The organism is Pseudomonas sp. A-B-19 (assembly GCF_019947515.1).
GTDB lineage: Bacteria > Pseudomonadota > Gammaproteobacteria > Pseudomonadales > Pseudomonadaceae > Aquipseudomonas.
Genome location: NZ_JAGYGN010000025.1, coordinates 1 through 57671, shown reverse-complemented (window position 1 = coordinate 57671; position 57671 = coordinate 1). Strand labels below are relative to the sequence as shown.

The window sequence follows — 57671 nt, the reverse complement described above, 5'->3', positions numbered from 1 at the left end:
ACACGCTGGTAAAAAGACCTTTGAATCAAGCAGATGACGCTGCCTTGGTGAGCGCCGCCAAAGCTGTCTGGTACTCGGATTCAAATCTTGAAAGCGAGATAAGCGTTTTTTTGAATCGTCATTCTGACGAAGTTGAGGTTCGGCGTGCTGGCTATCTGCTCGAGCGATTCACTCGATTTACTTGCTTATCCGATCTCCGGGTGTCGGAAACTCTCAATGTCCTCGAGCTTTTTGTTCATTCGACTTGCGTGCAAGCCGTGACGCTACAAGCTGTCACGCCATTGCGTCGACGCCGTGATGAACTCGCTGTCTCTTGGGGGTTAAGTGAGGGCCTCGGCCTGAAAGCCCAAGCCCTCATGCCTTTCCAGACCCGGCATTACGAAGCTGAACAACGTGCCATGTTTTCCTGAACGCTGGTTGCAGCGAAGAGGTCGCATCGTATGGTCCAAACGCTGTAACGGCCTGCATCGTAAAAGCCCCGCATTCAAAAGAATCGCGGGGCTTTTTCATTTACGCGCGGTTGTTACAGGGTGCGTCGAGCACTTTTACCACGTCATCGATGATGGCCTTGCTCATGTCCTGCAAAAAATGCGAGGCCCAGGCGTGTCGGTCGGCGTCGCGGACCATGGCGGCGTCTGAGGCAAGCAGTTTGGCGAGGTGGAGCAGATCGGAGGCGTGGGAGAGGGCCTGAATGATCGGGACTCCACGGTTGATGCGGAACAGTGGTTCGTTAGCGTGGTAGGAGAAGGGGGTGAGGCCGATGGTTTCGAGGTTTTGGGGATTGGTCATTGAACAACTCCTATATTTCAGTGGAGCTGCCGCATTCGTTCTCAGGCGAATGGGTGGCAGCTATGCGCAGGCTGAGAACCGGGAAATATAGAAACCGGCAGACCCGAAGGTCTCCCACGCACAGCCGCCATTGCACGAAGTCAGATCAAAAAGTCTGTAATCGTGTTTCGACATTGAGGCGCCGATATATTACCCGGGTTCTCAGGCCCGGTCGCTGAATTGGCAGCGACGGGCCGAAGTTAGCGTGTGGCTATCGGAATGCACAATCGTGGCCTTGTGCTGGCCGGGATGTGTTTGGACACCGCGATCCCCTGTGGGAGCGAGCTTGCTCGCGATAGCGGAGTGTCAGGCGACATTGATGCTGGATGTAACGACCCCATCGCGAGCAAGCTCGCTCCCACAGGGGATAGGCGGTGGTCGGTTATTTGTATGGCATGTCCAGCAACCGCAAAAACCGCTCCCGCACCTGCACATGATCACTGTGCGCCACGTTGAACCTGAGAAACTGATTGGCATCCGCCGCTTTGCTGAGCAAGGTTCCCGGTGCCAGTACCAGGTCGATTTCCAGACCCTTTCTGGCCAGGCACTCGGCTTTGAACCCCTCTGGCAATCGCGTCCAGATGTACAACCCTTCCCCCGGCAACGACGACACCGAACACCCGGCCTCGCTCAGCCACGCGGCCACCCGGCTGTTCGACTCGTAGAGCCGGTCCACCGTGCGGCGCATGTGTTTGGCGTAGCTGCCGTCGCTGAGCATGGTGCAGATAATCTGCTCGGCCATTTCCGAGGTCATGCCGCCGCAGGCCATTTTCAGCGTCACCATCCGCGCCGCCAGTAGCGGTGACAGCACCGCGAAGCTGACACGGCTGTTGGCGGTCAGGGTCTTGGAGAACCCGGAGATGTAAGAGACATTGTCCAGCCCGCTCGCGGCCAGGCGCGGCGTTCGGCGTTGCTGCATGTCGCAGTACAAATCGTCTTCGAGAATGTGGAAATTGTAGCGATGGCTCAGCTCCACCAAGCGGTAAACCTGCGCCGAGGTGAACGAGTGCCCGGTCGGGTTGTGCAGGGCATTGTTGGTCATGTAGAGCACGGGACGATGGGCGATCAGCAATTGCTCGAAAGCGTCCAGGTCCATGCCGTCGCAGTCGCGGCGGATGGTGATGACCTTGGCGCCATGCCAGGCCAGATTGGTGTGCATCGTGAAGTAACACGGGTCGTCGAGCAGCACCGTGTCGCCGGGTTTGACCAGCAGGCGCATCAGCATGTCGATGGCTTGTACGGTGTTGGCGGTGGTGATGATCTGTTCCACCGGCGCCTCGATGCCCAAGGTCGACATCTTGACCCGCAAGGCCTGGCGCAATGGCAGGTAACCGCTGGCGTTGCCGTATTCACCCATGCGTAAGGTTGTCGCGCGAAGAGTGCCGCGCACGGCTTTGAGCAATTCTTCGGCAGGCAGCCACGAGGACGGTAAAAAACCCGCCCCCGGTCGCAGCGCACCATTGTCCAGCAGCACGGCGCGGCGGACCACGCTGAGGGTGTCTTGCGGGAGCAGGTCCGGCCCGGCGTTGGCCGGCAGTGTGCTGCTGGAGCGGTGCACGTAGTGCCCGGAACCCTGGCGTGAAACCACCAGGCCCTTGGCCCGCAAGCGGTCCAGGGCGTCGACCACCGTGGACTTGCCCACGTGCATCAAGTCGGAGAGTTCGCGAATCGGCGGCAGCCTGGAGCCGTGGGGCAGGCCGCCCTGACTGATCGCCACCGTTAATTGATCGACGATCTGCTGGACCAGCGGCACACCCGGCTGGAACTCGATAGCGGCGATCACTGCTCGCTGAGCCTGCATTTTACTGGTCTCTCCGGCAGTAAAGTTCGTTTGATTCTATACGAACTTGCTCTGACCAAGACAGGCATCTCTTTTTACTATCGCTTTGGAAAGTTTTCGGATTGTCGACCTGTTGCCGGTCGTTCAGTCGCCAAGGTTCATGAGGTGCTGCATGAGTTTAGAAACGACCGCCGTCGTGGCGAAACCGGTGATCAACCTGCGGTTGTTCACCATCCGAATCATCACGGCCGTGGCGTTGTTCGCGGTGTTGGGCAAGGCCAATGTCTGGCTCGATACCGCCACCAACAGCATTCTGGCCCTGGGGTATCGGGCCTTGTTGTTACTGCTGCCGCTGACGTTGCTGGTACTCGGTCGCCGCTCCTTGAGTGTCACACTGCTGTGTGCCGCCATGGGCCTGGTGCTGCTGGCGGTCACCCGCAACCAGGGCATCGTCATGTTTGCCGCGGCGCTGTTTGCCTACGGCATTGCGATTGCCGGTTACCTGATCAAGAGCGAAGCGGCGCAGACCAAGGAAGGCGCGGCCTATAACCGCGTGGCCATGAACATGGGCAGCCTGTTGGCTGGCCTGATCCTGCTGTCGCCGCTATTGACCCCAACCATGTTTTTTCTCGGCGCCGCCAGTTTTGTCCTGCTGTGCCTGCCCATCGCCATGGGGGCGACCTTCACCACCGAAGCCGCGGTGGCACGCCCTGCCAGTCAGGAAGGCAACGGTTGGCGCAACAAACTGCCGTGGGTAATCGCCGGCGTCATCATGGGCATCAAGCTGTTTGGGGTGTTCTCGATCCTGCCGCAAGCGATCCTGCTCAAGACCGGCGAGCTGCCGGCCTGGTACGGCCTGATGCTGATCCTCAACAGCGCCGTGGTGGTATTCGCGCAAGTGCCGGTGATGAAACTGATCGAGAGCACCGGGCGCTTCAAGGTGTTGACGGTCATCGGGATCATCGTCGGCGGTTTTGCGGTGCTGTCTTCACCGGCTGCGTTCCACGTCGAAACCCTGGTCGGCGCACTGATCTGGGTGGCGCTGCTGTCCATTGCCGAGTGCGCGTTCAGTCACCTCGATTACTTCTCGGTCAAGCAGAACAACATGTTCGTCAAGGAAGTGTCCTTGGGCGTCGGCGCCGGATTGACCGTGTTGATCATGCGGGTCATGCCGCCTCCCTACAACGCGCTGGTGCTGGCAGCCATTGGCGCTGGCGGGATTCTGGTCTGGTACTGGCTCAACCGTAAGTCAATCGCGTCGCTGCATGACTGAGTCATCGCCGTTTCGGTTTTCACTTTGCAAGTCGGGGGGTTTATGAGTACGACTTCGTGCGTAGTAGTGGTGGGGTACAACGGCAGTCGGGTTCACGATATCCAGAAGCTGCGCGATCTGTGCAGGTCGCTGTACAACGCCAGGCTGATCCTGCTGGTCGAGCAGATTCAGCCTCAGGACGATCAGGTCGCTGATCACGTTTGTAGTACATCACTGGCCGAGAAAGACGTTCCGGCCTCTCTCGAACTGGTGCTCGGTTGCCTGAATGCCGATTGCTGGAAACTGATCGGCGTGCTGCCGTTTTCGGATCGCGGCGTGCTGCTCGGTGCGGCGCTGGCCAGCCATTTCGGCCTGCCCGGCATTACCCCGGCCGAGGCGCGAGCGGGGTTGGACAAACAGATTTTCCGCCAACTCGAAGCGACTGCCACTGCGGCACCCGAGGATTACCGGCCGATCGTTTCCACCCGGATCGAGAGCCTGCCGGAACTGCGTCAGCGCGTGATCGAACTGGGTGGCAAGGCGTTCATCAAGCCTGCCTGCGAAGGTGCCAGCCGCGGCTGCCGGGTCATTCGGCACCCGTCCGAATGCGACGAGGCATGGCAGGCCCTCAAACCCTATCGCGAGGGCGGCATCGTGCTTGAAGAGCTGATCCAGAACGCCCGCGAATACAGCTGGGACTATGTGGCGGGAAGTACCTGGATCACCGAAAAAACCACCACCGATGGCGCCTACCGCGCCGAGATCCAGCAAGTGGTGCCCGCGCCCTTGGCGGCGGACGCACAGGCGCGGCTGATGGCCGCCGGCCGACACATGGCGGGGCTGGTATCGCAGGACAACGGAGCCTGGCACAACGAAGTTTTCCACAGGGCCAATCACCGCACTTCGGCCGTGGAAACCAACATGCGCCCCGGTGGCATGCACATCTGGGACCTGGCCCGTAAGGCGTTCATCGACTTCGACCCGTGGGAGCGCTGGGTCCGCTGGGCCGTGGAGGGCTACATCGCCAACCATGATCCAGTACCACGCGGTTACTGCGGCATACGCCTGTTGCGAGCGAACACCGGCGGCATCCTGCGGGACGTACCGGACATCCAGGCCCTGGCCCGGTCGCTGGACATCGAACTGGTGGAAGCGGTGCTGACCAAGCGCATTGGTGATTCGGTCAGCGCACTGGTGAAAGACAACTTCTCGTTCATCGGCCACATCGTGTTGTTCAACGAGCAGTACGAACGCCTCAGCCTGGACCTGACGCGTCTGGCCGAGGCCATTGAATCAGGGGTCGGGATCACCAGCCTGCCAGCACCGGCGAGGGCTGTGGGCTGAGTCGAGGACCAAGCAGCAGCGATCGATGTTTTTTGCAGTATTGATCAAGAGGGTTACGTAAATGATTGCACACATGACCTGTGATGAGCGCTTCATCGCTCTGGCACGGGAACTCAACTACGACATCTACGGCGAGAATACCGCTGGCGGACATTACGCGCCGCTGATACGTCATCACGATGAACTGTATATCAGCGGTCTGGTGCCGCGCATGAACGGCAAAATCCACTATCCGGGGCGGGTCGGACTGGACCTCGACATGGCGGATGCGCAAGCGGCCGCCAGCATCAGCGCGATGCGCGGATTGGCGTTGATCGTTGATGCCATTGGTTCGCTGGACAAGATCAAATCGTTGATTCGGGTCACGGTGTATGTGAGATCCACGGAAGATTTTGTCGACCTCAGTGAAGTCGCCAATGGCGCATCGGATGTTTTCAGTCACGTACTGGGCGATGCCGGGAAACATACACGCACTACAGTCGGTGTTTATCAGTTACCGAAAAATGCGGCGATTGAAGTTGATATGATCGTGGCGTTGCGGCCGTCGGTGTTATAAATAAAGTTGTCCGGCTTTACACTGTTGAAGGGTTCGCCTAAGGTCGGGTAACTCCATTCGGCAGAATAAGTTGGAAACAGAAGATGAATAACGTTCAAGGTGCGTTTTTTTCATATAAGGATTTTCGCCAGAGTCTGGATCGGCAGCCGACCAAACCTCGCGTGTGGAAAGGTGCCGAACTTAGCGATATGCGCCAGACTCTTGAGGCCAGCGACGTCGATATTATTGCGCTGGCCCACGATAATACGCTCGACGGTTGCCAACTGACGCCCGGCATGGCGGTGTCCATGCAATGGTTGGTGCCGGGTTCAACACTCGAAGGTCATGCCCATGCCTGGTGGCATCTGTTCGTTATCCAGTCCGGCAGCGGCACCTTGTCACTGGGCGATGCAGACGAGGTAAACGTCGGCCCCGGGGATGTATTGCTGGTACCGGCCTGGACCCGTCACGGCTTCGTCAACACCAGCGCCACCGAGCCGCTGGCAATGCTCAACCTCAGTAACATGCCGCAGATGGCATTGCTATCCAACCATGCCGACAACGTTGGGCTGATCCCCCGCCCGCTGTAAATTCCTTTCTGCTGCACACCAGGGAGTCCGCATACGCTGACTCCCTTTTTTGGTTTTTGCGCACATGAAAAACGCCCTCTGGCGATTTAATGCTTCGAATTCTGTATCGATAGAAATAGATAATTTCTGTATCTATTCAGCGCTTAAGCAACTTACTACGATCACTTCACATGCAACGGATTAATGTGTTTAGTGCAAAGGAAGTGTTCTATGGGAAGTACGAAGTTAAAACTGTATCTGGGGGCGGACTATGTCAGTGCCTTTGCCATGTCGGCTTTTGTGGCTTTAAAGGAAAAGCAACTTTCCTTTGATCTGGTAACGCTGGATTTGAAGTCGCGTGAAAACTATCTGGACAGTTACCGCGATCTTTCGCTGACGTGCAAAATTCCTGTGCTAGTTCACGAAGGTTTTGCGCTGTCGGAATCTTCAGCCATTGCCGAGTATCTGGAAGAACTCGCTCCTGCTTCAAAAAGAATTTACCCGCAAGACATCAAGCAGCGTGCCCGTGCCCGTCAACTGCAGGCCTGGCTGCGCAGCGATCTGCTGGTGGTGCGCAAAGAGCGTCCGTTTGATCTGGTGTATTTCGGCAAGAAGGACACGCCGCTGTCCGACGAAGCCCGGGCTGCTACCGACCGTCTGTTCCATGTGGCCGGCCATTTGCTGGAAGAGGGCGCCGAGCATCTGTTCGGTGACTGGAGCATTGCCGACACCGACCTTGCAATCATGCTCAACCGCCTGGTTGCCAACGGTGATCCGGTGCCGGCACGGCTCGCGGCGTATGTGCGTCGCCAGTGGGATCGCGACAGCGTTCGGGCGTGGATGGACATAGAGCGCAAAGCGCCGGCCATCGCGTAAACGACCATAAGGAGCGCGGCCATGCAAGGACTGTCGGAGCACGAACGCTACAAACCCTATAACGCACGCACCATTCGCGACACGCCCTGGTGGGACAAGTTGACCCCGGCATTGCAGGAGGCCATGACCGTGGTGGCCCGGGTCATGCCGTTTCGCACCAACGAATACGTGCTGGGCACGCTGATCGACTGGAACAATATCCCGGACGATCCGGTTTTCCGCATGACTTTCCCCCACAAGGACATGCTGCTGCCTGAGGAATATGCCTCGCTCAAACAGCTGATCGAGCAGGATGACAGCGCGGCGATCAAGCGCCGGATCGAGGCGATCTGGCGGCGCATGAACCCGCATCCGGCCGGGCAGTTGACCCACAACGGTGTCACCCTCAATGGCAAAGTGCTGTCGGGTATCCAGCACAAATACCGCGAGACTGTGCTGTTTTTCCCCGGTGCCGGGCAGACTTGTCACGCGTACTGCACCTTCTGTTTCCGCTGGGCGCAGTTCATTGGCGAAGAAGAACTCAAGTTCAACGCCCGTGAATCCCGGGAGCTGGTCAATTACCTGAAAGTGCACACCGAAGTGACCGACGTGCTGATTACCGGCGGCGACCCGATGATCATGAACACCCGTTCGCTGGCCGGTTACATCGAGCCGCTGCTGCAATTGCCACACCTGAAGAACATCCGTATCGGCACCAAATCCGTGGCGTACTGGCCACAGCGTTTCGTCAGCGACAAGGATGCGCCCGAGCTGCTGGAGCTGTTCCAGCGCATCGTCGCGGCGGGGAAAAACCTGTCGATCATGGGCCATTACAACCACCCGGTGGAGATCTGTCAGGCCGTCGCCCGTCAGGCCATCGAACGCATCCGCTCAACGGGCGCGACGGTGCGCATGCAGGCGCCGGTGATCCGCCACATCAACGAAAACCCCGCCGATTGGGCCGCGCTGTGGACCGAAGGGGTGCGGCTCGGGGCAGTGCCTTATTACATGTTCGTCGAGCGTGACACCGGCCCCAGTCACTACTTCGCGATGCCGCTGGCCCGGGCCTTCGAGATCTTCCAGGCGGCGTACCGCACGGTGTCGGGGCTTGCGCGCACGGTGCGCGGGCCGTCCATGAGCACCTTCTACGGCAAGGTGTTGATCAACGGTATCGAGACCGTCGCCGGGGAAAAAGTCTTCGTCCTGCAGTTCCTCCAGGCACGCAATCCGCAATGGGTGTTGCGCACGTTCTACGCGCGCTTCGATCCGCAGGCGACCTGGTTCGACGACCTGCAGCCGGCCTTCGGCGAGCGTGCATTCTTCTTTCAGACCGAGCTCACCGCCGTACCGGAATTGATACCCGTGTTGCTGGAAACGGCGTAGGAAAAATCATGAACAATGGGGAGATATGGATATGAGCAGTATCCCGTTTGATCAACGCGAGGGCGTTATCTGGCTCGACGGCGAGTTCGTCGAGTGGTCCCGGGCGCAGTTGCATGTGCTGACCCATGGCCTGCATTACGCGAGCACCGTGTATGAAGGCGAGCGGGTCTACAACGGCAGGATCTTCAAGCTGCGCGAACACAGCGAGCGCTTGTATCGCTCGGCGCAACTGATGGACTTTGCCATCCCCTATGCACTGGCTGAACTGGAAGCGGCCAGCCATGAACTGCTGCAACGCAACCAGGTGGTCGACGGCTATCTGCGCCCGGTGGCCTGGCGCGGCAGCGAGATGATTTCCACCTCGGCGCGTTTCAACCGTGTGCACGTGGCGATCGCGTGCTGGCAGTGGCCGAGCTATTTCGACCCGGCGGCGCGCATGTCCGGCATCCGCTTGAAAACCGCGAGCTGGCGTCGCCCGCCACCGAGCAGCAGCCCGTTCGAAGCCAAAGCCTCCGGGCATTACCAGATCGCCACACTGAGCAAGCACGACGCCGAGAACACGGGCTACCACGATGCGCTGATGCTCGACTGGCGCGGCTACATTGCCGAAGCCACCAGCGCCAATGTGTTTTTCGTCAAAGGCCGGACTTTGCACACGCCGACCCCGGACTGCTTTCTCAATGGCATTACCCGGCAGACCGTCATTGAGTTGGCCAAAGCGCTGGACTACCAGGTCGTCGAACGCACGATTTTGCCTACGGAGCTTGGCGACTTCGACGAGTGTTTTCTCACCGGCACCGCTGCTGAAATCACCCCGGTGCAGAGCATCGACGCGCAGCACTATCGACCGGGTGACGCCTGCCGCGACTTCATCGCTGCGTACACCTCCACCGTCAACGCCGGATAACCCGCCAGGAATCTCACCATGTCAGACCAAGGGATTGTTGCGTCTCAAACTTGCATTTCGCTCGGCCATCGTCACGAAGAACTGTCGACTTTGGGCTGGACTGTGCTGACCCCCGACGAATTTGCCGATGATGTCGTAGGCACCTTGTACGAATTCGGCCCGATCATTCCGCAGTTCAACGGCCAGACGGCTTTTGCCATTACCCGCAAGCCGGGTTACGAAGATTTGCCGTATTCCCAGAGCATGAACGGCATCGGCCCGCACACTGAAGCGCCGGTGTACGGGCCGCCGCCGCGCTACCTGGCATTGCATTGCCATAAACAGGCCACGTGCGGTGGCGGGCACACCGGATTGGTGGACGGCTATAAGTTTCTCAAGTCTCTGGAGCGTAGTGAACCGGAGCTGCGTGAGTGGCTGGACGACACGCCGGTAGAATTTGTCGCCACCGCCAAACCCGGCGAACCGGGACAACAGCGGGTCGAGGAATACATCCTCACGCCTACAGAGGACGGGGATATTTTCCGCTTCAGCTACAACCAGTTTCACTACGGTGACGTGAACCCGTCCAAGCAAGCCCTGCAGCAATCCCTGGTTGCCAATAACACCTCGCCACTGGCCAGGTTTGCCGTGCTCGGCGAAGCGTACTTCGTCGAGCACAACGTTCCGGTGCTGATTCCCGACGGTTGCCTGCTGATTTGGGATAACTGGCGAATGATCCACGCCCGCAGTCGTTACACTGACCCGGCGCGCCACCTGACCCGCTATTGGCTGGCCTGATTTCTCCGTCGACCTTCAATTTTTTGGCGTACCCCTTGGCGGGTACGCGTCTTACAGGTATCGCGTCATGCAAACAGCAATCGAGATCGCCCAGGTCGATCATCAACTGATCGTGCGGCTCAACCAGGCCTGGACCAAGCGCGCCACGGTGTGTTCGCCGGACCGGGGCCGGGTCGAAGAAGTGTTCGACCCGGCGCGCCCGGATTACCCGGAGTGCATGGTGCCGTTCTTCCATCATCCGAAGTTCCAGGCCTTGAGCGACGAACTCAAGAGCCGCGTGGTGACCTGGGGCTGGATCGGCTACAACCTGCGCACCGTCACCGCCGAGGAGCATGTGGTCAACCCCGCACTCAGCGTCATCGCCAATCAGTACCTGGGCAAGGATGACTGGCATTTTCGCGAGGCCATGCAACAGACCCTGATCGACGAGCACTACCACACGCTGATGCACCTGCGCGCCATCGAACGGACGAAACTCGACCGGGCGCTGGATCAGGATCTGGACTTGCCGCCCTCCGTCACTTACCTGCGCCTGAAAGCCCAGCGTGAAGCACTGCCCGAGCAATGGCAGCGGGATCTGGCGGCGATCACTTTTGCGGTGGTGGCCGAAATCAGCGTCAACGCCTATCTGGATCTGCTGGCGGACGACCAGAGCATCCAGCCGCAAAACCGCAGGGTGGCCGAGCTGCACAACCGTGACGAGTATGCCCATAGCAAGGTGCTGGCCGAAGTGGCCAAGGTCATGTACGCGAACATGCAGCCTATCCAGCGGGAATTTTTCGCACGTAACCTGTCGGTGGCGCTGAGTGCTTTTATCGCTCAGGACTACTCCATGTGGGAGGCGATTCTGACGCAGCTTGGGGTCGAGGAGGCAGCGCTGATCATTACTGACACCCGCGAGAGCAACAAGAACGCGACCATCATGCGTGACTACAGTGGCCTGCATAAGTTGGCTCAAGACCTGGGTATCAGCGAGCAGATCGATTTCGACTTCCGTCCGACCCTCAAAACCACTGCAGCGGCCTGAATCCGGAGGTGTGTATGTCTGTTCCCGTGTACGAAGTGTTCGCTATCCGTGTCGGCGCCAACGCCCAACGCACTGCCAAAGAGAACTTTCTCTACGATGCCTGCTGCGGTGATCCGAATGCGCCGATGCCGCTGGATTATTACTTCTGGGTTATCCGCAACGAGCAGCAGGTGATCGTGGTCGACACCTGTTTTCAACCGGCCACGGCGCAGCGGCGCAATCGCCAGATGTATCGCCTGCCGGAAGAATCCCTGTGGCAACTGGACATCGACCCGGCGCAGGTCGAGCACCTGATCCTGACCCATTTGCACTGGGATCATGCCGGCAACCTCGGGCTGTTTCCGAAGGCGACCGTGCATTTGCAGGAAGCGGAGCTGCGTTTCTGCACCGGGCCGAAAATGGTCCATCGCACGGTGAACAAAACCTACGAGGTCGAGGATGTGATGTCGGCGCTGCCGCCGCTTTTTGAAGGGCGGATGCGTTTGCACAACGGTGTTGTCGAGGTAGTGCCCGGCGTGACGCTGCACCCGGTGGGCGGACATACGCCGGGCAGTCAGGTGGTGCGGGTGAATACAGAGCGCGGTTGGATCGTTCTGGCCTCGGATGCCGCGCACCTGTGGGTCAACATTCGTGAGCGCAGCCCGTTTCCGATTCTCGATGACCTGGCGCAAACCCTCGAAGCCTTCACCGAGATCGATCGCCTGGCCGACAGCGAAGACCATGTCATTCCTGGACACGACCCGCTGATCGCCGAGCGTTTCCCGCACTGGAATGACGACCCGCATATCATTTGCCTGCACCAGAATCCAATCTGAAGACCACCAATCTTGTAGGAGCTGGCTTGCCAGCGAAAGCGGCAGTAGCTCCAACATTGATGTGCCTGATATACCGCTTTCGCGGGCAAGCCCGCTCCTACAGAGGTTGTGTCAACCCTGATTTTTCAGGATCCGCCCCAGCGTCTGCAGCGCCTCATCAATCCGTGGCGAATACGGCGCCCCGCAGCCAATGCGCACGAAATGATCGAAACGCCTGGCATTGGAAAAGATATCCCCAGGCGAAATCTGGATGCCGACGTTCAACGCATCATGAAAAAGCGCGATGGAAGAATACCGGCGAGGCAGTTCAACCCATAACAACGTGCCGCCCTGGGGGTTGGTCACATGGGTGCCGAGGGGGAAGTAGCGAATAATCGCCTCGCTCATCTGTTGACGTTGTTGGGTCAGGGTTTTCCTCAACCGCCGCAGGTAACGTTCGTAGGACGGTGTACGCATGAATTCGCTGACCGCCAATTGCGATAACACCTCGCACCCCCGCGACTGCGCATGCTTGAGCATCTCCACGCGGTCATGCCATTTGCCGGCGCTGATCCAGCCCAGACGCATGCCCGGTGCCAGGGTTTTGTTCAGCGAGGCGCAATAGATCACGTTGTCGGTGCTATCCCAATGTTTGAGCGTGGACAGCGGCTGCTCGGTGTCCACCAGATCGCCGTAGGTGTCGTCCTCGATCAGCACCGTGTCGTGCTCGGCGCACAGTTTCACCAGCCGTGCCTTGTTGGCGTCGGGCATGATGCTGCCCAACGGGTTTTGCAGGTTGGGAATGACGATCAATGCCTTGATCCGTTCGGGGCCTTGCAGCAGCCGTTGCAGGGCCTGCAGATTGAGCCCGGTGTGGGCCGAGGCCGGGACTTCCAGCACCCGCAGGTTCAGGCTTTCGAGAATTTGCAGCAGACCGTAGAACGTCGGCGACTCCACGGCCACGGTGTCGCCGGGGCGGGTGACCGTGCGCAGGGCCAGGTTGATCGCTTCGGTGGCGCCGTTGGTGATCACGATCCGCTCGGGAGCCAGGTGGGTCCTGCTGGCCAGTGCCCGTCGGGCCAGGATGTTGCGCAATGCACTGTTGCCGCAGGTTGAGCCCGCGGTACCGATCAGGCCGGTGTTGTAGCGCAGCGACTTGATCATGTTGTCTTGCAAGGTCTTGAGCGGATACAGCTCGGGTGCGCAGTAGGCGCTGGCGAAGTTGACCTTGATCGTCGCGCGCTGACTGGCTTTGAGTACCGCGCAGACCTGTTCATGAATGCCAACAAACGCGCGGGTATCCAGCGCTGGCGCCAGGGCAATCGGGGCGGGCCTGGGCTGGGTGTCGGGCTGACGAATGTAGTTGCCGGAGCGCGGTCGGGCTTCCAGCACGCCGCAGTCTTCCAGTTCCCGGCAGACCTGCACGGCGGTCGACAGGCTGACGGCGTGTTTTTCCATCATCAGCCGGATCGAGGGCAGGCGTTCACCGGTTTTCAGGGTGCCGCTGCGGATGGCGTCCAGGTAGTGGTTGGCCAACTGGCGATATAAGGGGAGCGTGTTCATGATGACCTCGGCAGTTGCACCACTGAGGTCTGGGCTGGAAAGTGAGTTGACGCTCCCCGCAGGCGGACCCGTGGTGCTCATGGGTGAAGGGAAGTGGTGTTCTGCGTCGATACTGGAAGAGTAATCGCGGATTTGCCCGAATCACGGGCAATAAAAAGCCCCGCACTGATGGCGGGGCTTTAGGTGTTACATACTTAAAGGTATTGCGTGACGGATCTGTGGCGAGCGAGCTTGCTCGCGCTGGGCTGCGTAGCGGCCCTGAAAATCTGACAGTAATTGCCGATTTTTTGTGAGTGCTGCGCACTCAAGCGCGAGCAAGCTCGCTCGCCACAGGCAGTCCTCTCACCACAAATGTGGGAGGTCGCCTTACTGTGCGGCGATGGAGTAACCGTCGAACGCAGTCTGCTGCTGCAGGGCGGTGATGATGTTCTTGCGGTTGACCGCTTGCTCGGCGCCGTTGTTGTCCAGGAAGGTCTCGCTGTCCAGTTCCGCTTCTTCGCCTTCGCCCACGAAGGTGAAACCGAGGAACTCCAGGGCTTCGCGGTCGACGTTCAGGCGCGAACGCGGGGTACGCAACGGCAAGGTGACGCTGATGCCGTCCTTGCTGATGGTGAACACTTCGACTTCTTTCTTGGCCTTGGCGGCTTTACTCTTGCCGCCGCTCGGGTTGCTGATGGCCTGGTGGGTCTGGTTCAGCACTTTCAGGGCCAGGCCGTAGACGATCTCCTGGAACGCCGGGTCATCCTTGAAGCTGGACAGGATGCGGCTGATCGGGAATTTGCTGCTCAGGTCCTCGAGGGCGGCGATGTCGGCGGCCTCGGCGTCCTTGAGTTGCTTGAGCTGGCCCATCAGTTCGTAGGCTTTGTCATCGTCGAAGCTGTCGTGGGCTTGGCGGATCGCGGCACGCAGTTCGCGGATCTGGTCGCTTTCGCGGGTGGACTGGAAAGCGTCCAGCACCATCTCGCTGATGGTTTTTGCCTGTGGCACGTGCTGTGAAAGATTGATGGAGTTTTCGTATTCCGCTTTGGACGACAGGGTGACTACGGATTCAGCGGTGTTGGAATCGGACATTGAAATTTCACTACTTCTTTGAACTTGAATAGGGGCGAGAAAGCCCGGGGGCTTTTTCAGGTCGCCTAATCTATTGGACCGGGGCGGCGTTGTCACGGATCAACGGGCGGCTGGTCATGTTTTTGCTCCCACAGTGTTTTTGGTTGTTCACAGATCTTGCGTACACCCACTTACCCTGTGGGAGCGAGCTTGCTCGCGATGCAGGCGCCTCGGTCCGTCAGGCCTGCCGCGGCGTGTTCAGGTTCATCGACCGAGCCGCCAGCGCATTCGCCGTGTCCTCATCGATCGGCAACGAAAACCGGAACGTCGCCCCGCGCCCAGGCACATCGATCAACTGAATCTCGCGCCCGTGCAATTGCAGGATGCGATGCACGATCCGCAGCCCCAGCCCGCCATCACGCCGTGCGCCGCCGATATTGAACGGCCGCAGGAACAACCCTTCGCGCAGTTCCGGGGCGATGCCGGGGCCGGTATCGCTGACCGTGACTTCGATGAACGAGCCTTGCGGGCGCAGGCCCAGTTCGACCTCGCCCCCCGGCGGGGTATGGCGCAGGGCGTTGTCGAACAGGTTGGTCAGCACCCGCTCGATCAAGCCCAGATCAGCACAGGCCGCCGAGGCATTCGGCGCGAACGTGGCCTTGAGTTCAACCTTGCGCGCTTCGGCGGTGAGTTCGAATTTCTGGAAGATGTCCTGGGCCAGGTCGGTCAGGGAAAAACGTTCCAGCACCGGCTGCACGAAGCCATGCTCCAGGCGCACCAGTTCCAGCAGCGACTGTGCCAGACCGCCGACCTTGCGGCTCTGGTCCAGCGCGATGCCCAGATAGCGACGGCGGTCGGCAGGGGACAGGGTCGCATCCTTGAGCGACAGGGTTTCCAGATAACCGTGCAACGAGGCCAGCGGCGTGCGCAAGTCGTGGGAGATGTTCGCCACCAGTTCGCGGCGCTCCTGATCCTGACGGGTCAACGAACGCCATTGTTCGCCCAGGCGGGCCTGCATCTGCCGGAACGCGGCATCGAGCACGGCGATTTCATCGTGGCTGGCGGCTTTTTCCACCGTAACGGGCAGGGCCGGAGTGACCGGCACGCCATCGATGTCGAACTGGCTGACGGTTTCGGTCAGGCGGCGCAACGGCCGGGTGATCAGGGCAAACGCGGTGAGACCGGCGATCAGGCACAGCAGCGCCACCAGCCCGATGGACAACAGCGCTGTGTTGAGCGCCGCGCTGGTCGCACCGCGTTCGGCCAGGCGGTCGTGATCCTCGCCGAGCAGCACCACGTAGAGATAACCGGCCGGCTTGCCATCAACCTTCAGCGGTGCCGCGCTGAACACCTTGCGCGCATCGATGCTGCGCGGATCGTCGCCGAGAATCGGCAGGGCATCGCCCCGCAACAGGCGCTGGATCGGCGCCAGGTCGACCCTTTCACGACGGATCCGGCCCTCGGGCGCGGCGCTGCCGACAATCTTGCCGGCGGAGTCGAGCAGGTACACCTCGACGCTGGGGTTGACCTGCATCAGTTTGCTGAACAGGTCGCGCACGGCATTGGGCATCAGACCCTGGGTGTCCATGAGCACCGTGTCACTGGCGATGTGCTGCGCCAGATCCCTGGACAAGCCTTGCACCACCTCCTGCTCATGCATCTGGTTGGAGCGCACCTGCAACCACGCCGACGTGCCGCAGCACACCAGCAACAGCACGGCGAACACCAGGGACAGGCGCTGCGTCAGGGTCAGCCTCATGGCTGCGACTCCTCGCCGGTGGCGAATTTGTAACCGCGGCCCCAGACCGTGAGGATGCGCACCGGTTGCGCCGGGTCGGCCTCGATCTTGGCGCGCAGGCGGTTGATGTGGGTGTTGACCGTGTGCTCGTAGCCTTCGTGGCTGTAGCCCCACACGGCATTGAGCAGGTCCATGCGCGAAAACACCTTGCCGGGCTGGCGGGCGAAGAAATACAGCAAGTCGAATTCCCGGGGCGTGAGGTCCAGGCGACGGCCATCGAGGGACACTTCCCGGGTGATCGGGTCGATGGCCAGGCCGTCGGTGAGCAGGCTGCCGGCGTCCATCTTCAGGTTGCGCGCCATGGCATCGACCCGGCGCAGCAGCGCCTTGACCCGGGCCACCAGTTCCAGCATGGAAAAGGGCTTGGCCAGGTAGTCGTCGGCACCCAGTTCCAGGCCGAGAATCCGGTGCACTTCGCTGGAGCGCGCACTGGTGATGATGATCGGCGTGTAGCGGGCCATGGCGCGGGCGCGGCGGCAGATTTCCAGGCCGTCGACACCGGGCAGCATCAGGTCCAGGACCAGTGCGTCCCAGTTGCCCTGTTGCAGCAGGCGCATGCCTTCGTTGCCATCGGCGCTGTGCACCACCTCGAACTGCTCATCACGCAGATGCAGGCAGATCAGGTCGGCGATATGCATATCGTCCTCGACCACCAGGACGCGTTTGGTCTGTTCCATCCAGCTCAATCCTTCGGTGCAATAGACGCATTGCCGCTCGGTCAAGGTGCAAAAACTGTGGGAGCGAGCTTGCTCGCGATGGCGCAATGTCTGTCAACGACGATGCTGGCTGTGCAATCGTCATCGCGAGCAAGCTCGCTCCCACAGGAATGTATTGTTCAAAATCGGCGTTATGCATTGTGCGGGTTTTTCGGGGTCTGAGTTATCACGAATTGTTTAACTTCCCGTGAGGATTTTGCGATCACCCAAAGCCTAGGCTGTGTTCCATGAAACACCCCTGGATTTTTGGAGACGAGCATGTTTTCACGACGGCAATTTCTTGTAGCGAGTGGCGGGCTGGGGATGACGGCCCTGGCGATCGGCCTGTTGCCGAAGTTTTCCACAGGCGCGGCATTGGTCAGTGAGGCCAGCGCCGCAGAGGTATTCGAAGTGACCCACAGCGACAGTGAATGGCACGCGATCCTGACTGACGAACAGTACGACATCCTTCGCGAAGAGGGCACCGAACGGGCCTACAGCAGCCCGCTGAACAACGAGCATCGCGACGGCACTTTCGTCTGTGCCGGTTGCGAGCTGCCGCTGTTTTCCTCGGCGACCAAGTTCGACAGCCGCACCGGTTGGCCGAGTTTCTGGGCGCCCCTGGACAAGGCGGTGGCGACCCGCCAGGACCGTGCGTTCGGCATGGTCCGCGAGGAAGTTCACTGCCGGCGTTGTGGCGGGCATCTGGGCCATGTCTTCGACGACGGCCCGAAACCCACCGGCCTGCGTTACTGCATGAACGGCCTGGCGATGAAGTTCGTGCCGAAAACGGCGTGATTCCCTTTCTCTTACTTTTTGCAGGTAATCGCCATGTGGCTGCTGGTCCTCGCTTATCTCGGTGGTGTGCTGACGATTGTCAGCCCGTGCATTCTGCCGGTGTTGCCGTTTGTCTTCGCCCGCACCGGACAACCCTTCGTCAAGAGCGGATTGCCGCTGCTGGTGGGGATGGCGCTGACCTTCGCGCTGGTCGCCACGTTGGCGGCGGTAGGCGGTGGCTGGGTGGTACAGCTCAATCAGTACGGGCGCTGGCTGGCGCTGGTGTTCGTCGGGCTGTTCGGGCTGACGCTGTTGCTGCCGCATTTGGCCGAACGCCTGACCCGGCCATTGGTGGCGGCGGGCGGTCGTTTGTCGGAGGCGGCAGGCGCCGATGCGCGGCCACGTCCCGGTGCTTCGTTGCTGATCGGTGTGGCCACCGGCCTGCTATGGGCGCCCTGCGCCGGGCCGATCCTCGGTTTGCTGCTGACCGGTGCGGCGCTGCAAGGTGCCAGCATTCAAACCACCTTTTTGCTGCTGGCGTATGCCGCCGGTGCCGCCACTTCCCTCGCGCTGGCCTTGTTGCTGGGCGGCAAAGTCTTCACCGCGATGAAGCGCTCCATTGGCGCGGGCGAATGGCTGCGTCGCGGCCTTGGCGCGGCGATGCTGGCCGGTGTGGCGGCGATTGCCCTGGGCCTGGATACGGGGGTTCTGGCGCGGTTTTCCACAGCGTCGACCGGCACAATCGAGCAAGCGCTGGTGGAAAAACTGAGCGGCAAGTTACCGCGTAATAGCGCTGCGCCGAACACGACCTCCGAGGGTACGGTGCAAGTGGCCGAAAAATCCCCGGGCACCTTGCCGGTCGAAGGCAACCTGCCGTCGCTGGAGGGCGCCGTGCAATGGCTCAACTCGCCACCCCTCGATGCCCAGGCCTTGAAAGGCAAGGTCGTGCTGGTGGATTTCTGGACCTACTCCTGCATCAACTGCCTGCGCTCGCTGCCCTATGTGAAAGCCTGGGCCGAGAAGTATCGCGATCAGGGCCTGGTGGTGATCGGCGTGCATGCGCCGGAGTTTGCCTTCGAGCGCGACGTCAGCAACGTCACCAAAGCCATGAAGGATCTGGGCATCACCTACCCGGTGGCCATCGACAACGAGTTCAAGATCTGGCGCGCCTTCAACAACGAATACTGGCCAGCACATTACTTTGCCGACGCCCAGGGGCGCATTCGTTATCACCACTTCGGCGAAGGAAAATACGCCGAGTCGGAGCGCGTCATCCAGCAATTGCTGCGAGAGGCGGGTGCAGCCAAGGTTGCGGACGGCCTGATCAACGCCAAGGCCGATGGCGTGCAAATGGCCCCGAACAACAATGAAGTGCAGTCGCCGGAAACCTATGTCGGCTACCAGCGTGCCGAGCACTTCGTGCCGCAAACCGCACTGGTGCCGGACAAGGTCGCGGCCTACAACCCGCCGGCGCAACTGGCCCTCAACGACTGGAGTCTGGGCGGACAATGGCATGTCGGCCCGGAGCGGGCCACCGCCAGCGCACCGGCCAGCCGCATCGTCTATCGCTTCCACGCCCGTGATTTGCATCTGGTGCTCGGCCCTGGCGCCGATGGCAAGCCGGTGCGCTTCAAGGTGCTGATCGATGGCAAGGCGCCGGGCGCCGACCACGGCATGGACGTGGCCCCCGACGGCAGCGGCACCGTGACCGACCAGCGTTTGTATCAACTGGTGCGCCAGAGCGACGGCGTGACCGACCGGACCTTCAGTATCGAGTTTCTTGATCCGGGTGCGTCGGCTTACGCCTTCACCTTCGGCTGATTACTTTCCAACGCTTCAGGAGTTCGCCCCATGAAAACCCTCTTTACCTGGCGCCGCACCCTGCTGGGGCTGGCGGCTGCCGGCATCATCAGCCAATGCTCGGCCTTCTCCTTCGGAGGCGCTGAAGAGGCGGTGGTCATTCCGCCGCCGGCCCTCGACGAAAGCACCCAGGCCCGCAGTGAAACCGCCGTGTTCGCCGGTGGCTGCTTCTGGGGCGTTCAAGGGGTGTTCCAGCATGTCAAAGGCGTGAAGAATGCCGTCTCCGGTTACGCGGGCGGGGCAGCCGATACCGCGCAATACGAGCGCGTCAGCAACGGCAATACCGGCCATGCGGAATCGGTCGAAGTCACTTTCGATCCCTCTCAGGTCAGCTATGGCACCTTGCTGCAGATCTACTTTTCGGTGGCGCACAACCCGACCGAACTCAACCGCCAGGGGCCGGACAGCGGCACCCAGTATCGCTCGGCGATTTTTACCAAAAGCACTGAGCAGCAACGGGTCGCACAGGCCTACATCACCCAGCTCGACGCCGCCCATGCTTTCGACAAACCGATCGTGACCAAACTCGAAACCTTCAACGGTTTCTACCCGGCGGAAGAGGAACATCAGGACTTCCTGACAGAGCATCCGACCTATCCGTACATCGTGATCAACGATTTGCCGAAGGTCGCGCAGTTGAAGCAGCTGTTCCCGAATCGTTATCAGGAACAACCGGTGCTGGTGAAGGCGGGGATGTAAAGGGTGATCAGTGTCTGCATGGCCCGCTCAGCCGGTTAGTGCTTGCCCCACCTCTGCACGGCGAATTCGACGAAACGCCGCAGTTTCGGCAAACGGTGGCGATCCTGGGCATAGACCAGATGCATTGGCCGACTGGGCGGGCAGTAGTCGGGCATCAGGGCCAACAGCTTTCCGTCCTTGAGGTCCTGTTCGACCAAGGCGTCGGGCATCATCACGATGCCCATGCCGGTGCGTGCTGCCTGATGCAATCCGGCCGAACTGTTGATCAGCATCGGCCCGCTGACCCCTACGCTGACTTCGCCATCGGGACCGGCCAGGCGCCATTCCTTTTGCACCGATTGCCAGTCATCCCCGGCCGGATAAGCAAAGGACAGGCAGTCATGGTGGCGCAGGTCTTCAGGCGTTTGCGGTGTACCCCGACGGGCCAGATACTCCGGTGACGCGCACATGGTCAGGGTGTAGTCGATCAGCGGGCGGGCGATCAGGCTGGAGGGCTCAAGCGCGCCGAGGCGAAACGCCACATCGAGGCCGTTTTCCAGCAGATCCGGGCGTCGGTTGGTCAATACCACGTCGAGTTTCACCCGTGGGTTTTGCCGGCTGAACTCGCTCAGTGCCGGCGCCAGGCGCTCGGTCCCGAAGGTCAAGGGCGCGGTGATGCGCAAGATCCCGCTCGGTTCGTCCAGCGCCTGCTCGGCCAGCCGCTCGGAATCGGCCACCAACCCCAACACTTCCAGACAGCGCTGGTAATACGCGGCGCCGAACTCGGTCAGGCGCTGGCGCCGCGTCGTGCGGTTGAGCAGGCGCACACCCAGCCGCTGTTCCAGGGCCTTGAGGTGGTTGCCGACCATGGTCGTGGACATTTCGCACTGTAAAGCGGCGGCGGTCATGCTGCCGGTCTCCACCACTTTCACGTAGACGGTCATTGCCTGGAACAGATCCATTATCAAGCTCGGCTTTTAAATGATTGAAGTTTTACGGTGTTTATCCAGCTCTGGTGGCTAACCATACTGCAAAAACACCGACCCTTGCTGGAGCTTGATGTCATGACCGCCGCCTGCCTGATGAGCACTTACCAACCCTTGGCCTTGAGTTTCAACAAGGGCCTGGGCACTCGCCTGTGGGATCAGGCCGGCCGCGAATACCTGGATGCTATCGCCGGCGTGGCGGTGACCAATGTCGGCCACTCCCACCCGAAAATCGTCGCCGCCATCGTTGAACAGGCCGGGCTGCTGCTGCACACGTCGAACCTCTACAGCATCGACTGGCAACAACGGCTGGCGCAAAAACTGACGCGGCTGGCGGGCATGGACCGGGCGTTTTTCAACAACTCCGGGGCCGAAGCCAACGAAACCGCACTGAAAATCGCCCGGCTGCATGGCTGGCACAAAGGCATCGAGCAGCCGCTGGTGGTGGTCATGGAGAACGCGTTCCATGGCCGCACCCTCGGCACCTTGTCGGCCAGCGATGGCCCGGCGGTGCGCCTGGGTTTCAACAAGCTGCCGGGGGATTTCGTCAAAGTGCCGTTCGGCGACCTCGATGCGCTGGACAAGGTGCAGCAGGCCAACGGCTCACGGATCGTGGCGGTGCTGATGGAGCCGATCCAGGGCGAAAGCGGCGTGCAACTGGCACCACCAGGCTACCTCAAGGCCGTGCGCGAACTGTGCAACCGGCGCTCATGGCTGTTGATGCTCGATGAAATCCAGACCGGCATCGGCCGCACCGGCCAGTGGTTCGCGTTCCAGCACGAAGGCATCGTCCCGGACGTCATGACCCTGGCCAAAGGCCTGGGCAACGGCGTGCCCATCGGCGCTTGTCTGGCCCGTGGCAAGGCGGCCGAGCTCTTCACGCCGGGCAGCCACGGCAGCACCTTCGGTGGCAATCCACTGGCCTGCCGGGTCGGTTGCACCGTGCTGGATATCGTTGAAGAACAAGGGCTGCTGGAAAACGCCCGGCTTCAGGGGACGCGCCTGCTCGAAAGATTGCGCGCAGAACTGGCGGGCAACCCGAACGTCTCGCAAATCCGCGGCCAGGGCCTGATGATCGGCATCGAACTCAAGCAACCGATCCGCGACCTGAGCCTGATTGCAGCCCGGGATCACGGCTTGCTGATCAACGTCACCCGAGGCAAAACCATTCGCCTGCTGCCGCCGCTGACCATTGATGAGCGGGAGGTGGAGATGATTGTCAGAGGGGTGAGCAGCGTGGTGAAAGCGGGCTGAGGCTCTGCTCAGTAATGGTATCGGCACATCACGACGCGTATTTCGCCGTCTTCAACGGCGTAGACCAGTCGATGTTCGGCCGTAATCCGGCGTGACCAGAATCCGCTCAAGTTATGCTTGAGCGGTTCGGGTTTTCCCAGGCCGTCGAAAGGCTCACGCTGGATAGCTTTGATCAACAGGTTGATACGTTTGAGCCCTGCCTTATCGTTCTGCTGGAACCAGAGATAATCGTCCCAGGCTTCAGGAGTGAACTCGATATTCATTCTTCAATCAGTTGCCTGGTTTTGGTTTTGCCCGCTCGCAGGTTGGCGATGGACTTGATCAGGCGTTCAGCGTTGGCGGGGGAGCGGAGCAGGTAGGCCGTCTCTTCGAGAGCGTTGTATTCGGCCAATGACATCATCACCACCGGCTCGCCTTTCTGACGCGTTACCAGTAGCGGGGCGCGATCTTCATTCACCCGGTCCATGGTTTGCGCCAGGTGAGCCCGAGCGTTGGTGTAGTTGATGGTTTCCATGTGATTGTCCTCGCTTGATGCAGAGAACGTACAGAAATGAGTACATGTTGGCAAGGCGATACCTACGAGTGGTTGTTACGTGGAAAGTGCCTCCACGCTTGTATCGAGTATCGCCGAATGTTCCTCAGGACGTTTCTGTGACTGATGTAATCCCATTCTGAGCTACACGTCATCTATCAGGATTGTCCGACCGCAGTTGCGAAAATTTACGGGTGATGAACCATCGCCGCGATCTCCTTCCGATCCCGCAGACGGATTTTCGCACCGCAAAACTCCTCGAACAGTCGTTGATGCGCCGCAAACCCACTTGACCCCAGCCGCTGGTGATAACTACCCGCCCACTCCAGCAAGGCGATCAGCAACAGGTCCTGCTCATCGTGCCCGGCCTCGCGTTGTCGAATGTTGGCCACGCAATCCTCGTCCCCGACGCTCAGCCATATCAGCGCAGTCGCCCGTGGCAGGAGTTCGCAGGCGATCCAGCCATACACGCCTTCGATCACCCAGCGCTCTTGTTCGGCCGCGATCCGCGCCATGGTCAATGCTTCGGCGCGGGGACGGGGGATGCTGTGTTCGTCGGACAGCCAGTGAATCCGGTCGAGATCGGTCCAGGGCACACGCAATTGCTCGGCCAGCCGCTGCGCCAGCCAGCTCTTGCCCGAGCCGGAGTTGCCGATGATCAAGGTTCGGGTTAGGTCCATGAGAGACACCGATCAATTGTGGGTGTGAGCCTGCTCGCGAAAGCGGTGCTTCAGTCAGCATTGATGCTGGAGGTGCTGGTCTTATCGCAGGCACACGCCTACAAGTACACCAGAATCCGCCGGCCTGTGCGCCTTGAGGCCTCTAGGCCCTGCTGCAAGATCCAATAGTTTTATGTGTTCATTGTCATTTGTTTTCAGTGAAGTGATTGTGCAGTCTTCAATGGTCAATAGTGCACCTTCTTCAGATATGCGATCGCTCAATCATTTTAAAGTAATATTTAAGCCTTCTGGTAAAGCAGGGTTGGGTCTTCTAAGAATTGTAAGTATTCCGGCTATTTTCAAGGTTCCGTGAAAGGAAAACGGACTCGGCTCTTGTGGCTTCATGTGAGCCTGATGAACTTCAAAAAACTCCGCCACGGACTGCAATGCTGTTCAGTTAAGGACATTGTAGGAGCTCGCTCGCGATGGACTCAAGAGCGCCGCGTTTAGCCAGTAAATACGCGTTATCGTTAACGACCATCGCGAGCAATCGAGCGTCGACCGGCTGCTCCTACAGAGGACCACATTCGCTTAACTGAACAGCATTGCGCTACGGACTGAATGAAATCATTTTCTATATCCTCAGTAATCAAAGCATAAGGCTGAGCGTGAGGTGTCTGATAAGAAGCTCTTGGTTATTTGTGTAAGCAGTGGCTGTAGTCCTCTTCTGAAAATTTAGTGTTTCACCGAATTTTGTTGTGATGGACGATCTGAAATCGTTAGGTTGGTCTATGGGGGCTTTTACGGGGGGCTGCATTCAATTGTTAATAAGGGGTTGTGTAGTGCAGGAATCAAAGAAATATCTGACAGAGACATCCGTACACCAAGCCTTGTTACTGGCTGATCTAACAGAGCCCGCTGCCCCCGATCACGCCATTCGATTATTACTCAAGGAGGTCCTTCAAGGGTTAACGGATAAAGGCTGGCCACAAGCGCAAGTGCAGACGGGGCCGAGAATTGTCTCCGCTGAAGAAAACTACGGGTTGCTTGGTTTTGACGCATCTGAGATTACGCTTGGAAGTGCACACACTCGATGGGTTGACGAGTGGTCCCTGTTACGGACGCAAACCACTAGCCAAATTCCCTCTGCGCTTCAGCGAGCGGCCAAGCTACGACAACCGGGGCAGTCAATATTATTGGCCGCGCCTGGTATCACTTTTCGTCGTGACAGCCGGGATCGTTGGCATTGTGCGCAGCCGCATCAGATGGATATCTGGGTGCTCGGTGATCCTGATTTGTCGACGCATGAGCATTTACTTTGCCTGGTCGGCGATATCCTCAAATCTGCCGTGCCTGATATGCCTTGGATCTACAGTGATAGTCCGCATCACTACACTGAGGGCGGGATCGAAGTAAACCTGTTGAATGACGGCGTCCCTGTAGAGGTTCTGGAGTGCGGTCGAATTGCCAAATCATTATTGGAGCGACTGAAGATCGATCCTTTGCGTCATGGAGGACTGGCGCTGGGAATGGGATTGGATCGCTTGACCATGCTGCGCAAAGGCATCCCGGATATTCGTTTGCTGCGTGATCAGAACGAACGAGTACAGGCACAGATGCACGATCTGAATCCGTGGCGCGCCGTCTCTCGGTTGCCTTCGATTACTCGCGATATTTCGTTAGCGGTAACTCCGGGGCTGAGCGAGGAAGTGTTGACTGAAAGGATGTTGCAGGCAGCTGGCGATTGTTCAGACTGGATCGAGGAAATGCAGATCAAAGGGCGCTGGGCGTTCACAGAGCTGCCTCTGCAGGCCATCGAACGCCTCGGATTGCTGCCGGGGCAGGAGAATGTGCTACTACGTGTTGTACTGCGTGATTGTTCGCGATCAATCACCACTGCCGAGGCGAATGCCTTGTATTCGAACATTCAGGTGGCGCTCCATGAAGGTGCGCCGGGGGCGGGTTACAGAATGGATTCCCCCAATATTTAACTGGTCACTTCGCGAGCAGGCCCACAGGATCTGGAAAGAGTACATGCCACAAGCCCAGTGTGTGCGAGCTTGCTCGCCGCACCGTCGCTCCCACAGTTTTCTGTGGTGTCTTCTTTACCTCAATCTCCGTCTTCCGGCGCAATCATCCGGGTCTTCGGCGAGCCGTCCGAGTTGTGCTGATAGATGGTCTGCGGCTGCCCCAGGTCATTGAAAAACACCTGCCCGATCCCCGCCGAGTTCCATAGCCGCTCACCGGCTTCCGCGTGTTCGGGCACATGCGGCACAATGCGCATGCGTCGCCGTTTGGTCAGCCAGTTCAGCGGTGAGCGTGGCGAGTACAGCCAGCGGTTGAGGCGGTCAAACCACTCGAGCAGAGTGGCGGGGAATTCGTTCTTGATGCCGCTGCTGGTGATCTGCCAGATGCGCGGCCCGGCTTTTCGATGGGGGATCAGCACTTCGTAGACGAAGGAGTAGTGCACATCGCCTGACAGCACCACGTAGTTACCCGGTGTGCGCGAGTGGCGGAAAATGTTCAGGATTACCTGTGCCGCACCCCGATGGGCCATCCAGTTTTCCGCGTCCACCAGCAGTGGATAACCGCACCAGCTGAATACCCGCTGCACGGTTTCAATCAGTTTGACGCCGAAGATCGGCGCCGGCGAAACGATGATCGCACTCGGGTGGTCCAGCAGTTCCTGTTGCAGTTCGCTCAGGGCTTCCCAGTCGAGCAATCCGGAAGGCTGCTTGAGGTTCATCTCGCTGCGCCAGCGCCGGGTGCGGGTGTCGATCACCACGATGGCCGGGGTGGTCGGCAGCACGTAATGCCAGTGCTGAAACTTCAGCAGATCACCGATCAAGTCATCTTGAACGGTGCTGTCGAGATGACGCTGGTGTGTGCTGGTGCTCAACGCACCAGTCTTTTTCAGCAGGGCACCGAACGCATCCGGATGGTTGCCCCAGCCCTGGCACAGCATGTACGCCAGCAACGCATTGCCGATGATGCGTCGGGAGAACGGGTGGCCGTAGGCCGTTTCCTCCCATTGCGCGCTAAGGTTCCAGTCATCGGTGATGTCGTGGTCATCGAAAATCATCAATGTCGGCAGATGCGCCAATGCCCGCGCGACGTTGCCAAGGCCTGCCTTGAAGGCATCGATGCGCGTCTGTTCGAGGGCGTAGCGCTTGAGCCTTTCCGGCGTCAGCGTCGGTGCCTGGGGCGCGATCAGGGTCCAGGGCGTTGGCGACCAGACCAACAAGTACATGGCCATGACTTCGGCGAAGGTCACCAGATGGTTGTCGGCACTGCTGCTGGTGAAAATCGGCTTGCGCGCACCGCCGAAAAAACGTTCGCGCAGGGTTTCATTGCTTTGCAGTGCTGGCAGCAGATCCGCGCGGTGGTAGTAACTGGCCGGATGCTCGTAGAGCCTGGCGCTGTCGCTGACCACGGCGCCTTCGAGGTGCTCCCCGAACAGCCCCAGGCGCTCGATCAAGGTGTGAATCGCCCGCAGCATCGGCCCCGCGACATCGTCGGCGTAGACCTGATCGCCGGTCATCATCAGCAGTGCCGGGCGGTCCTTTGCCGCGTGGTCCTGCGCCAGCAACCGGTCGACGCAGAGCAAGCCGTCTGCCGCCGGGTGATGAGGCTTGCGGCAAGAGCCGTGGAGCAACTGGTCGACCCGTGCGCGCAGGACGAAGTTCGGGCAACGGGCATCGCCATACAGCAGGTGCGGCGCCCAGTCAGCGATGCCTTGTTCTGTGCCATCGATCAGCAGGTCATAGTCGATCGACTCGTCCCGGGGCAGGGCGCGATCGAGGTGCACATCGATCAAGTGCACATAGGCATGAGCCCCCACCGCAATCACCGTGCATTGCCCGGCATCGAGACGGATTTCGCCGACGCCCTGCAAGCGCAAGGTCAGCGCCAGCGTCCGGGAAGCCACCAGCCACAGCACCAGTCGCGTGGGCTCAAGGCGCCGCAACAGCGGGCCGGCCAGGACCGGGGGCAAGGCGTGATCATCGGGCAGTGGCAGCGTTTCGGACATCCGGCTTCAAGGCTCTTGGGGCGTGGAAGCGGGCGATGATAACGCAGGTGGCGGCGGGACCGGCTGGAGCGATCCTGTTTCTGCCTGTCACCAAATGAAAAGCCATTGTCGTCTGATGAGAAGCGTCCCGACAGGCCTCGTCCTACAGTCCAATCAACGCAATTCGATGCAACACGCCCATATTGGAGAATAAGAAAAATGGCAAAAGCCGTACGCTTCTACGAAACCGGTGGTCCTGAAGTCCTGCGTTATGAGGACGTCGAAGTCGGCGAGCCCGGTCCCGGCCAGGTTCGGCTTCGTCATGTGGCAGTTGGCCTGAACTATGCCGACACCTATTTCCGTAACGGTACCTATGCGATTCCACTGCCCAACGGCATGGGTGTCGAGGCCTCTGGGGTAGTCCAGGCCGTTGGTGAAGGGGTCACCAACGTCGAGGTCGGCGATCGCGTCACCTACACTGGTTTTCTCAATACTCTCGGCGCCTATAGCACCGAGCGCCTGATCCCGGCCGCGCCGCTGATCAAGCTGCCGGAAACCATCAGCTTCGAGACTGCAGCCGCGATGACCATGCGCGGTTTGACGTCCTCGTACCTGATGCGTCGCATCTACGACTTCAAGCCAGGCGACAGCATTCTGTTGCATGCCGCCGCTGGCGGTGTCGGCCTGATCGTTTCGCAGTGGGCCAAATTGCTGGGCCTGAACGTGATCGGCACGGTGTCGACCGAGCAAAAGGCGGAAATCGCCCGGGCTCACGGTTGCGACCATACGATCAATTACAGCCATGAAGACGTCGCCGCTCGCGTTCGCGAACTGACCGACGGCGTGGGCGTCAACGTGGTGTTCGACAGCGTTGGCAAGAACACCTTCGAAGGTTCCCTGAATTCGCTCAAGCGCCGCGGCCTGATGGTTTGCGTCGGCACTGCGTCTGGTCCGATTCCAGCCTTCGACCCTGTGATGCTGGCGATGAAAGGCTCGCTGTTCCTGACCCGTCCGGCCCTGGCCGACTACATCAGCGACCCTGCGGAAAAAGCCGCCCTGGCGGGCGAGTTGTTCGACCACGTCGGCAGCGGCCGGATCAAGATCGAGATCAACCAGCACTACGCGTTGCAGGACGCGGTGCAGGCCCATCGCGACCTTGAATCGCGCAAGACTACCGGCTCATCGATTTTCGTCGTTTAAGGAGCGGCCAGCCATGAAAGTCGAACAATTGACCTGCTCCATCGGCGCCGAACTGATCGGCGTCAATCTCGCCGACGCAATCCATGACGACGGCCTGTTTGCCGAGATTCGTGCCCAGTTGCTCAAGCACCGCGTGGTGTTCCTGCGAGACCAGGACATCACCCGCGCCGAGCACGTGGCCTTCGCCCGACGCTTCGGCGAGCTGGAAGATCATCCGGTGGCCGGCAGTGATCCGGAGCATCCCGGCCTGGTACAGATCTACAAGAGACCGGACCAGCCGGCAGACCGCTACGAAAACTCCTGGCACAGCGATGCCACCTGGCGTGAAGCACCGCCGATGGGCTGCGTGCTGCGCTGCGTGGAGTGCCCGCCGGTGGGCGGCGACACCATGTGGGCCAACATGGTCCAGGCCTATGCGAACTTGCCGGAAGACGTAAAGGTCAAGATCGCCGATCTGCGCGCCCGCCACAGCATCGAAGCGAGCTTCGGTGCCGCCATGCCGATTGAAAAGCGCCTGGCGCTCAAGGCGATGTACCCGGACGCCGAGCACCCGGTGGTGCGCACCCATCCGGAAACCGGCGAGAAGGTGCTGTTCGTCAACGCTTTCACCACCCACTTCAGCAACTACCACACGCCTGAGCGGGTGCGCTTCGGCCAGGACGCCAACCCCGGCGCCGGTGAGTTGCTGCGCTACCTGATCAGCCAGGCGTACATCCCTGAGTATCAGGTGCGCTGGCGCTGGAAGCCCAACAGTATCGCCATCTGGGACAACCGCAGTACCCAGCACTACGCCGTCATGGATTACCCACCGTGCCATCGCAAGATGGACCGTGCCGGGATCATCGGCGACAAGACGTTCTGATCGAACGCCACCTGCAATCGCACTCGCAGCATTCGCACATGTAAACACGTCTGCCCGGCACGACTCCGGGTGGACGGGACAATCATAAGAACTGGCCTGAGAACTGGAGTAACCATGCAATTCTTCGACGATTCCCTGCACCCGGAAAACATGGAAAAGGTAGTCATCACCGTGGCCCCGTACGGCCCGGAATGGATGCCGGAAGACTTCCCGGAAGACATCCCGTTGACCATGGATGAGCAAGTCCAGAAAGCGGTCGAATGCTATGAAGCCGGCGCCACCGTACTGCACCTGCATGTACGTGAACTGGACGGCAAGGGCTCCAAGCGTCTGTCGAAGTTCAACGAGCTGATCGCCGGTGTACGTGAAGCTGTGCCGGACATGATCATCCAGGTCGGCGGCTCGATTTCCTTCGCCCCGGAAAGCGATGGCGAAGCGGCCAAGTGGCTGTCCGACGACACCCGCCACATGCTGGCCGAGCTGACGCCGAAACCGGATCAGGTCACGGTGGCGATCAACACCACCCAGATGAACATCATGGAGCTGCTGTATCCGGAATATCTGGAAGGCACCTCCCTGGCCAACCCGATGACCCAGGCTGCCTACAGCGAGATGACTGTACCGGCGGGTCCTGCCTGGGTTGCCGAGCACCTCAAGCGCCTGATGGACAACGGTATCCAGCCGCACTTCCAGTTAACCGGCATGCACGCTCTGGAAACCCTCGAGCGTCTGGTGCGCAGGGGCATCTACAAAGGCCCGTTGAACCTGACCTGGATCGGCATTGGTGGCGGTTTCGATGGTCCGAATCCGTTCAACTTCTTCAACTTCCTCCACCGCGCGCCGGACGGATCTACTGTGACCTCCGAATCGCTGCTCAAGAACGTAATGCCGTTCAACACCATGTCGATGGCCATGGGCATGCACCCGCGTGTGGGCAATGAAGACACTATCATTGACCACAAGGGCGATCGTTTCGGCTCGGTAGCGCAGATCCAGCAAACCGTGCGCATTGCCCATGAGCTGGGCCGTGAAATCGCCACCGGCAAAGAAGCCCGCGAGATCTACCGCATCGGCGTGCAGTACGAAACCATCGAAGAAACCCTGTTGGCCAACGGCATGGCCCCCAACCGCAAGGCTGGGCAGAAAGGCGTACCGCAACGCGGTTGACCGACACGGCGAACGAGCGGCCGTGACCGCTCGCTCGCCGCATTGCTACATGCTTGATAACAACAATAAAACGAAGCTTTGAGGAGGCTGCATGGCCTTTCACCCAATCGCCGCTGACGATGACGACTCCAGCGGAGTCGGCGTTGCGCGCCAATATGCCTGGATCGTCTTTGCACTGACGTTCGGCCTGTTGATTTCCGATTACATGTCGCGTCAGGTGCTGAACGCGGTGTTCCCGCTGCTCAAGAGTGAGTGGGCGTTGAGTGACGGTCAGCTCGGTCTGCTCAGTGGCATCGTTGCCCTGATGGTCGGCCTGCTGACGTTTCCCCTGTCGTTGATGGCCGACCGTTTCGGCCGGGTCAAGAGCCTGGCGCTGATGGCGTTCCTGTGGAGCGTGGCGACCCTGGGTTGCGCGCTGGCTCAGGACTACCAGCAGATGTTCATCGCGCGGTTCATGGTCGGCGTCGGCGAAGCCGCCTACGGCAGCGTAGGCATTGCGGTGGTGATTTCGGTATTTCCCAAACACATGCGCGCCACCCTGGCCAGTGCCTTCATGGCTGGCGGGATGTTCGGTTCGGTGTTGGGCATGGCTTTGGGCGGTGCGATTGCCGCCAAACTGGGCTGGCGCTGGTCGTTCGCCGGTATGTCGCTGTTTGGCCTGTTTCTGGCGGTGCTTTACCCGCTCATCGTCAAGGAAGCGCGCATTGCGCCACAGCGTGCCGCGCAGATTGCAAACAAGACGGCCGCCGCGGTCAAGCGTCCGCTACGCACGCTGTGGTCCAGTCGTTCGGTGGTCGCGACCTACGTCGGCAGCGGCTTGCAGTTGTTCGTCGGCGGCACGGTGATGGTGTGGATTCCCAGCTACCTCAATCGCTACTACGACATGCCCACCGACAAGGCCGGCGGCATGGCGGCGATCATCGTGTTGTGCAGCGGGGCCGGGATGATTCTGTGCGGGATGTTGAGTGATCGTCTGTGTCGCCACTCGCCGGAGCGCAAGGTCAGCCTGGCCATTGGTTTTTGCCTGGGCAGTTGCCTGCTGCTGTCGGCAGCGTTCGCATTGTCGGCAGGGCCGGTGCAGTTGGTGCTGATCTGTCTGGGCATGGCGATTGCCACCGGCACCACTGGCCCCGCCGGGGCGATGGTGGCCAACCTGACCCATTACTCGGTGCACGGCACGGCGTTCGCCACGCTGACCCTGGCCAACAACATGCTGGGGCTGGCGCCGGGTCCGTTCATCACCGGTCGCGTGTCCGATCTGATCGGCCTGCACGCGGCTTTCCAATTGGTGCCACTGGTCAGCCTCGCGGCAGCGGCCGTGTTCTTTTACGCCAAGTGTCATTACCACAAAGATATTGCCCGGCTTCAGGGTCATAGCGTGCCTGACCCTGTCCGTGAAGCCGGTTTAGAGGTGAAGTTGTGAGTCGTCGTTTACGTATTGATGTATTTTTCGATTTTATCTGCCCCTGGTGCCTGATCGGCAAACGCCAACTCGAACATGCGCAGGTGCAGTTTCGCAGCCGTCACCCGGATGTGCAGATCACCACGGCGTGGCATGGCGTGCAGTTGCTGCCGCAGATACCGGTACAGGGTGAACCCTTCGCCGATTTCTACCGCAAGCGCCTGGGCAATGCCGAAGCGGTGGCCATGCGTCAGAACCAGGTTCAGCAGGCTGCCGGGGCAGTTGGCTTGGCCATCGACCTCAGTGGCATCGAGACCATGCCCAACACCGCGGACGCCCATCGTTTGTTCGCTCGTGTCTGCGAAACGGGTAATGCCGGTCGGCATGAAATGTTGCTTGAACGACTGTTCGCCGGGTATTTCCTGAGACGCGAAAACCTGGGTTGCCGTGAGACCTTGCTGGCCATTGCCCGCTCCTGCGGCGTCGACACGAACGAAGTGCTCGATTGCCTGAAGGGCGACGCCACGCCATTTGCCGGATCCCCCGGCGCGACCAGTGGCGTGCCGAGCTTTCAGTTCGACGGTCGCCTGACAGTGATCGGTGCACAACCTGCCCAGGCGCTGCTCGGGGCCATGACCGAAGCCCTCAAGGAAAGTGATCGCGAGCGGCAGCCAGAATGACCCGGCGCATTCCCGTACCTGCCGGCAAACACCCGCAGGCCGGTGGCCGCGCGCTGTTCGAATTCGATGACAAAAGCCTGGCGTTGTTCAACGTCGACGGGCAGCTGTTTGCCATCGACGACAGCTGCCCGCATCAGGGCGCCTCGTTGTGTGGCGGGCGCCTTGAGGGGCGGGTGATTCAATGCTGCGCCCATGGACTGCGCTTCGATTTGCACAGCGGCTACCTGCTCAATTCCAAGCTGGTAAAAGTCACCAACTACCCGGTCGAGATCATCGACGGCCAGGCGTTTATCGTCATCGCATCCGAGGAGAACGCGCCATGAGCGCCATTGCTCTCACCCGTATCCACAGTCGCACGCGCGAACTGGCCCCGGGGTTTATCGTCAGTCTGATCGTGGCGGCCGCTGCGTCGTTTTTGTCCGAACACTACGGTGCGCCGGTCATGCTGTTTGCCTTGCTGCTGGGCATGGCCCTGAATTTTCTCGCCGATGACGGCCCCTGCAAGGCCGGCATCGAATTCACCGCCCGCACGGTGCTGCGCATCGGCGTGGCGCTGCTGGGCATGCGCATCACCCTGGAGCAAATGGCGGCGCTGGGCTGGAAGCCGATAGCCCTGGTGGTGATCCTGGTGGTGGTGACCATCGGCGTGTCTGTGATCGCCGCCAAGGCTTTGGGCTTCCAGCGCCTGTTCGGCATGCTTACCGGTGGCGCGACGGCCATCTGCGGCGCCTCGGCGGCCCTGGCGCTGGCGGCGGCGCTGCCGAACCATCCGCAGAAAGAACGCGCCACACTGTTCACCGTCATCGGCGTCTCGGCGCTGTCCACGCTGGCGATGATCGTCTACCCGATGATCGCCAACTGGCTGCAGTTGTCGCCGCAGGTCGCAGGCGTATTCCTCGGCGCCACGATCCACGACGTGGCCCAGGTGGTCGGCGCCGGCTACAGCATGTCCACCGAAACCGGCGACACGGCCACGGTGGTCAAGCTGATGCGCGTCGCCATGCTGCTGCCAGTGATCGTCACCGCCGCGATGATCACCCGCATGCAAGGCGCCGACCCGACCGGTAAACGACCACCGCTGTTGCCATGGTTCGCCGTCGGCTTTCTGATTCTGGCCTGCATCAACAGCACCGGCTGGATCGCGCCTGCGGTGCAGGGATCGGTCAACGAACTGTCGCGCTGGTGCCTGGTGATCTCCATCAGCGCCCTGGGCATGAAGACCCGGCTCAAGGAACTGGCGGCGGTCGGGATCAAGCCGATTCTGCTGATGGTGGGGGAGACGGTGTTCCTGGTTGTGCTGGTGCTGTTGTTGCTGCGCTGGGGGCTCTAGGCATCACGAAACCTGTGGGAGCGAGCTCGCGATAGCGGTTTCACATTCAGCATTCATGGCGGCTGACACACCGCCATCGTCGGAACGCCGCCCGGAGCAAGCTCGCTCCCACAGGGGATGGTGTTCCAAATTCGCTCTTTTCGGCGACTGTACCAGCAGTCGCCGTTTTTTTTGCCTTGCTGTCAGGACGGCTTCGTCCCCGTCTGCTTCTGCGCCCGCCACGTCGCCGGCGGCATACCGAACTGGCTGATAAACCACCGCGTAAACGAACTCGCCATCGAGTAGCCGAGCATGTCGGCAATGCGGCTCAGCGAGTAGTTCGGGTTGTCCAGATAACGCAGCACCAGGTCGCGGCGCACGTCGTTGATCACGTCGTTGAAGGCGCAGCCGTCGTCCTTGAGGCGGCGTTGCAGGGTGCGCACGTTCATGCCCTGGCTCTGGGCGACCTGTTCGATGGTGGCGCGTCCCATGGGCAGCAGCAGGTAGATGGCCTTGCGCACTTCGAACAGCATCGAGGTGCCTTCGTGGCTCTGCAGTGAGTCGAGGTAGCTCTGGGCGTAGCGGGCCATGGCCGGGTCGGCGTTGGGGTTGGTCATGTCGAGGCTGACGTCCGGACAGACGATGCCGTTGAACTCGCTGCCAAACTCCAGGTTGCAGCCGAACAGCCGGCGGTGCAGGTGCAGATTGTCCGGTGGCTGGTGCATGAAGTTGACGCTGTAGGGGTGCCAGTGGGAGCCGAGCAGGGCCGAGCACAACCGGAACATCACGCCGATGGCCAGCTCCGTGGCCTGGCGGCTGGGCATGGGCGTTTCGGTGACCACCTCTTCGCGAATGATCACCATCTTGCCGGCCTCTTCGATGAAGATCGCCAGCGAGTCGTTCATCAGGTGCCGGTAATCCACCACGACCTGCAAGGCATCGCGCAGGGTGCGTTGGTGGCTGAGCAGCAGGCTGACCACGCCAAAGTCCGAGAGCTGACGCGACTCGGCCATGCTCAGGCCGAAGGTCTGGCAACCGCTGGCGGCGGCCGAGTCTTCCAGCAACCGCACGGCGGCATCGATCTGGATGCGGTGTTCAGGGGCTTGCAGTTGGGCCCTGCTCAGGCCGACAGCGGCCAGCACGTCGCGCGGGTTGAACCCCAGGTACTGGGTGACCTCCAGGTAGTTGGTCAAGACGGCGGCGCGAACAAGCTTGGTCATGCGAAAGTCTTCCCTGGGCCTATGGCGGTTGGCGTGAGCGTGGCGACTATATCCAGCGTATCAACAGTTGAACAGTTGTCATGTCGTGGATGCGTTCGCTGCTCCCAGGTCCGGAATCCGCTGCTTTGCGCGCAGCCATCACCGCTCATCCGTTGATTACAGTGACCCTGCGCCAACCTGCGGGTTTTTTAGACCAGCGGTCGCAGCGACGAAGTGTCCGACAATTTGTCATCAAAAGAAAAGTGCCTGACGTCCAATGTAAAGCGCTTAGGGTGGGCGCTCTTTAATGTCGACCCTACAAAAAGCCCCTGGCGAAAACAGCCAGTCGAGTTATCGAGAAAGCGAAGGTGTTGACCGTGGACAAACTGCAAACTGCCGCCACCGTTCTGATCGTTCCGGGTCTGCGCGAGCACGTGGCCGAACATTGGCAAACATTGCTTGCCGCCAGGCTGAGCAACGTGCGCAGTGTTGCGCCGCTTGCGGCCAACAAACTCGATTGCATGGCCCGTGTGCGGGCGATTCAACACGAACTCGAACAGATCGACGGGCCCGTGATTCTGGTGGCCCACAGCGCCGGCGTGCTGATGGTCGCGCACTGGGCTGCGCACTACAGCCGTCCGATCAAGGGCGCCTTGCTGGCCGCGCCACCGGATCTCGATGCGGTCTGGCCGGCCAACTATCCTTCTTCCGAGACCCTGCGTAGCCAGGGCTGGAATCCTCTGCCACAAGGCCCGCTGCCATTTCGCAGCATCGTGGCCGGCAGCACCAACGATCACCTTGCCAGTCTTGCTGCGGTCACCCGCATGGCAGAAGGCTGGGGCGCCGAATTGCTCGATCTGGGCAATGTCGGCCATCTCAATCCGGCCGCAGGATTTGGCCATTGGCAGCAAGCCGAGGCACTCATCCAGGAGCTGGATCGCTAGTACAAGGAGCTGGACTGGCAGTACGCCACCGGCATTTGCCCTCATTCCTTAAACGCAAACCCAGAGAGGCTTGCGCGAGGGCGGCTGCGCTTAAAACAAATACAAAAAGGCGGAGACAACGCAATGCACAACAATAAGAGTCACGGCTTCACCGTAGCGCGCTACACCTTGCTGGCCTCGGCCATTCTGGCCGTCATTGCGCCGGCGGCCCATGGGGTCGAGATCGATCTGGGTAACCCGGACTGGACCGCGCGTCTGGATAACACCGTGAAGTACAACTACGGCGTACGCACCGAAAGCGCCGACAAACGCATGTTGGGAACGCCGAACAACAACGACGGCGACTACAACTTCCGCAAGGCCGGCACCAACATCACCAACCGTATCGACCTGTTGACCGAAATGGACGTGGTCTACAAGAACGCCATGGGCTTTCGCGTCAGCGCCGCCAGCTGGTACGACAAGGCCTATGACAACACCGGCTCCAACTCCAACCCGTTCGTCAACGGCAACGATGCGCGTTCGGGCCTGATCGCCAACGACCCGCGTCTGGCCGGGGTCACTCATGACAACGTCGGCTTTGGCAGCCCGCACCTGAGCAACTATGCCCAGCGCTACTACAGCGGTCCTTCGGGCGAAATCCTCGATGCCTTCGTGTTCTACAGCACCGAAGTGGGCGAGGAGTCGATGTTCAGCGCCAAGGCCGGTCAGCACAACGTGTTCTGGGGCGAGACCATTCTCAACCCGGTGCACTCGGTCAGCTACGGACAGTCCGGCCTTGATCTGGCAAAGCTGGCCGCGTCGCCGGGTACTGAAGCCAAGGAGTTGTTCGTCCCGCGCAACCAGTTGTCGATGTCGTTCACCGTCAATCCGGAATTGACCGTGGGTGCCCAGTACTTCCTCGATTGGGACGCCGCACGTCTGCCGGAAGCCGGTACTTATTACGGTGGTTCCGATCTGATCGGCTATGGTGCGCAGTCGTTCCTGCTCGGTAACACCAACGCCGTGGTCCCGGGCAGTCCGCTGGGCTGTGGCCTGGCGCCGTGCAACGCGTTGACCAACGTGCGTCGCGGCCATGACCTGACACCGGGCAGCAGCGGCGACTGGGGCATCATGGCCAAGTGGTCGCCGGCCTGGCTGGATGGCACCCTCGGCGTTTACTACCGCGAAACCTCGGAAATCCTGCCGCAAGCCTGGCTGGACGCCCGGGGCATTACCTCGGCCAACCCCAACGGCACCCGGCCGGCAGGGCAAGTGCCTGCAGTGGTCAACACCCTCAATTCGCTGGACACCGCCACCTATCAGCTGGCCTATGCCGACAACATCAAGATCTTTGGCCTGAGCCTGTCCAAGGACGTGGGCGGGATCAGCGTCGGTTCGGACCTGAACATCCGTCACAACATGCCGCTGGCCAGTATCCCGGCGATCGTCAGTACCCGCAGCCCGCTGGGCCTGGGGCAAGGGCTTGGTCTGCTGCCGGCGCGTACCGACGCTACCGGTGTGGTCTACGACACCCCGAGCCGCGGCGACAGCATGAGTGCCACCGGTGACACCCTGCACTGGACGCTCAACGGTCTGATGACCCTGCCGAAAACGCCGGTGTTCGATCAGGCAACCGTGCTTGCCGAGCTGTACTACAGCAACCTGCTCAAGCTCGATAGCAAGAACGAAGCGCTCTACAAGGGCAAGGACAGCTATCGCGGCATCGACGCGCCGACCCGGGACAACTGGGGCATCGCGGTCAACTTCACACCGACCTGGTACCAGGTGTTTCCCGGTGTCGACCTCAACGCGCCGATGTCGGTCAACGTCGGTCTCGCTGGCGTGTCACCGGTCTCCGGTGGCGGTGCCAAGGACACCGGCAACTATGCCGTGGGCGTCGGTGCCGTTGTGTACAACAAATACTTTGTCGACCTGAAGTACGTGGACTCCTTCGGACAGACTGAAAAATGCAACAAAAGTGGCGTGAGCACCGGCCCGAACGGTGGTGACGGCTCCACGCCTAACGCCTTTAGCGGCAACGAAAACTACGCCTGTTTCGCCGGTGGCTACTCGTCCTTCTCCGGAGGGGGGGCCACGACTGAGGACCGTGGCGCCGTGTACCTGACGATGAAAACAACATTCTGATCCACCACTGATTTGCTCAATGCAAGCAGGAGAATAACAAGATGAAATTCGCACAAACCGTGTTGGCCGCGTCCTTGGCCATAGTCCTTGCCGCCCAGGCTCAGGCCGCTGTTTCAACCCAGGAAGCTGCCAAACTGGGCACCAGCCTGACCCTGGTGGGCGCTGAAAAAGCCGGGAGCGCTGATGGTTCCATCCCTGCCTACAACGGTGGCCTGACCACGCCGCCAGCCAGTTTCAAAGCCGGTGACAGCATGCGCCCGGATCCGTTTGCCAGCGAGAAGCCGCTACTAGTGATCGACGGCAAGAACGTTGATCAGTACAAGGGCCTGCTCACGGCGACCACGGTAGAACTGGCCAAGCGTTTCCCGACGTTCCGTGTCGACGTGTTCCCGACGCACCGCACTGTGTCGCTGCCCCAGGCGATTCTGGATAACGGCGTGAAGAACGCCAGCGGCGCCAAGTCCCTGGAAGGTGGTCTGGCCATCGACAACGTCCTGCCGGGCATTCCGTTCCCGATTCCGCAGTCGGGCAACGAAGCGATGTGGAACTTCCTGTTGCGCTACCAAGGCGTCAGCATCAGCTCCAAGTACGACTCCTGGAACGTCGACTCGGCTGGCGTTCCTAGCCTGGCGACCACCGGGCAAGCGAACATCTCCTACCCGATCTACGAAAACCTCTCGCAGCCGATCAGCAGCGCCGATGTGTACTACCAGATGAAGCTGGCGTACACCGGCCCTGCGCGCCGGGCCGGTGAGGCGATCATGCTCAAGGACGCCGCCAACCCGTTGCAGCAACCGCGTCGCGCCTGGCAGTACTTGCCGGGGCAGCGTCGAGTGAAACTGGCGCCGAGCCTGGCCTACGACACGCCTAACCCGGGTACCGCGGGTGCGGGCACCTACGATGACGTGTTCGTGTTCAACGGTGCACTGGATCGCTACGACTGGAAACTGGTCGGCAAGCAAGAAATGATCGTGCCTTACAACACCTACAAGCTGACCTACGTCCAGGATCCGAAATCGCTGACCACGGCCAATCACCTGTCACCGGACTTCGTGCGTTGGGAAAAACACCGCGTGTGGGTCGTCGAAGGCAACCTCAAGGCCGGTGCCCGTCACATCTACGCCAAGCGCCGCTTCTATCTCGACGAAGACAGCTGGACCGCTTTGGCCTCGGATCAATATGACGCCCGTGGTCAGCTGTATCGTGGTTCGTTTGCCTTCCTGAGCCAGAGCTACGACAAGCAGGTGCCGGATTCGACGCCCTTCATGATCTACGACCTGGTCGGTGGTTCGTACAACATCAACGGTGTAGTCGGCCCTTACGGCGGCATCAAGTACATCGACCCGCTCTCCAAGGCGCAGTGGTCGTCGGAATCCCTGGCCGGCGCCGGCATTCGCTAAGCCAACCGCAAGCAAGCGCTCGCACGATCCGCCGGCACTGTAGGAGCGAGCTCGCTCGCGATGGACTCAAGAACACCGCGGGGAACCAGGCTCCCCGCGTCATCGTTCACGTCCATCGCGAGCAAGCTCGCTCCTACAAGGGCATGAGCTGCACGGCGCGAGGTGCGGCGCGGTTTTCCGATGAGGACGCAGTATGTGTTCGTATAAAAATAATATTTTGCGGCTGGCGTTTGGTGTCGTGCTCTGCCTGTCGCAGGGCGTCACTCAGGCGGCCGATTACGTCGATGTGCTGGACCTGCCCGCCAGGGTCAGTGCCTTGGCCATCAACAGCCCGCTGTCCGGCATGACCCGCGCCGGTGAGCGTGTGGTTACCGTCGGTCAGCGTGGCCATATTCTGTTTTCCGATGATGCCGGCAAGCATTGGCAGCAGGCTGTCGTGCCGGCCAGTGCCGACCTCACGGCGGTGAATTTTCCGACGGCCACCCAGGGCTGGGCGGTGGGTAATGACGGCGTGGTGCTGCACAGCAGCGACGCCGGCGCGACCTGGCAAAAGCAACTCGACGGTCGTCAGATCGGCGCCTTGCTGGTCAAGCACTACACGGCGCTGGCCAGCGCCGAACCGGGCAATGAGCAATGGCCGCTGCTGGTCACCGAGGGCCAGAAGCTAGCCGAGCAGGGCGCGGACAAACCGCTGCTCGGCGTCTGGTTCGCCAACGACAAAACCGGCTATGTAGTCGGTGTGTTCAACCTGATCCTGCGCACCGACGACGGTGGTCAGACCTGGACGCCGTATCAGGACCGCACCGACAACCCCCAGGGTTTCCACCTCAACGCCATCGCCTCCACCGGTGACGCTTTGTACATCGCTGGCGAGCAGGGCCTGCTGCTCAAATGGGACGACAGCGCCCAACGTTTCAATGCCGTGCCAACGCCTTATCCAGGCAGCTTCTTCGGTGTGCTCGGCAAGCCTGGCGAAGTGCTGATTTACGGCCTGCGCGGCAACGTGCTGCGCAGCACCGACGGCGGGCAGAGCTGGACTGCGCTGGACACCGGCCTGCACGTCAGCATCACCGCGGGCCTGATCGATGCCCGTGGCAATTATCGCTTGTTCACCCAGGGCGGGCAGATGCTGGTCAGCCAGGGGACGGGCGCGCAGTTGCATCTGGTGCAACAACCGGCACCGACCCCGGTCGCCGGCGCCACCCAGTCCGCCGATGGCGCCTTGGTGCTGGCCGGCAGCCGTGGTGCCCGGACGCTGTCCGCCGACCCAGCCCTAGAACCCTAAGAGCGAGAACCCAGACATGGGCAATATCAAACAAGACGCCATGCCGGTGATCCGCGACCTGCGGGATTTCGACCAGCGCTCCGGCAACCTCCTCGAACGGCTGGTGTTCAACTACCGGCCGCTGTTCATGCTGCTGATGGCGCTCGCCACCGTGGTGCTGGGCTTCATGGCCGTGACTCGCCTGGAGCTGCGCCCCAGCTTCGAAAAAATGATCCCGCAGAGCCAGCCGTACATCCAGAACTTCCTGGAAAACCGCGCTTCGCTGCGCGGCCTGGGCAACTCGGTGCGGGTGGTGGTCGAGAACACCCAGGGCGATATTTTCGACCCCGAGTACCTCGACGTGCTCAAGCAGGTCAACGACCAGTTGTTCCTCACCGAAGGCGTCGACCGTGCGTGGATGAAGTCGCTGTGGAGCCCGGCGGTGCGCTGGACCGAAGTCACCGAGGACGGCTTCCAGGGTGGCCCGGTGATGCCCGACACCTATTCGGGTCAGCCTGAGCAAATCGAACAATTGCGCCAGAACATCTCCCGCGCCGGTCTGGTGGGCAGCCTGGTGGCCAGCGATTTCAAGTCGACCATGCTGATCGTGCCGCTGATGGACAAAGCCGCGGCCGGTGGCCAACGCATCAACTACCACGCCTTTTCGCAGATGCTCGAAGAGCAGCTGCGCGATAAGATCGAATACGCCGGCGACAGCGCGGCGCGTAAATCCGGGGTCGAAGGCACCGGCCATTACAAGGTGCGGGTGATCGGCTTCGCCAAACTCATGGGCGACCTGATCGATGGCCTGATCCAGGTGATGATGTTCTTCGGCCTGGCCGTGGTCACGTCGCTGATCATCATTTACGGCTATACCCGTTGCGTGCGCAGCACTCTGCTGGTGGTCGGCTGCTCGCTGATCGCGGTGGTCTGGCAACTGGGCATTGTCGCCTGGCTCGGCTACGCCATCGATCCGTACTCGGTGCTGGTGCCGTTTCTGATCTTCGCCATCGGCGTGTCCCACGCGGCGCAGAAGATGAACGGCATCATGCAGGACATCGCCCGTGGCACCCACAAGCTGATCGCTGCGCGCTACACCTTCCGCCGTCTGTTCATCGCCGGTGTCACCGCGCTGCTGGCCGATGCCGTGGGCTTCGCCGTGCTGATGCTGATCGACATTCCGGTGATCCAGGACCTGGCGATCACCGCCAGCATCGGTGTCGCGGTGCTGATCTTCACCTCGCTGTTGCTGATGCCGGTGGCGCTGTCCTATGTCGGTGTGGGCGCGCAAGCCGCCGAGCGTGCGCTGAAAATCGACAACCGCGCAGAGAAGCACAAAGGCTTCGGCAAGCTCTGGGACGCGCTCGATCGCTTCACCACTGCCAAGTGGGCCACCGGTGCGGTTCTGGTCGCGGTGTTGATGGGTATCGGCGGTTTCATGGTCAGCCTGAACCTGAAGATCGGCGACCTGGAAAGCGGGGCGCCGGAGCTGCGTGCCGACTCGCGCTACAACCGCGACAACGCCTACATCACCCAGCATTACGCGCTGTCCAGCGACCTGTTCGCGGTGATGATCAAGACCGCGCCGGAAGGCTGCCTGAACTACAAGACCCTGGTCCTCGCCGACCGCCTGGCCTGGGAGCTGCAACAGTATCCGGGCGTGCAGGCGACCGCGTCCTTGGTCAACGCGGTACGCCAGATCACCGCCGGCACCTATGAAGGCAACCCCAAGCTCAACAGCATCCAGCGTAACCAGGACGTGCTGAACTACGCCGCGCAACAAGCCTCGGTCAACTCCCCGGAGCTGTTCAACACCGACTGTTCGCTGATGCCGGTGATCACCTTCCTCAAGGATCACAAGGCTGAAACCCTCGATGCCGTGGTGGCGATTGCCGATAAGTTCGCCAAGGAAAACAGCACCCCTGATCGCCAGTTCCTGCTCGCTGCCGGCACCGCCGGGATCGAGGCCGCGACCAACATCGTGGTGCGCGAAGCCAACCGCACCATGCTGCTGTACGTGTATGCGGCGGTGACGCTGTTCTGTCTGATCACCTTCCGCAGCTGGCGCGCCACGCTGGTGGCGCTGTTGCCGTTGGTGCTGACTTCGGTCCTCTGCGAAGCCTTGATGGTGGCCATGGGCATCGGCGTGAAAGTCGCGACCCTGCCGGTGATCGCCCTCGGCGTGGGGATCGGCGTGGACTACGCCTTGTACCTGCTCAGCGTGCAACTGCACTTCCAGCGCCAGGGCCTGCCGCTATCCGAGGCCTACCGCAACGCCGTGTCGTTCACAGGCCGCGTGGTCGGGTTGGTGGGCATCACTCTTGCGGCTGGCGTGGTGTGCTGGGTCTGGTCACCGATCAAGTTCCAGGCCGACATGGGCATCCTGCTGACCTTCATGTTCCTGTGGAACATGCTTGGCGCGCTGATCCTGATCCCGGCCCTGTCCTGTTTTCTGCTGCGCGAACGGGCCCCTCAGCCTGGTTCTGTCGCGGCAGCCGAAACCACTGAATCCACTGAACGTCCCGGCATGCCCCATGCCGTGACCACTTCCGAGTAAGCCAAGATGTCTGATTACAAAGCTCCCCTGCGCGACATGCGCTTCGTACTCAACGAGGTTTTCCAGGTGTCCCGGCTCTGGGCCAAATTGCCCGGCCTGGCCGACGTGATCGATGAGGAAACTGCCGCCGCCATTCTTGAAGAGGCCGGCAAGATCAGCGGCGAAGTGATCGCGCCACTGAACCGCGCCAGCGACGAACAGGGCTGCACCTGGAGCAATGGCGCGGTCAGCGCCCCGGACGGTTTTGCCCAGGCCTATCAAGCCTTCGCCGAGGGCGGTTGGGTGGGTGTCGGCGGTGACCCGCAGTACGGCGGCATGGGCATGCCCAAGGCGATTTCGGCGCAGGTCGAAGAGATGGTCAACTCGGCCAGCCTGTCGTTCGGCCTGTACCCGATGCTGACCGCCGGCGCCTGCCTGTCGATCAAGGCCCACGCCAGCGAAGAACTGAAAGCGGCTTACTTGCCGAACATGTACGCCGGCACCTGGACCGGTTCGATGTGCCTGACCGAAGCCCATTCCGGTACCGACCTGGGCCTGATCCGCACCAAGGCCGAACCCCAGGCCGATGGCAGCTACAAGGTCAGCGGCAGCAAGATTTTCATCACCGGTGGCGAGCACGACCTCACCGAGAACATCATCCACCTGGTACTGGCGCGCCTGCCCGATGCACCGGCCGGCCCGAAAGGCATCTCGCTGTTCCTGGTGCCGAAAGTGCTGGTCAATGCCGACGGCTCACTGGGTGAAAACAACGCGCTGTCCTGCGGTTCCATCGAACACAAGATGGGCATCAAGGCCTCCGCCACCTGCGTGATGAACTTCGACGGGGCCACCGGCTGGATCGTCGACGCACCGAACAAAGGCCTGGCGGCCATGTTCACCATGATGAACTACGAGCGTCTGGGCGTGGGCATCCAGGGCCTGGCCCAGGGCGAGCGTTCCTACCAGAACGCCGTCGCCTACGCCCGTGACCGCCTGCAAAGCCGCGCACCGACCGGCGCGCAGCACAAGGACAAAGCGGCCGACCCGATCATCGTCCACCCCGACGTGCGCCGCATGCTGCTGACCATGAAAGCCTTGAACGAAGGCGGCCGTGCGTTCTCCAGCTACGTGGCCCTGCAACTGGACATCGCCAAGTACAGCGAAGACGACACCACCCGCACCCGCGCTCAGGAACTGGTATCGCTGCTGACCCCGGTGGCCAAGGCGTTCCTCACCGACATGGGCCTGGAAACCACTTTGCACGGTCAGATGATATTCGGTGGCCACGGCTACATCCGCGAATGGGGCCAGGAGCAACTGGTGCGCGATGTGCGCATCACCCAGATCTACGAAGGCACCAATGGCATCCAGTCCCTGGACCTGGCCGGGCGCAAGATCGTCGGCAGCGGCGGGGCGCTCTACCGCTTGTTCGCCTCGGAAATCCGCAACTTCACCGCCACTGCCTGCGCGGACCTTGGCGAGTTCACCAAACCGTTGAACGCCGCCGTGGACACGCTCGACGACCTGACCGCGTGGCTGCTGGACCGGGCCCAGAGCAACCCGAATGAAATCGGCGCAGCCTCGGTCGAGTACCTGCACGTGTTCGGCTACACCGCGTACGCCTACATGTGGGCACGCATGGCCAAAGTCGTCATGAGCGGCGATGCCGAGGACGATTTCTACACCAGCAAACTGGCCACCGCGCGTTTCTACTTCGCCCGGTTGCTGCCGCGTATCCACTCGTTGAGCGCATCGGCCAAGGCCGGCAGCGACTGCCTCTACGAGCTGCAAGCCGATCAGTTCTGATCGAAAGGACAAGGAACCTTAAACATGATGGCGACAAAAATAATCCCGCCCGCCGACGGCGCTTATGCCTATCCCTTGCTGATCAAGCAATTGCTGTTGTCCGGCGTGCGCTATGAGCCGGGTCGGGAAATCGTCTACGCCGACAAGCTGCGCTACAGCTACCAGACCCTCAACAAGCGTATTCGCCGCCTGGCCAATGCGCTGACCGCGGCCGGGGTCAAGGCCGGTGACACCGTGGCCCTGCTCGACTGGGACAGCCACCGCTACCTGGAATGCTTCTTCGCCGTGCCGATGATCGGCGCGGTGCTGCACACGGTGAACATTCGCCTGTCGCCGGAGCAGGTGCTGTTCACCATGAACCACGCTGAGGATGACCTGGTGCTGGTGCATGATGATTTCCTGCCCCTGGTCGAGCAGATCCACGGACGGCTGGAAACCGTAAAAGGCTACCTGCAACTCACCGATGACGAGGCGACCACGACTTCGCTGCCGGTGCTGGGCGAGTACGAGCACTTGCTGTCCCTGGCCCCGGACCAGTACGACTTCCCCGATTTCGACGAGAACTCGGTCGCCACGCTGTTCTACACCACCGGCACCACCGGCGACCCGAAAGGCGTGTACTTCAGCCACCGGCAACTGGTGCTGCACACCCTGAATGCCGTCGGCACTCTGGGCGTCTATCAGGGCGCGCCGCTGTTGCGCTCCGACGACGTGTACATGCCGATCACGCCGATGTTCCACGTGCATGCCTGGGGCGTGCCGTATGTCGCGACCCTGATGGGCATCAAGCAGGTCTACCCCGGCCGCTACGAACCCAACAGCCTGGTCAGGCTGTACCGCGAAGAGAAGGTGACGTTCTCCCACTGCGTGCCGACCATTTTGCAGATGATCCTCAACTGCGAGGAAGGCAAGGCGACCCGTTTCGACGGCTGGAAAATGCTCCTGGGCGGCAGTGCACTGACCCTGGGCGTGGCCAGCGAAGCCAATGCCAAAGGCATGGTGGTGCATGCCGGCTACGGCATGTCGGAAACCTGCCCGTTGCTGTGCCTGACTTACTTGCGCGATGAAGACCTGCAGCTACCCGCCGAAGCACAACTGCCGATCCGCATCAAGACCGGCACACCGGTGCCGATGGTCGACCTGAAGATCATCGACGCCGACGGCAACGACGTGGCCCATGACGGCGAGTCCCTGGGCGAAATCGTGGTGCGCGCACCGTGGCTGACCCAGGGCTATCTCAAAGCCCCGGACAAAGGTGCAGAGCTGTGGCACAACGGCTGGCTGCACACCGGCGACATGGCCTCGATCGACCCACTGGGTGGCGTGGAAATCAAGGACCGCATCAAGGACGTGATCAAGACCGGTGGCGAGTGGATCAGCTCACTGGAACTGGAAAGCCTGATCAGCGAACACCCCGCCGTGATGTCCGTCGCCGTCGTGGGCATTGCCGACGAACAATGGGGCGAACGGCCCATGGCCATGGTCGTGTGCGAGTCCGGGCAATATCTGGACCGCAAGATTCTGGAGGCTCATTTGCAAGCCTTCGTTGACGGTGGGCGAATCAACAAATGGGCGATCCCCAAGCAGTTCAAGTTCGTCACCGAAATCCCCAAGACCAGCGTCGGCAAGATCAACAAGAAGCTGATCCGGGAAACTGAAGCGAACTGAGGTTGTAGGAGCGAGCCTGCTCCGGGCGGCGTTCCGACGAAGGACTCGAGAACGCCGCATTCATTGTAGGAGCGAGCTTGCTCGCGATGGACTGGAGAGCGCCGCGTACAACCAGGAAACACGCGTTATCGTTAACGACCATCGCGAGCGAGCTCGCTCCTACAGAAAACCACCGGCGCCAGGCGGTTTCTGGATAGCCCGGTTGGCGTCATCTTTGTCATAGTCCTGGCCAAAGATAACGCCCCGTTGGTCGCGGTTTTCAGCGCTTGTGCCAAGCTGAACGGGGTATTGAACCGCGCGCATCCAATAGCCGGTCAGTCGAACCCCAGGAAGCCCACGACATGAACTTCACCCGTGCATCAAACGTCCGCCACGAGTTCTACAAAGCCGTCTGGTTCTACTTCAAAGTGGTGTGGCCGATCTTCTCGATACTGCTGTTAGTGATGGTTGCGTTCGGCCTCATCATCGCCCAACTGGAAGGCTGGAGCCCCGATGACGGTGTCTACTTCGCCTTCGTGACGGGCCTGACCATCGGCTATGGAGAACTGGTGCCCAAACTCGGCGTCTCGCGAGTGCTGGCAGTGCTGCTGGGTTTCAACGGCGTGCTGATGACCGCGACATTCGCGGCAATCAGTGTCCGGGCGATTGAAGTGACCGTGACTGCGGCGCGCAAGGCTGTGTAGGAGCGAGCTTGCTCGCGATGGTCGTCAACGATAACGCGCAAATCCTGGATAAGCGCGGTGTCCTTGAGTGCTTCACTGTAGGAGCGAGCTTGCTCGCGATGATCGTCAACGATAACGCGCAAATTCTGGATAAGCGCGGTGTCCTTGAGTGCTTCGCGAGCAAGCTCGCTCCTACAGGTCCTTCAGCCCTCAGGCCAAGGGTGCAATGCCTAAGCCTCCCACCCCGCCCCAGTCACTGCCGCCTGCACCAGCGGGTGCAGGTCCGCCCCCTGATGTTCCGTCTGCCAGGCCAGCAATTCCCTGCGCATGCCCGGCGTCCAGTACATCTGCAGATGATCGCGTACGCTGAACACCGCCTGTCGCTGGTCCGGCTGGCTGGCAAAGTACTGGGCAATCTGGTTGGCCATCTTGATCAGGTTGTCAGTACTCATCGGCGTACCTCGGCTTTGGTCCCGCGTGCCTGGCGACGTGCATCGAGCAGGCGCTGCTGTTCCTCGCTGAACGCCTGGAAGCGCTTCTGCCACTCAGAAGGGTGATAGACGCGACTGACCTCCACGGCGGTGACCTTGTACTCCGGACAGTTGGTGGCCCAGTCGGAGTTGTCGGTGGTGATGACGTTGGCCCCCGATTCCGGGAAGTGGAAGGTGGTGTACACCACGCCCGGGGCGACCCGTTCGGTAATCCGCGCACGCAGCACGGTCTGGCCGGCGCGGCTGCCGATGCCGACCCAGTCCCCTTCATTGATACCACGGCTCTCGGCGTCGGTCGGGTGGATTTCCAGGCGGTCTTCGTCATGCCAGGCGACGTTATCGGTACGCCGGGTCTGGGCGCCGACGTTGTACTGGCTGAGGATGCGCCCGGTGGTCAGCAGCAGCGGATAGCGACTGTTGACCTTTTCCTCGGTGGGCACGTAGCCGGTGAGCATGAAGCGCCCCTTGCCACGCACGAATTCTTCGATGTGCATGGTCGGCGTGCCGTCCGGTGCCTCGGCGTTGCACGGCCATTGCAGGCTGCCATGGCGCTCGAGTTCCGCGTAGCTGACGTTGGTGAAAGTCGGCGTCAGGCTGGCGATTTCATCCATGATTTGCGACGGGTGCTGGTAATTCATCGGGTAACCCAGGGCATTGGCCAGGGCTACGGTGCCTTCCCAGTCGGCCTTGCCGCCCAGCGGCTCCATGACCTTGCGCACCCGGGAAATGCGTCGTTCAGCGTTGGTGAAGGTGCCGTCTTTTTCCAGGAACGAGCAGCCCGGCAGGAACACGTGGGCGAACTTGGCGGTTTCGTTGAGGAAAATGTCCTGCACCACGATGCACTCCATGGCCGACAGGGCCGCGGTGACGTGCTGGGTATTCGGGTCGCTCTGGGCAATGTCTTCGCCCTGGCAATACAGGCCCTTGAAACTGCCGGCCAGGGCCGACTCGAACATGTTGGGGATGCGCAGGCCCGGATCGGGTTGCAGGGTGACGTTCCAGGCCTGTTCGAACTGCGTGCGCACCACTTGGTTGGAGATGTGCCGGTAACCGGGCAACTCGTGGGGGAAGGAGCCCATGTCGCAGGAGCCCTGAACGTTGTTCTGCCCCCGCAGCGGGTTCACGCCCACGCCTTCGCGGCCGATGTTGCCGGTGGCCATGGCCAGGTTGGCGATGCCCATCACCGAGGTACTGCCCTGACTGTGTTCGGTGACGCCCAAGCCGTAGTAGATCGCCGCATTGCCACCGGTGGCATACAGGCGCGCAGCGGCACGGATGTCGGCAGCGGGTACACCGCAGACAGGGCCAAGGGCTTCCGGCGAGTTTTCCGCACGGCTGACGAATTCACTCCAGATCGCGAAATCGCTACCCTCGCAACGGGCGTCGATAAAGGCCTGGTTGAGCAAGCCTTCGGTGACAATCACGTGGGCCAGGGCGTTGAGCATGGCGACGTTGGTGCCGGGGCGCAGGGCCAGGTGATACTCGGCGCGGGCATGCACCGTGTCCACCAGATCGATGCGGCGTGGGTCGATGACGATCAGCCGCGCGCCTTCACGCAGGCGGCGTTTGAGCTGGGAGGCGAACACCGGGTGGGCGTCGCTGGGGTTGGCGCCTATCACCAGGATCACGTCGGCCTGCATCACCGAGTCGAAACTCTGGGTGCCGGCGGACTCGCCCAGGGTCTGTTTCAGGCCATAGCCGGTGGGTGAGTGGCAGACCCGCGCACAGGTGTCGACGTTGTTGTTGCCGAAGGCGGCGCGCACCAGTTTTTGCACCAAGTAGGTTTCTTCGTTGGTGCAGCGGCTGGAGGTGATGCCACCGATGGAGTCGCGACCATATTTTTGCTGCAGGCGGCGGAATTCGCTGGCGGCGTAGGTCACCGCTTCATCCCAGCTGACTTCCTGCCACGGGTCGCTGATGTGCTTGCGGATCATCGGCTTGGTGATGCGATCCGGGTGGGTGGCGTAGCCCCAGGCGAAGCGCCCCTTGACGCAGGAGTGGCCGTGGTTGGCATGGCCGTTCTTGTCCGGAACCATGCGCACCAGTTGGTCGCCTTTCATCTCGGCACGGAACGAGCAGCCCACGCCGCAATAGGCGCAGGTGGTGATCACGCTGCGTTCGGGCTGACCCAGTTCGACCACGCTTTTTTCCATCAGGGTCGCGGTTGGGCAGGCTTGCACACAGGCGCCGCAAGACACGCATTCGGAGTCGAGGAAGTTCTCGCCACCGGCAGCGGCCACCCGGGATTCGAAACCACGCCCGGTAATGGTCAGGGCAAAGGTGCCCTGGGTTTCTTCGCAGGCGCGCACGCAGCGGTTGCAGACGATGCACTTGCTCGGGTCGTAGTCGAAATAGGGGTTGGAGGTGTCTTTCACGTCCTCCAGATGGTTCTCGCCTTCATAGCCATAACGCACTTCCCGCAGGCCAACCTGGCCGGCCACGGTTTGCAGCTCGCAGTTGCCGTTGGCCGAGCAGGTCAGGCAGTCCAGCGGGTGATCGGAGATGTACAACTCCATGACGTTGCGGCGCAGGGTCGCGAGCTTTGGCGTCTGGGTGTGCACCGTCATGCCTTCAGTGACCGGTGTAGTGCAGGACGCGGGGTAGCCGCGCATGCCGTCGATCTCCACCAGGCACATGCGGCAGGAGCCAAAAGGTTCCAGGCTGTCGGTGGCACAGAGTTTGGGAATAGTCGTGCCCAGCAACGCGGCGGCGCGCATCACCGAGGTGCCTTCGGGCACGCTGATGCTGCGGCCGTCGATGTTCAGGGTGACCTGCACCTGGCTGTCGCGGGCAGGCGTGCCCAGATCGATATCGGTTTTCGGGTCGAAGAGAGTAATCATTGCTCGGCCTCCGAGGCTTGCAGACCGAAGTCAGCGGGGAAGTGCTTGAGGGCGCTGGCCACGGGATAAGACGTCATGCCGCCCAACGCGCACAGCGAACCGTATTGCAGGGTGTCGCACAGGTCCTTGAGAATGATCACCTGCTCATCGCGACTGCTCTGGTCGGGCGCGGCCAGCAGGCGGTCGATCACCTCGACGCCGCGGGTCGAGCCGATGCGGCAGGGCGTACATTTGCCACAGGATTCCTCGGCGCAGAACTGCATGGCGAAGCGTGCCATGTGGGCCATGTCCAGGGAGTCGTCAGCCACCACCACACCCCCGTGACCGAGCATCGCGCCAATGGCCATAAAGGCTTCGTAATCCAGCGGCGTATCGAATTGCGAAGGTGGCACCCAGGCGCCAAGCGGGCCGCCCACCTGTGCCGCCTTCAACGGCCGGCCACTGGCGGTCCCGCCGCCGTAGTCTTCCACCAGTTCCCGCAAGGTCAGGCCAAAGGCCCGTTCCACCAGGCCGCCGTGACGAACATTGCCCGCCAACTGGAAAGGCATGGTGCCCAGGGAGCGGCCCATGCCGTAATCGCGATAGAACTGCGCACCCTTGGCCAGAATCAGCGGCACCGAGGCCAAAGTCAGCACGTTGTGCACCAGGGTCGGCAGGCCGAACAGGCCCTGCAACGCCGGAATCGGCGGCTTGGCGCGAACGATCCCGCGCTTGCCTTCGAGGGAGTCCAGCAGCGCGGTTTCTTCACCGCAGATGTAGGCACCGGCGCCGACGCGCACTTCCATATCGAAGGCCTGGCCGCTGCCGCTGACATTGGCGCCCAGGTACCCGGCTTCCCGGGCGATGTTCAACGCTGCACGCAGCGTGGCCACGGCATCCGGATATTCCGAGCGAACATAGATGTAGCCGTAGGTGGCGCCGACGGTAATGCCGGCAATCGCCATGCCTTCGATCAGCAGGAAGGGGTCGCCTTCCATCAGCATACGGTCGGCGAAAGTGCCGGAGTCGCCTTCGTCGGCGTTGCATACGATGTATTTTTGCGCCGCCTGAGTGCCGCGCACCGTGCGCCACTTGATCCCGGCCGGGAAGGCTGCGCCGCCACGGCCACGCAGGCCCGAATCGAACACCGCCGTCGCGGTCTGCTCGCCGCCAATGGCGATGGCCTGGGTCAAACCCTCGAAACCGCCGTGGGCCCGGTAATCCTCCAGAGACAGCGGCCGGGTGATGCCGGCGCGGGCGAACAGCAGGCGTTGTTGAGACTTCAGATAAGGCAATTCTTCCACCAGGCCCAAGGCCAGCGGATGCGCGGACGGCTCGGCTTGCAAGGCATCGAGCACGGACGGCACATCGGCAGCCGTCAGCGGCCCAAAGCCGATCCGACCTTGCGCGCTGTCCACTTCCAGCAGCGGTTCCAGCCAATACAAGCCGCGAGAACTGGTGCGCTGCAACTCCAGCGGCAGATTGCGTTCCTGAGCCTGAGTGATCAGGGCCGCAGCGACCTCATCGGCACCCACGGCACGGGCAAGAGAATCACAGGGCAGATAGAGCGTCGGCATCATGCGTCCTCCCGGCAAGCATCGAGCAGGGCATCCAGACGCTCGGCACTGAGCCGCGCATGCACCTGGCCATCCAGCTCAAGAGCGGGCGAACAGGCACAGGCACCCAGGCAATACACCGGGCGCAAACTGATGCTGCCGTCGGCGCTGCTGCCGTGATCGTCCAGTTGCAGGCGCTCGCGCAACTGCGCGGCAAGCTGCTCGGCACCACGGCTCTGGCACGACTCGGCCCGGCACAGACGCAGGATATGCCGCGCGGGCGGCGTGGTACGGAAGTCATGGTAAAAACTGATCACCCCGCGGACCTCGGCCTGACTCAGGTTGAGGGCATGGGCAATCTCGGGGACGGCGACATCGGGGATGTAACCGATGTGCTCCTGAATATCATGAAGAATGGGCAACAGCGCACCCGGGGTGCCCTTATGGCGCTCCAGCAGACTGTTGACCACAGGCAGGTGCAACAACTCATCAGGCATTCAGCAATCCTCACGATCACGGACAAACCAGGCGGCTGTCGGTTGTCCGAAAGTGTCGGCTGCGGCATTCACACCACGTCACGGTATCGTGGCATCTATAAACCGTCGGCCAGGGCACCCTGAGCGGGCATCTTGTCGCGCCCGGCACGGTCTTCGCCGCACCTCAATAGGGGCATAAAAGCCAGATTGCCACGCGGCCCTTGAAACGGCTGCACCAGAGCGACGTGTTCGGTTCTGTCTACGACCTTGTATCGAGTCTAGAAGAATGAGGGTGGAGACGCCGTGCCATAGGGGGCGATTGCAGGACTTATACACAGCGGATTGCCTGTGGAGAAGATGACGATCAAGCCCTCCGGAAGCACTCAAAGGCCGGAAATCCCAAAACCGATTCCCCAGCATCTACTTCGAACCCAAGCAATCAAAAGCCCCGAAACCCCCGGGGCTAATCCCCAATCCCACTAAACACACAAAGCCCCCTGTGGGAGCGAGCTTGCTCGCGATAGCGCCAGCCCAGCCGCCACAAAACCCAGAACTGAAACCCAACCCCCTGTAGGAGCAAGCTTGCTCGCGAAAAACGCATGGCAACCAACATCTACTGTTGAATGACCACCGTCATACTGCAACCAGCCTGAGAGGGATATTCCCCCGCCCCCACGCTACGCATGGAAGCGGGGGAAAATCCTTAACCAAGCTCACCACAGAAAATATCGGGATTCCCATCCGCCGGGCTCGTCCGCATCACCAACGCATATCCGCCGGACCGCAGCGAGTCATAAGCCAGGGGCACGCTCTTCCAGAGTTGGATCCCCGCCTGCTCGTTGAAGTTATCGGCCACGATGCGATTGAGTGAATAGGCCGGCTTGGGCTCGTGCCTGGCGCAGCTTCCCGAGTAGATATAGGTATACAAGTGCGCCGGAATTGCAGTGCCATTGGGTACACCACCCACAAACAACGAGAGCTCCGTCTCACTGCTGCTCAAGGGGGTCAGAACGGCCTGAGCGATATGCCCGGCATTGTGAGTAGTTGCATTCAAGGGAACGGCAACGATTTGCTTCGGGGCTGCACCAACCACGCAGATCCATCCAGCCGCTACCATCAACGCCAGCGAAGTTACGACTTTCATCGTAAAACCTCCCGCCTTGTAAGGGCTCGTTGAAAAGATCCCCCACTGAATTTTAGTCAGCTGTACAAATCCTGAGGTTATTCGGATGGTCGGTCCAATAGCCATCGGGTTGTAGTTGCGTAAACGGGCGCTGTTCAAAAACTTCGGCCAACACCCCACTTCCGTGAGACCACCCACCCTGTAGGAGCGAGCTTGCTCGCGAAAAACGCAAGGCATCCACATTCCCGCTGAATACCCTCGCTCTCCCCAACCAAACCCGCCTTCCAACGCGTCATGCCTGACGTCCATGACAGCAGCTACACGACAGTCCCGACCACTATCCCGCAGACCTCGACGTCGCCCGCGCAGATGCCGGCGCACAAGCCCGATCCCGCATCAGCACCTTCACCGCATCATCCACCAAGGCCTTGCTCATCGAAGTCAAATAATGCGCAGCCCAGGCGTGACGATCAGTATCTCTGGCATAAGCAGCATCTTCAGTGAGGGTTTTGGCCAGGAACAGAAAGTCGGAGGCCATGGACAACGCATCGCCGAGAGGAACGCCGCGAGTGACATGGAACAGCGCTTGATCCGCGCAGTAGATGGCAGGTGTCAGGCCGATGGTTTTGAGTTCGGGTTGTTCGGTCATTGGCCACCTCCGAGGATGGAGAGGCAATGGGGGAGGGGGTTACGTGATTGGGAATCGCGTAGAGGGGAAAGCCAAATTTCAAACGGATTGATGCTGCGCATTATCCAACTCCTTGATATGAGGAGCTGCCACGTTCGTTACCACACGAATGGGTGACAGCTGTGCGCAGGGTGGTAAACCGGGAATCAAGGAAACCGGCACGCCCGAGGGCGTCCCACGCACAGCCGCCATAACTCACGCCGCAGGCATAAAAAAAGCGCCTGATGACGTGATTGGGGCGCTGTTGCGCCTTGAATAACTCGGGTTACCACACCCGGTCGCTGAATTGGCAGCGACGGTGGGAGGTTATCGTGCAGATCGTTTTGCTGCAACCTTCGAGAGCGCTGGGTGATTATGTGGTCAGTCTTTGGGATATCCGCGTGATGACGACGCTGCGGTGTTCTGGAAAACAGGCAATGCCATCTGTCCGCGGGTTACATATTTGCGCTTCGGGTCGTTGCGCATTTACCTCATAATCGCGTGCTCCTACCGTTGGCAGCTCTGCTTATCGACTAATCTGTAGTCGCTGCCACCAGACCTCAAACAGCCAAGGAGAAAGGCAATGCCAGATAGCTGGAACCAGCGTCAATCGAGTGCATCCACCAAGCATGCCCTCGAACGGTTACCAGCCACATCTAATTTGCCTGCGACCCTATGAGTCAAGCCGCCTTCGTCAATCCAAGCCTGCTCACATGGTCTCGTGAGCGCGCAGGTCTCTCCACTGAGCAGGTTGCTAAAAAGTTGCCCGTGAAACCTGATCGAGTACAGGAGTGGGAGGCTGGCGAGACCAAACCAACATTCCTTCAGGCTCAAAAGTGGGCGAGTGTCGCTCACATCCCTTTCGGATTCCTGTTTCTGCAGCAGCCTCCCATCGAACAACTGCCTTTACCTGATCTGCGGACAGTGGGAGGGATTGCTCCTCAACGTCCCACTTTGGAACTGTTGGACACCGCAAGGGATGCCATACGTAAGCAGGACTGGTACCTGGAGTATCTGCAGCACCAGGAGCATCAACCGCTGGCATTTGTAGGTCGCTTCAGTAGTCAATCTCACGTCAGAGAGGTGGTGGACGATATCCGCCGGGTCCTCGGCGTGAACCCCGACATTGCTCGATTGGATTACGAAAAATACAGCCGTGCCTTGATCGAAGCTGCTGAAGCGGCTGGCGTTTTGGTTATGCGCAGTGGAATTGCTTTAGGGAACACTCACCGCAAACTGGAAGTGAGCGAATTTCGGGGTTTTGCCATCAGCAATGCCTACGCCCCCGTCGTATTTATCAACAGCTCCGACGCTCCCACCGCCAGGCTGTTCACCTTACTTCACGAGCTGGCCCATATCTGGATTGGTAGCAGTGGAGTGTCTGATGGAAATACCGCGAATGGTCGAAACGAGGAACGTTTCTGCAATGCAGTTGCAGGTGAATTTCTGGCTCCCGAAGCCCAATTTCGTGCCCTGTGGAACCCGGATGCTAACTGGGAAGACAATTTAGCTCCGCTAGCCACTCGTTTTCATATCAGTAAATTAGCTATCGGTCGCCGCGCATTGGATCTTGGATATATAAGCCAAGACCGATACAGCGCCTACTATCGAGTGATCCTCAAGGCTTTTCAGGATGAAAAAGGTGGGGCGGGTGACTATTACCGTAACGCCACCGCGAAAAACAGCCCTCGCCTAAGCAAGGCAGTGCTGAGTGAAGCAATGAGTGGTCGGATGCTGCTGCGCGAGGCGGGACACTTGCTCGGCGTGCAACCTGCCAAATTAAGGACTCTCGCCAACAAGATCACGGAATGAATCATTTACTCGACGCTAACACGCTGATCGAAGCGAAGAACCGTTATTACGGGATGGCTATCTGTCCTGGATTTTGGCAATGGTTATTACTTAAAAATAAAGCATTGGCTTTGGCCAGCATTGCACCTGTAATGGATGAGTTAACAAAAGGGCATGACGATCTGGCGGATTGGGCGAAGGACAATTCCGATTTCTTTCACTCCACAACCGATCAGGATACGCAACTGGCGTTCGCGCAAGTTGCGGGGCTTGTGGCTGGCCAAGCGCCTAGGATGAAAATAGGTGCTATGGAGGAGTTCTTGGCAGGTGCTGACCCTTGGTTAATTGCGAAAGCGATGACGACAGGGGCTACAGTCGTTACTCATGAAGTGCTGAACCTCGACGCGAAGCGAAAATTCATCATTCCCAATATTTGTCAGGAGCTTGATGTTCCTTTTTTGAATACGTTTGAGTTGTTGCATAGTAAGCGTCTGGCGAAGTCACCTACCCGATCCCTGCGATAAGGGCGATGTTCTCCACTTAAAAATACGTGGACACCATCGCCCTTATCTTCAGGATTGCCATGCGCCAAAGAACTTCCTATCCCAAA

Annotated in this window: 51 protein-coding genes (1 of these 51 running past the window's edge); 33 read left to right on the top strand and 18 right to left on the bottom strand. The window is 60.6% G+C overall.

Annotated features, from left to right (window positions below; all coding sequences use genetic code 11):
• Positions 1-410, top strand: the 3' portion of a protein-coding gene (locus KGA81_RS23455) for a hypothetical protein (protein WP_223548940.1). The gene continues 43 nt to the left of window position 1, outside the view; 410 of the gene's 453 nt are visible here — the last part of the coding sequence; its start codon lies beyond the left edge, outside the window; it ends in the stop codon at positions 408-410.
• 100 nt (positions 411-510) lie between these two features.
• On the opposite strand, the gene KGA81_RS23450 is transcribed toward KGA81_RS23455, so the two are convergent.
• On the bottom strand, positions 511-789 hold the full coding sequence (locus KGA81_RS23450) for a DUF3077 domain-containing protein (RefSeq protein WP_223548937.1): 279 nt from the start codon (positions 787-789) through the stop codon (positions 511-513).
• Positions 790-1210: 421 nt separating this feature from the next.
• A complete protein-coding gene (locus KGA81_RS23445; protein ID WP_223548935.1) occupies positions 1211-2629 on the bottom strand; it encodes a PLP-dependent aminotransferase family protein in 1419 nt (472 codons plus the stop codon).
• A gap of 151 nt (positions 2630-2780) precedes the next feature.
• Here KGA81_RS23445 and KGA81_RS23440 point away from each other — a divergent pair, with 151 nt between their 5' ends.
• From KGA81_RS23440 to KGA81_RS23395, 10 genes are all read left to right on the top strand, one after another.
• Positions 2781-3881 (top strand): hypothetical protein, encoded by a 1101-nt coding sequence (locus KGA81_RS23440; RefSeq protein WP_223548933.1) that lies wholly within the window; start codon positions 2781-2783, stop codon positions 3879-3881.
• A gap of 42 nt (positions 3882-3923) precedes the next feature.
• Complete coding sequence (locus KGA81_RS23435) at positions 3924-5204, top strand: acetyl-CoA carboxylase biotin carboxylase subunit family protein (protein WP_223548930.1); 1281 nt, start codon at positions 3924-3926, stop codon at positions 5202-5204.
• 61 nt (positions 5205-5265) lie between these two features.
• Complete coding sequence (locus tag KGA81_RS23430) at positions 5266-5760, top strand: RidA family protein (RefSeq protein ID WP_223548928.1); 495 nt, start codon at positions 5266-5268, stop codon at positions 5758-5760.
• An 83-nt stretch (positions 5761-5843) separates the two neighbouring features.
• Positions 5844-6329 (top strand): cupin domain-containing protein, encoded by a 486-nt coding sequence (locus tag KGA81_RS23425; protein ID WP_223548925.1) that lies wholly within the window; start codon positions 5844-5846, stop codon positions 6327-6329.
• 210 nt (positions 6330-6539) lie between these two features.
• A complete protein-coding gene (gene yfcF, locus KGA81_RS23420; protein WP_223548923.1) occupies positions 6540-7184 on the top strand; it encodes a glutathione transferase in 645 nt (214 codons plus the stop codon).
• Between the two features lie 21 nt (positions 7185-7205).
• Complete coding sequence (locus tag KGA81_RS23415) at positions 7206-8546, top strand: KamA family radical SAM protein (RefSeq protein WP_223548921.1); 1341 nt, start codon at positions 7206-7208, stop codon at positions 8544-8546.
• 31 nt (positions 8547-8577) lie between these two features.
• The gene (locus KGA81_RS23410) at positions 8578-9453 is read left to right on the top strand and encodes a branched-chain amino acid aminotransferase (protein ID WP_223548919.1); all 876 of its coding nucleotides are present in this window, start codon (positions 8578-8580) and stop codon (positions 9451-9453) included.
• An 18-nt stretch (positions 9454-9471) separates the two neighbouring features.
• Entirely contained in the window at positions 9472-10230 is a 759-nt protein-coding gene (locus KGA81_RS23405; protein ID WP_223548916.1) for a TauD/TfdA family dioxygenase, read from the top strand.
• A 67-nt stretch (positions 10231-10297) separates the two neighbouring features.
• Positions 10298-11257 (top strand): diiron oxygenase, encoded by a 960-nt coding sequence (locus tag KGA81_RS23400; RefSeq protein ID WP_223548913.1) that lies wholly within the window; start codon positions 10298-10300, stop codon positions 11255-11257.
• 14 nt (positions 11258-11271) lie between these two features.
• Positions 11272-12072 (top strand): N-acyl homoserine lactonase family protein, encoded by an 801-nt coding sequence (locus KGA81_RS23395; protein ID WP_223548911.1) that lies wholly within the window; start codon positions 11272-11274, stop codon positions 12070-12072.
• A 111-nt stretch (positions 12073-12183) separates the two neighbouring features.
• Here the strand turns inward: KGA81_RS23395 and KGA81_RS23390 are convergent, their stop codons facing one another.
• The 4 genes from KGA81_RS23390 to KGA81_RS23375 form a co-directional block, all read right to left on the bottom strand.
• Complete coding sequence (locus KGA81_RS23390) at positions 12184-13614, bottom strand: PLP-dependent aminotransferase family protein (protein ID WP_223548908.1); 1431 nt, start codon at positions 13612-13614, stop codon at positions 12184-12186.
• Between the two features lie 366 nt (positions 13615-13980).
• Entirely contained in the window at positions 13981-14685 is a 705-nt protein-coding gene (locus KGA81_RS23385) for a hypothetical protein (protein ID WP_223548905.1), read from the bottom strand.
• A 217-nt stretch (positions 14686-14902) separates the two neighbouring features.
• Entirely contained in the window at positions 14903-16423 is a 1521-nt protein-coding gene (locus KGA81_RS23380) for a sensor histidine kinase (protein WP_223548903.1), read from the bottom strand.
• Positions 16420-17139, bottom strand: coding sequence for a response regulator transcription factor (locus KGA81_RS23375; protein WP_115948054.1), 720 nt, complete (start codon positions 17137-17139; stop codon positions 16420-16422). The genes KGA81_RS23380 and KGA81_RS23375 overlap by 4 nt, the downstream gene beginning before the upstream one ends.
• A gap of 297 nt (positions 17140-17436) precedes the next feature.
• Between KGA81_RS23375 and msrB the strand changes: the two genes are divergently transcribed.
• Genes msrB through msrA form a run of 3 tightly spaced genes read left to right on the top strand, consistent with a single transcriptional unit; the run spans position 17437 to position 20493 of the window.
• Entirely contained in the window at positions 17437-17955 is a 519-nt protein-coding gene (msrB, locus tag KGA81_RS23370; RefSeq protein ID WP_223548901.1) for a peptide-methionine (R)-S-oxide reductase MsrB, read from the top strand.
• Between the two features lie 33 nt (positions 17956-17988).
• Positions 17989-19755 (top strand): cytochrome c biogenesis protein DipZ, encoded by a 1767-nt coding sequence (locus KGA81_RS23365; protein WP_223548899.1) that lies wholly within the window; start codon positions 17989-17991, stop codon positions 19753-19755.
• 30 nt (positions 19756-19785) lie between these two features.
• Positions 19786-20493, top strand: coding sequence for a peptide-methionine (S)-S-oxide reductase MsrA (gene msrA / locus KGA81_RS23360; RefSeq protein WP_223548897.1), 708 nt, complete (start codon positions 19786-19788; stop codon positions 20491-20493).
• A 35-nt stretch (positions 20494-20528) separates the two neighbouring features.
• Here the strand turns inward: msrA and KGA81_RS23355 are convergent, their stop codons facing one another.
• Positions 20529-21434 (bottom strand): LysR family transcriptional regulator, encoded by a 906-nt coding sequence (locus tag KGA81_RS23355; RefSeq protein ID WP_223548895.1) that lies wholly within the window; start codon positions 21432-21434, stop codon positions 20529-20531.
• Positions 21435-21536: 102 nt separating this feature from the next.
• Here KGA81_RS23355 and KGA81_RS23350 point away from each other — a divergent pair, with 102 nt between their 5' ends.
• Positions 21537-22712: an aspartate aminotransferase family protein gene (locus KGA81_RS23350; protein WP_223548893.1), complete on the top strand. Its 1176-nt coding sequence runs from the start codon at positions 21537-21539 to the stop codon at positions 22710-22712.
• Between the two features lie 8 nt (positions 22713-22720).
• Here KGA81_RS23350 and KGA81_RS23345 read toward each other — a convergent pair whose 3' ends face one another.
• The 3 genes from KGA81_RS23345 to KGA81_RS23335 all read right to left on the bottom strand — a co-directional run bounded on the left by KGA81_RS23345 (position 22721) and on the right by KGA81_RS23335 (position 23924).
• A complete protein-coding gene (locus KGA81_RS23345; protein WP_015093589.1) occupies positions 22721-22975 on the bottom strand; it encodes a Txe/YoeB family addiction module toxin in 255 nt (84 codons plus the stop codon).
• Positions 22972-23226, bottom strand: coding sequence for a type II toxin-antitoxin system prevent-host-death family antitoxin (locus KGA81_RS23340; protein ID WP_218429407.1), 255 nt, complete (start codon positions 23224-23226; stop codon positions 22972-22974). The genes KGA81_RS23345 and KGA81_RS23340 overlap by 4 nt, the downstream gene beginning before the upstream one ends.
• A gap of 206 nt (positions 23227-23432) precedes the next feature.
• Positions 23433-23924 (bottom strand): adenylate kinase, encoded by a 492-nt coding sequence (locus KGA81_RS23335; protein ID WP_223548891.1) that lies wholly within the window; start codon positions 23922-23924, stop codon positions 23433-23435.
• 821 nt (positions 23925-24745) lie between these two features.
• Between KGA81_RS23335 and KGA81_RS23330 the strand changes: the two genes are divergently transcribed.
• A complete protein-coding gene (locus KGA81_RS23330) occupies positions 24746-25894 on the top strand; it encodes a hypothetical protein (RefSeq protein ID WP_223549006.1) in 1149 nt (382 codons plus the stop codon).
• A 119-nt stretch (positions 25895-26013) separates the two neighbouring features.
• On the opposite strand, the gene KGA81_RS23325 is transcribed toward KGA81_RS23330, so the two are convergent.
• Positions 26014-27933 (bottom strand): alkaline phosphatase D family protein, encoded by a 1920-nt coding sequence (locus KGA81_RS23325; protein ID WP_223548888.1) that lies wholly within the window; start codon positions 27931-27933, stop codon positions 26014-26016.
• A gap of 198 nt (positions 27934-28131) precedes the next feature.
• Here KGA81_RS23325 and KGA81_RS23320 point away from each other — a divergent pair, with 198 nt between their 5' ends.
• The 7 genes from KGA81_RS23320 to KGA81_RS23290 all read left to right on the top strand — a co-directional run bounded on the left by KGA81_RS23320 (position 28132) and on the right by KGA81_RS23290 (position 34553).
• Positions 28132-29112: a quinone oxidoreductase family protein gene (locus tag KGA81_RS23320; RefSeq protein ID WP_223548886.1), complete on the top strand. Its 981-nt coding sequence runs from the start codon at positions 28132-28134 to the stop codon at positions 29110-29112.
• A gap of 13 nt (positions 29113-29125) precedes the next feature.
• Positions 29126-29974 carry a TauD/TfdA dioxygenase family protein gene (locus KGA81_RS23315; protein ID WP_223548884.1) on the top strand — a complete coding sequence of 283 codons (849 nt, stop codon included), beginning with the start codon at positions 29126-29128 and terminating at the stop codon, positions 29972-29974.
• A 114-nt stretch (positions 29975-30088) separates the two neighbouring features.
• Positions 30089-31141 carry a 3-keto-5-aminohexanoate cleavage protein gene (locus KGA81_RS23310; RefSeq protein ID WP_223548881.1) on the top strand — a complete coding sequence of 351 codons (1053 nt, stop codon included), beginning with the start codon at positions 30089-30091 and terminating at the stop codon, positions 31139-31141.
• A 91-nt stretch (positions 31142-31232) separates the two neighbouring features.
• Positions 31233-32564: an MFS transporter gene (locus KGA81_RS23305; RefSeq protein ID WP_223548879.1), complete on the top strand. Its 1332-nt coding sequence runs from the start codon at positions 31233-31235 to the stop codon at positions 32562-32564.
• Positions 32561-33223, top strand: coding sequence for a DsbA family oxidoreductase (locus tag KGA81_RS23300; protein ID WP_223548877.1), 663 nt, complete (start codon positions 32561-32563; stop codon positions 33221-33223). The genes KGA81_RS23305 and KGA81_RS23300 overlap by 4 nt, the downstream gene beginning before the upstream one ends.
• Positions 33220-33546 (top strand): Rieske (2Fe-2S) protein, encoded by a 327-nt coding sequence (locus tag KGA81_RS23295; RefSeq protein WP_223548874.1) that lies wholly within the window; start codon positions 33220-33222, stop codon positions 33544-33546. The genes KGA81_RS23300 and KGA81_RS23295 overlap by 4 nt, the downstream gene beginning before the upstream one ends.
• Positions 33543-34553 carry a YeiH family protein gene (locus KGA81_RS23290; RefSeq protein WP_223548872.1) on the top strand — a complete coding sequence of 337 codons (1011 nt, stop codon included), beginning with the start codon at positions 33543-33545 and terminating at the stop codon, positions 34551-34553. The genes KGA81_RS23295 and KGA81_RS23290 overlap by 4 nt, the downstream gene beginning before the upstream one ends.
• Before the next feature lie 182 nt (positions 34554-34735).
• On the opposite strand, the gene KGA81_RS23285 is transcribed toward KGA81_RS23290, so the two are convergent.
• Complete coding sequence (locus KGA81_RS23285) at positions 34736-35752, bottom strand: AraC family transcriptional regulator (RefSeq protein ID WP_223548870.1); 1017 nt, start codon at positions 35750-35752, stop codon at positions 34736-34738.
• Between the two features lie 356 nt (positions 35753-36108).
• Between KGA81_RS23285 and KGA81_RS23280 the strand changes: the two genes are divergently transcribed.
• The 8 genes from KGA81_RS23280 (at position 36109) to KGA81_RS23245 (ending at position 48159) form a co-directional block, all read left to right on the top strand.
• Entirely contained in the window at positions 36109-36675 is a 567-nt protein-coding gene (locus tag KGA81_RS23280; RefSeq protein WP_223548868.1) for an RBBP9/YdeN family alpha/beta hydrolase, read from the top strand.
• A 123-nt stretch (positions 36676-36798) separates the two neighbouring features.
• Positions 36799-38802, top strand: coding sequence for a DUF1302 domain-containing protein (locus tag KGA81_RS23275; protein WP_223548866.1), 2004 nt, complete (start codon positions 36799-36801; stop codon positions 38800-38802).
• Positions 38803-38843: 41 nt separating this feature from the next.
• Positions 38844-40202 (top strand): DUF1329 domain-containing protein, encoded by a 1359-nt coding sequence (locus KGA81_RS23270; protein ID WP_223548864.1) that lies wholly within the window; start codon positions 38844-38846, stop codon positions 40200-40202.
• A 193-nt stretch (positions 40203-40395) separates the two neighbouring features.
• Positions 40396-41487 (top strand): WD40/YVTN/BNR-like repeat-containing protein, encoded by a 1092-nt coding sequence (locus tag KGA81_RS23265; protein WP_223548862.1) that lies wholly within the window; start codon positions 40396-40398, stop codon positions 41485-41487.
• A gap of 16 nt (positions 41488-41503) precedes the next feature.
• Positions 41504-44023 (top strand): efflux RND transporter permease subunit, encoded by a 2520-nt coding sequence (locus tag KGA81_RS23260; protein ID WP_223548860.1) that lies wholly within the window; start codon positions 41504-41506, stop codon positions 44021-44023.
• Between the two features lie 6 nt (positions 44024-44029).
• Entirely contained in the window at positions 44030-45808 is a 1779-nt protein-coding gene (locus tag KGA81_RS23255) for an acyl-CoA dehydrogenase C-terminal domain-containing protein (protein ID WP_223548858.1), read from the top strand.
• Positions 45809-45832: 24 nt separating this feature from the next.
• The gene (locus KGA81_RS23250) at positions 45833-47476 is read left to right on the top strand and encodes a fatty acid--CoA ligase (protein WP_223548856.1); all 1644 of its coding nucleotides are present in this window, start codon (positions 45833-45835) and stop codon (positions 47474-47476) included.
• A 341-nt stretch (positions 47477-47817) separates the two neighbouring features.
• Positions 47818-48159: a potassium channel family protein gene (locus tag KGA81_RS23245; RefSeq protein WP_223548852.1), complete on the top strand. Its 342-nt coding sequence runs from the start codon at positions 47818-47820 to the stop codon at positions 48157-48159.
• A 209-nt stretch (positions 48160-48368) separates the two neighbouring features.
• Here the strand turns inward: KGA81_RS23245 and KGA81_RS23240 are convergent, their stop codons facing one another.
• The 6 genes from KGA81_RS23240 to KGA81_RS23215 all read right to left on the bottom strand — a co-directional run bounded on the left by KGA81_RS23240 (position 48369) and on the right by KGA81_RS23215 (position 55252).
• Positions 48369-48590: a formate dehydrogenase subunit delta gene (locus KGA81_RS23240; RefSeq protein ID WP_223548850.1), complete on the bottom strand. Its 222-nt coding sequence runs from the start codon at positions 48588-48590 to the stop codon at positions 48369-48371.
• Complete coding sequence (gene fdhF / locus KGA81_RS23235) at positions 48587-51469, bottom strand: formate dehydrogenase subunit alpha (RefSeq protein WP_223548847.1); 2883 nt, start codon at positions 51467-51469, stop codon at positions 48587-48589. Before fdhF ends, KGA81_RS23240 begins: the two co-directional genes overlap by 4 nt.
• The gene (locus tag KGA81_RS23230; protein ID WP_223548845.1) at positions 51466-53028 is read right to left on the bottom strand and encodes a formate dehydrogenase beta subunit; all 1563 of its coding nucleotides are present in this window, start codon (positions 53026-53028) and stop codon (positions 51466-51468) included. The genes fdhF and KGA81_RS23230 overlap by 4 nt, the downstream gene beginning before the upstream one ends.
• On the bottom strand, positions 53025-53501 hold the full coding sequence (locus tag KGA81_RS23225) for a formate dehydrogenase subunit gamma (RefSeq protein ID WP_223548843.1): 477 nt from the start codon (positions 53499-53501) through the stop codon (positions 53025-53027). The genes KGA81_RS23230 and KGA81_RS23225 overlap by 4 nt, the downstream gene beginning before the upstream one ends.
• Positions 53502-54183: 682 nt before the next feature.
• Entirely contained in the window at positions 54184-54624 is a 441-nt protein-coding gene (locus KGA81_RS23220) for a hypothetical protein (RefSeq protein WP_223548841.1), read from the bottom strand.
• Positions 54625-54940: 316 nt separating this feature from the next.
• Complete coding sequence (locus KGA81_RS23215) at positions 54941-55252, bottom strand: DUF3077 domain-containing protein (protein ID WP_223548839.1); 312 nt, start codon at positions 55250-55252, stop codon at positions 54941-54943.
• Positions 55253-55945: 693 nt separating this feature from the next.
• Between KGA81_RS23215 and KGA81_RS23210 the strand changes: the two genes are divergently transcribed.
• Together KGA81_RS23210 and KGA81_RS23205 are read left to right on the top strand one after the other, a co-directional pair.
• Positions 55946-57082: an XRE family transcriptional regulator gene (locus KGA81_RS23210; RefSeq protein ID WP_223548837.1), complete on the top strand. Its 1137-nt coding sequence runs from the start codon at positions 55946-55948 to the stop codon at positions 57080-57082.
• Entirely contained in the window at positions 57079-57585 is a 507-nt protein-coding gene (locus KGA81_RS23205) for a DUF4411 family protein (protein ID WP_223548835.1), read from the top strand. The genes KGA81_RS23210 and KGA81_RS23205 overlap by 4 nt, the downstream gene beginning before the upstream one ends.
• The last annotated feature ends 86 nt before the right edge of the window (positions 57586-57671 follow it).

Bases quoted from the DNA above. Each gene is read 5' to 3' on its own strand.
- KGA81_RS23275 (WP_223548866.1), top strand. From the start codon at position 36,799: ATGCACAACAATAAGAGTCACGGCTTCACCGTAGCGCGCTACACCTTG.
- KGA81_RS23240 (WP_223548850.1), bottom strand. From the start codon at position 48,590: ATGAGTACTGACAACCTGATCAAGATGGCCAACCAGATTGCCCAGTAC.
- KGA81_RS23320 (WP_223548886.1), top strand. From the start codon at position 28,132: ATGGCAAAAGCCGTACGCTTCTACGAAACCGGTGGTCCTGAAGTCCTG.
- KGA81_RS23260 (WP_223548860.1), top strand. From the start codon at position 41,504: ATGGGCAATATCAAACAAGACGCCATGCCGGTGATCCGCGACCTGCGG.
- KGA81_RS23390 (WP_223548908.1), bottom strand. From the start codon at position 13,614: ATGAACACGCTCCCCTTATATCGCCAGTTGGCCAACCACTACCTGGAC.
- KGA81_RS23355 (WP_223548895.1), bottom strand. From the start codon at position 21,434: ATGGATCTGTTCCAGGCAATGACCGTCTACGTGAAAGTGGTGGAGACC.
- KGA81_RS23350 (WP_223548893.1), top strand. From the start codon at position 21,537: ATGACCGCCGCCTGCCTGATGAGCACTTACCAACCCTTGGCCTTGAGT.
- KGA81_RS23220 (WP_223548841.1), bottom strand. From the start codon at position 54,624: ATGAAAGTCGTAACTTCGCTGGCGTTGATGGTAGCGGCTGGATGGATC.
- KGA81_RS23435 (WP_223548930.1), top strand. From the start codon at position 3,924: ATGAGTACGACTTCGTGCGTAGTAGTGGTGGGGTACAACGGCAGTCGG.
- KGA81_RS23405 (WP_223548916.1), top strand. From the start codon at position 9,472: ATGTCAGACCAAGGGATTGTTGCGTCTCAAACTTGCATTTCGCTCGGC.
- KGA81_RS23215 (WP_223548839.1), bottom strand. From the start codon at position 55,252: ATGACCGAACAACCCGAACTCAAAACCATCGGCCTGACACCTGCCATC.
- KGA81_RS23245 (WP_223548852.1), top strand. From the start codon at position 47,818: ATGAACTTCACCCGTGCATCAAACGTCCGCCACGAGTTCTACAAAGCC.
- KGA81_RS23345 (WP_015093589.1), bottom strand. From the start codon at position 22,975: ATGAATATCGAGTTCACTCCTGAAGCCTGGGACGATTATCTCTGGTTC.
- KGA81_RS23230 (WP_223548845.1), bottom strand. From the start codon at position 53,028: ATGATGCCGACGCTCTATCTGCCCTGTGATTCTCTTGCCCGTGCCGTG.
- KGA81_RS23265 (WP_223548862.1), top strand. From the start codon at position 40,396: ATGTGTTCGTATAAAAATAATATTTTGCGGCTGGCGTTTGGTGTCGTG.
- KGA81_RS23375 (WP_115948054.1), bottom strand. From the start codon at position 17,139: ATGGAACAGACCAAACGCGTCCTGGTGGTCGAGGACGATATGCATATC.
- KGA81_RS23310 (WP_223548881.1), top strand. From the start codon at position 30,089: ATGCAATTCTTCGACGATTCCCTGCACCCGGAAAACATGGAAAAGGTA.
- KGA81_RS23395 (WP_223548911.1), top strand. From the start codon at position 11,272: ATGTCTGTTCCCGTGTACGAAGTGTTCGCTATCCGTGTCGGCGCCAAC.
- KGA81_RS23255 (WP_223548858.1), top strand. From the start codon at position 44,030: ATGTCTGATTACAAAGCTCCCCTGCGCGACATGCGCTTCGTACTCAAC.
- KGA81_RS23380 (WP_223548903.1), bottom strand. From the start codon at position 16,423: ATGAGGCTGACCCTGACGCAGCGCCTGTCCCTGGTGTTCGCCGTGCTG.
- KGA81_RS23415 (WP_223548921.1), top strand. From the start codon at position 7,206: ATGCAAGGACTGTCGGAGCACGAACGCTACAAACCCTATAACGCACGC.
- KGA81_RS23445 (WP_223548935.1), bottom strand. From the start codon at position 2,629: ATGCAGGCTCAGCGAGCAGTGATCGCCGCTATCGAGTTCCAGCCGGGT.
- msrB (WP_223548901.1), top strand. From the start codon at position 17,437: ATGTTTTCACGACGGCAATTTCTTGTAGCGAGTGGCGGGCTGGGGATG.
- KGA81_RS23450 (WP_223548937.1), bottom strand. From the start codon at position 789: ATGACCAATCCCCAAAACCTCGAAACCATCGGCCTCACCCCCTTCTCC.
- KGA81_RS23290 (WP_223548872.1), top strand. From the start codon at position 33,543: ATGAGCGCCATTGCTCTCACCCGTATCCACAGTCGCACGCGCGAACTG.
- fdhF (WP_223548847.1), bottom strand. From the start codon at position 51,469: ATGATTACTCTCTTCGACCCGAAAACCGATATCGATCTGGGCACGCCT.
- KGA81_RS23305 (WP_223548879.1), top strand. From the start codon at position 31,233: ATGGCCTTTCACCCAATCGCCGCTGACGATGACGACTCCAGCGGAGTC.
- KGA81_RS23295 (WP_223548874.1), top strand. From the start codon at position 33,220: ATGACCCGGCGCATTCCCGTACCTGCCGGCAAACACCCGCAGGCCGGT.
- KGA81_RS23340 (WP_218429407.1), bottom strand. From the start codon at position 23,226: ATGGAAACCATCAACTACACCAACGCTCGGGCTCACCTGGCGCAAACC.
- KGA81_RS23325 (WP_223548888.1), bottom strand. From the start codon at position 27,933: ATGTCCGAAACGCTGCCACTGCCCGATGATCACGCCTTGCCCCCGGTC.
- KGA81_RS23210 (WP_223548837.1), top strand. From the start codon at position 55,946: ATGAGTCAAGCCGCCTTCGTCAATCCAAGCCTGCTCACATGGTCTCGT.
- KGA81_RS23335 (WP_223548891.1), bottom strand. From the start codon at position 23,924: ATGGACCTAACCCGAACCTTGATCATCGGCAACTCCGGCTCGGGCAAG.
- KGA81_RS23365 (WP_223548899.1), top strand. From the start codon at position 17,989: ATGTGGCTGCTGGTCCTCGCTTATCTCGGTGGTGTGCTGACGATTGTC.
- KGA81_RS23440 (WP_223548933.1), top strand. From the start codon at position 2,781: ATGAGTTTAGAAACGACCGCCGTCGTGGCGAAACCGGTGATCAACCTG.
- yfcF (WP_223548923.1), top strand. From the start codon at position 6,540: ATGGGAAGTACGAAGTTAAAACTGTATCTGGGGGCGGACTATGTCAGT.
- KGA81_RS23315 (WP_223548884.1), top strand. From the start codon at position 29,126: ATGAAAGTCGAACAATTGACCTGCTCCATCGGCGCCGAACTGATCGGC.
- KGA81_RS23400 (WP_223548913.1), top strand. From the start codon at position 10,298: ATGCAAACAGCAATCGAGATCGCCCAGGTCGATCATCAACTGATCGTG.
- KGA81_RS23205 (WP_223548835.1), top strand. From the start codon at position 57,079: ATGAATCATTTACTCGACGCTAACACGCTGATCGAAGCGAAGAACCGT.
- msrA (WP_223548897.1), top strand. From the start codon at position 19,786: ATGAAAACCCTCTTTACCTGGCGCCGCACCCTGCTGGGGCTGGCGGCT.
- KGA81_RS23250 (WP_223548856.1), top strand. From the start codon at position 45,833: ATGATGGCGACAAAAATAATCCCGCCCGCCGACGGCGCTTATGCCTAT.
- KGA81_RS23410 (WP_223548919.1), top strand. From the start codon at position 8,578: ATGAGCAGTATCCCGTTTGATCAACGCGAGGGCGTTATCTGGCTCGAC.
- KGA81_RS23285 (WP_223548870.1), bottom strand. From the start codon at position 35,752: ATGACCAAGCTTGTTCGCGCCGCCGTCTTGACCAACTACCTGGAGGTC.
- KGA81_RS23225 (WP_223548843.1), bottom strand. From the start codon at position 53,501: ATGCCTGATGAGTTGTTGCACCTGCCTGTGGTCAACAGTCTGCTGGAG.
- KGA81_RS23430 (WP_223548928.1), top strand. From the start codon at position 5,266: ATGATTGCACACATGACCTGTGATGAGCGCTTCATCGCTCTGGCACGG.
- KGA81_RS23270 (WP_223548864.1), top strand. From the start codon at position 38,844: ATGAAATTCGCACAAACCGTGTTGGCCGCGTCCTTGGCCATAGTCCTT.
- KGA81_RS23385 (WP_223548905.1), bottom strand. From the start codon at position 14,685: ATGTCCGATTCCAACACCGCTGAATCCGTAGTCACCCTGTCGTCCAAA.
- KGA81_RS23425 (WP_223548925.1), top strand. From the start codon at position 5,844: ATGAATAACGTTCAAGGTGCGTTTTTTTCATATAAGGATTTTCGCCAG.